Source organism: Micrococcaceae bacterium Sec5.1 (assembly GCA_039636795.1).
Taxonomy (GTDB): domain Bacteria; phylum Actinomycetota; class Actinomycetes; order Actinomycetales; family Micrococcaceae; genus Arthrobacter.
In genome coordinates, this window is sequence record CP143430.1 from 2,181,370 (window position 1) to 2,239,040 (window position 57,671).

Below are 57,671 nucleotides of genomic sequence, written 5' to 3' on the forward strand. Positions count from 1 at the left end.
AGCCGGCGGTGAGGTCATCCTGGCCTTCATCGCCTTTAGGACGGCAGCGGGCTACGGCGATGGGGTGGTGCAACTCGCCGAGACGGAGGACGGGCTTAAAGCCCGGATGCTGCTCACGCGGCTTGTGGGGATCGTCGGCGCTGAGCGGCAGCGACCTCGTGGCGCCGGATTCGATCGTACATCTGGCAAAAGCTTTGTTGACCTTCAGAAAGAGCGAGCAAGCTTCGCCGACCGTGACCCCGAGGTCATCGTGGTCGGCGGCGGTCACCATGGTCTCTTCTCTGCGGTCGCCTTACAGAACCTCGGCGTCGATGTCCTGGTGGTAGACCGGTTTGCACGGGCCGGTGACAACTGGCGTACGCGATACTCCTCGCTGGCACTGCACAACGAGACAGACATGGTCCACTTTCCCGGCCTACCCTTCCCCGAGACGTATCCGCAGTATCTTCCGAAGGATCTGCTCGCCGACTGGATCGAGATCTACGTTAAAGCGATGCAGCTGAACTACTGGAGCGCAACTGAGCTTGTCAGCGGCGACTACGACGAGACGGAGGCCTGTTGGACCGCCACCCTGCGGTTTGCCGATGGCACCGAGCGAACGATGCGTCCTAAGCACATTGTGATGGCGACCGGAGGTGTCGGCGGTCGCCCCGACCGACCTAATCTGACCGGTCTCAGCACGTTCGCCGGCGATGTTCTTCACACGAAGGAGTTCTCGGTCGGCAGCGATTACGCGGACAAACGTGTGTTGGTGGTAGGGGTGGGAACGAGCGGGCACGACACGGCTCGGGAGCTGCACCTCAACGGCGCCCAGGTGACGATGCTGCAGCGCAGCCCTGTCACAGTCGTGGATCTCAAGACCACAAATCTTGTCTACTCGCCAGCGTTTTTCGACGGTACACCTACGGACGTGGCAGATTTGATGACCATGGCCGGTTGGGCATACCCGGTACTCAAGGATACTCTTCGCCGGCTTGGTCAGATGTGCACTGATGCCGACCAGCCGATGCTCGACAAACTCGAAGCGGCCGGACTGCGCATCCGGTACCCCGAGAACGGCTTCCTGTGGCAAGTGTACGATAGCTTCGCCGGCTACTACTTCAACGTCGGCGCCTCCGACCTGATCATCTCGGGCGACATCAAGGTCGTGCAGGCCGAGAATGCGACGACCTTCGTGCCCGAGGGGCTCACTTTCGACGACGGCTCCGTTCAGGAATTCGACGCCGTTATCCTGGCGACCGGGTATCAGAACCAACGTGTGGAGACGGAGTCGTTGTTCGGGCGCGACATCGCAGACAAGGTCGGAGACATTGGAGGCTTCGATGAGGTCGGCGAGTTGAGGAACACGTATAAACCCACTGCGCAGTCTGGGTTGTGGTTCACCTCAAGCGGTCTGGCGTCCGGTCGTCAGCTGGCGCCGAGCATGGCGGCCATGATCAAAGGTGCGCTCACCGGTCACGTCACAGCGAATCACTTTCGCTACATCGCCAGGAACGGCGGCACCCAATTCGATCCCGGTACACCGGCGTTCGGCCACCACACATCGTGATCAGGAGGTCATAACTATGCCTAGCCCTCAGGCACTAGGAATTGAGCAGACCATAGCGGACTACAAGGCCGGCGTCCTTGGCCTTGGCCCGTCGTTGACGCTAGACGAGCGTCGGAATGCGACGGATGGCATTGGGATGTGGGCGACAGTACGAGACGACGTGACGCACACGCCCGCCGAGCTCGGCGGGCGTCCGGCACGTCTCTATGAACCCGACTCGCCAAGACCCGGCCGGGTGATCCTCTATCTTCACGGCGGTGGGTACGTAATGGGCTCGCTGGACAGTCACGGACGCCTGATGTCCCACCTCGCGCACCACACCGCATCCCCGGTCTACGGTCTTGATTTCCGCAGGGCTCCCGAGCATCCCTTCCCGGCTGCTATTGAGGACGCACAGGCGGCGTACGACGGGCTTGTGAACATGGGATGGAGCGGCGATCAGATCATCCTCGCAGGTGACAGCGCTGGCGGCGGTCTTGCCCTGGCGATCATGGCGTCGCTTCGCGATGCCGGAAAGCAACAGCCTGCTGGCGGCATGATTTTCTCGCCATGGCTGGACCTCGCCCTCACTAGTGATTCCATGGATCGTCTCGCTGCGAAAGACCCATGGACAACGAAGGCAACTCTCGAGCTGTTCGGCAGCTACTACGCCGGCAATGTTTCGCGCGATGACCCGCGGCTCTCTCCGCTGTACATGGACTTCTCCGGAATCGCGCCGCTGCTTATCCACGTGAGCAGCACCGAGATCCTTTTCGACGACGCGACGCGCGCTCGAGATCGAGCGGTTGCTGCGGGTGCAGATGTCGAGCTCCAGTCCTGGGACGGAGTGCCTCACGTCTTCCAACTCTTCGCAGGGAATCTTCCTGAGGCGGACGAGTCGCTCTCAATTGCAGCGGCGTGGCTGAACGCCCGCATAAACTAGACCGCACGCACAGAAAACAAGGACAAAAGGACGATGAAGTTCTCACTCTCGCTTAGCTACACCGCCCCTCACGAGCTGATCGACATCGCTCGGACAACGGAGGACAGCGGGTTCTTCGGAATCGCGATGGGGGACCACGTCCTGCATCCCGTCAACATCGAATCCGACTATCCGTACAAGCCGACAACCGACGGGCCGCGCTCGATCGATAGCAAAGCGCCCCTGCTGAACCTCTGGACCACCGCAGGCGCGATCCTCGGCTCGACCCAAAACCTGCACTTCATGACCTCGGTCTACCTTCTGCTTCTTCGCCACCCTTTGGTGTCGGCCAACGCTGCGGCCACGCTGGCGGGAATCTCGAACAACCGCTTCGAGTTCGGCGTGGGCATCGGCTGGATGAAGGAGGAGTTCGACGAGTTGGGAGTGCCTTGGAACGGGCGCGGCGCACGATTCGACGAGGCCCTCGACATCATGCAGCGCGCATGGAGCGGTCTCGAGCAGCCGCACAACGGCGAGCACTATTCCTTCAACGCGATGGGCATGAATCCCACGCCAACGACTCCGATACCGCTGTACTTCGGCGGCCACGGCGCGAAAGCGATGCTGCGCGCAGCCAAGCGGGGCGACGGCTGGATCTGCGCGCCCCAGCCCGACGCGGTCAGGGAGCAGATACGGACTATAACCGAGCTTCGCAAGGCCAACGGACGCGATGAACTTCCTTTTGAATACTGCGCAATGATCAAGACACCGGATGAGTCCATCATCGCTCAGCTGGTCGAACTCGGCGTGGGACACATCGTCGTGAGCTGTCCTTGGCGCCCCGAACTCGGCGGCCCCGCCAGCACGCGTGAGAAGCTCGGGGCGCTCTCTGACCTTGGCGCAACGATGCGGCCGATCGTAGCAGCCAGCAATAACACCCACGTCCGCGGCGCGGCCGCGGTTTAGTAAGGAACGATATGGATCTCGAAATCAGCGGAAAAGTCGCCCTCGTCACCGGCGCCACGGCAGGCATAGGCAGGGCCACCGCGCGTGTCCTCGCCGCCGAGGGAGTGCGGCTCGCACTTCTCGGCCGACGATCACAGGAACTCGAAACGCTCGCTTCTGAGATCATCGCGGCCGGCGGCGAGCAGCCACTCCTGCTCCCTGCCGACCTGATGGACCCGGAAACAGCTGGCCGGGTACGCACTCAGGTCGAAGACACGTTCGGCGCCCTCGACATCCTCGTGAACAATGCCGGCGCCGCCGAGCAGCCCGGCACGGTACTGACGGAGGAGGTCTGGCAGAAGCAGTTCGTATTCAACTTTCATCAGAAACGTTGGATGGCGGAAGCCTTCGAAGGGCTTATCAAAGCCAGTGGGCAGGGTCGAGTCATCAACCTGGCTACCGTGCTAGAGCCGTCGGTGCGGTCAGCCGCGATGTCCGCATTGGCTGCGCTGCAATTGTGGTCAAAAAGCTACGCGCGCTACCTTGCACCATACGGGGTGACAGTGAACTGCGTTTCACCCGGGCGGATCGAAAGCGAGCAACTGTCAAAGATGTTCCCAGACAACGAAGCGCGCGACGCCTTCATCAAGAAGAGCGATCTACCGATCGGGCGATTCGGTCGGAAAGAAGAAGCAGCAGACGTAATCTGCTTCCTTGCCTCCGCCCGGTCGTCGTACCTCACCGGACAGGCCATCTCCGTAGACGGCGGACTCAGCCGCCACATTTGAACGGCCACTGAACGGGTTACCCCGACCTCGGCCCTTCCCCGACTCTTAGTCCATATAGAGAAACTTGAATCTGATGAGAGCGGGGGAGTCCGTTCCACTAACGGAGGTCTTCACTTCTCGCGTGCCGCAGACCGCACGAAGTCACGACTGAACACCACAGGTTGATGCTGCACTGTTTTGTGTTGGAAGCACAGCGTCATGCCTACGGGGATCTGCCGCTCCGGGTGAGCGTGAAGTCCGGCTCGTGCGTGAGCACCGGAGCGAGTACTCGCGGTCGTTGACGGGCAGGAACACGTCGGTGGAGGGTCGTTGCACAGGTGGGTGCTACACGGCCGATGTCGATGCGGGTGACTGAGAGTGGCAGACCAGCGAAGAGGCGCGCCACGAGGACTCCGTCTCCGAAGGGGAGTCACGCCGAAGTCATTAACATATTTTGGGTAATACACCTGGCGCAGGGCGGGGGAAGCTGCACGTCGAATATATTGACGACAAGCGTCAGTAACAGATAAACTATCAGGAATAGCCTCAAATAGCACCAAGCTCGGGAACTTAACGAACTGAAGGGGAGTCATGAAGACGCCGTCTTGGGGTTATGTCAATGAACCCCCTGAGACTCGCTGACACATTGGCTGCTACGGGTCACGCTAACGCTCAGCGGCTCAGCACCTGTTGGGTTGAACAGGGAGCCGGTCTCATGAACTCGTCCAAATCCGTTCGGCAAGTCATGGCAGGCATGATCGACGAGTGTATTGTCGCTGTCGAGCGTGTTCTCAAGACGTTCGACTGGGGCCTTACAGTGTCGAATCTATTGACAATCGATACGGCACGCGTCACTATCTTGACTGACCTGACCGGGTGAGAAGAACAAACGCTCGGACATTTTGGCCGCTAGTCGGGCTCGGCAGCGATGAGTTCGTCGGCTTTCTTTACCTGCCCAAGCAAATATCCATGGGGCCGACCCGTGACAAGTGAACTCGGAGAAGAAATGACTACTATCGACTCGACCCTGCGCACACGTGATGAATCACGGGTGGCAGTGGATGCGAGGACCTGGCTTTCATCGTTTAGCGAAGTGCTCAACTCAAAAAGCCTCGCGGGATTGTCAGAACTGTTTGTCGAGGACTCGCACTGGCGGGACATGGGCGCCTTCACTTGGGATCTGGGTGCAGTTAGCGGGTTTGACGCCATCAAGAAGTTGATGGAGGCCAGTGTTGCCAGCCTTAAGCCCGTTAATCTCGAGCTCGCGGCGAATCGACCGGCGCCAGTGCCAGTCGTTCGCTCGGGGCGGGAGGTTGTTGAGGCGTATTTCTCATTCACCACCGATACCGGTATAGGTTCTGGGCTTGTTCGGCTCGTGGAAACCGAGTTTGGCCTCAAGGCATGGGTGCTCCTTACTCGGCTCGAAAGCGTTGCCGGAGCTGAGAAGTATGGCCGGGGGAATCGTCCCAAAGGTGCGGGGTTCGACCGCACGTCGGGCCTCAGTTGGCACGAGGTGCGCCGAAACCGATCAAGTTACGTCGATTACGATCCTGAGGTTCTTGTCGTCGGTGGGGGGCACCACGGCCTGTTCTCGGCGGTCAATCTTCAAAAGCTGGGAGTGGACGTCCTGGTCGTCGATCGCCTGCCACGCGTCGGCGATAACTGGCGTACGAGGTATGCGTCCTTGGCACTGCACAACAAGACGGATATGTGCCACTTCCCTGGCCTTCCATTCCCCGATTCTTACCCCGAGTACCTGCCGAAGGACTTGCTTGCCGACTGGTTTGAAATCTATGTCGAGGCGATGCAACTAAATTACTGGAACTCCACAGAGCTTATTGGTGGCGAGTATGACGAGACAGCAGGCCATTGGCGTGTGACATTGCGACTTTCGGATGGGTCTGAACGCACAATGAGCCCTCGGCACATCGTTATGGCGACGGGCGGCGTGGGCGGTAGGCCGCGCATCCCGACACTTCCTGGATTGGACTCCTTCCGGGGTGATATTTTCCACACGGCCAAGTTCCGTTCGGGTGAGGAACACGCCGGTAAACGCGTATTGGTAGTCGGCGTGGGGACGAGCGGCCATGACACAGCACGCGAACTGCACCTTAATGGCGCCAAAGTCGCAATGCTGCAGCGAAATCCCGTCACAGTTGTGAAGTTGGAGACCACTGAGTTGGTTTATCCGCCTGCTTACTTCGACGGGACGCCCCTCGAGGAAGCGGACTTCATGAGTATGGCGGGTTTCATCCATCCGTTGCTGAAGGATGCGTCGCGTCAAATCGGAAAAGTGTGTACAGAGCGTGACCGGGAGTTGCTTGACGCCCTGGAGCGGGCAGGGCTACGGATCGACGAGCCTGAGAACGGGTTCCTGTGGAAGCTTTACGAGCGCTTCGCCGGCTATTACTTCAATGTTGGCGCCTCTGACCTGATCATTTCCGGGGACATCCGGGTCCACCAGACCCAGGACGTACAGTCGTTTGTGCCGGAAGGGGTCGCTTTCGCTGATGGGAAGATCGAAGAGTTCGATACCGTCGTCCTGGCCACCGGTTACCTGAATCAACGGCTCGAGACGGAAACGCTTTTCGGTACAGAAATTGCGAATAAGGTCGGCGACATCGGTGGCTTTGATGAAGTCGGCGAGTTGCGCAACACTTACAAACCGACGGCTCAATCAGGGCTCTGGTTCACGTCAAGCGGCTTGGCCTCTGGGCGCCAGCTTTCCCCTCACATGGCCGCAATGATCAAGGGTGCACTCCTGGGATATGTACCTGAGAACCGCAACGGATACATCGCTGCCAATGGCGGCACACATGGGTGAGGGGATAGCTGCGGCCAGGTCCGTCGACAAAAACACACCAGGCCCAGCGGAGGTCCGCATCATGCCCCGTCCAGTTCCATTACGGAGTCGCCGGAAGTGACGTGCGGGTTGAATGCCACAAGATCGAAAGGAATTAATCCGTGCATCTTCGAGAATTAGTCTCCCTGCCCGCGTTGGCGTGCCAGAGGGCCGAAACCCACGCCGACGAGGTAGCCCTGACCGTTATCGAGGGACGGAAAACACTGACGTGGGAAACCCTCTATAGTAGGTCGCGGGCGTGGGCGAGCATGTTGCATCGACTTGGGGTCCGCAAGGGCGATGTAGTGGCCACGATGCTTGCCGCAGGGGATGAGGCAGCGATCTCGTGGACCGGAACGGCGGAAATCGGAGCCATCGAGGCACCAATCAACCACGCATTCACGGGTGACTGGCTCCTAAGGGCACTCGAAACGACTAGGCCAAAACTTGCCGTGATTGACAAGAGATTTGCTGAGTCGTGGGAGCCGATCGTGCGCGAACTCGGCCTCCGCGTGCTCACCACGGCCGATTCTGCTCTCACGGGATTTATGCGCGTCGACGATCTGCTCGCAGACTCGAACAATGAAGCTCCCTCCGTTGACGGCCGTCTGGACGACCCGGCATGCATCATTCTTACTTCTGGAACCACTGGCCGCTCCAAGGGAGTTATCGTGCCATGGGGCAGATGCCTCGGCACCGTCAGACTTGGCGAGAATATGGACCCTGACGCAACCGGCGTGTATTACAACCCATTTCCCCCCTTCCATTGGTCTGCACGAGGACCGATTTACCGCGCCGCAAATCGCGGTACGGCAATGGTCTCTCGCGAACGCTTCAGAACATCCACCTGGCTCGATGACATACGGGACTTTGGATGTACTGACACTCTGGTGATCGGCGCGATGGTGAGCTTTCTCATGAATTCACCGGAGCGGGAAGACGACGCCGACAATCCGCTTCGCGTATGCACCGGCGGGCCGCTGGCAGTGAATATTGAGAACTTCGCCGCAAGATTTGGGATTGATCGGGTAGTAGCCACCTACGGAATGTCGGAAATTGTCAATGTCTTTATGACCCCGCCTGGCGAGACCGTCACCGTCCGCACCCACCAATCGGTGGGCAAGGAAAGCGGATTCCCCGTCAGGATTGTCAAGGACGGTGGAGCGATCAGTGACATCGGTGAGGTCGGCGAACTGCAAGTGGGTGGTGATCGATCTTCCCTGAATCTTGGATACATCAACAATCCAGAAGCCACGCAGGATGCGTGGACTCCTGACGGATGGTTTAAGACGGGGGATCTCTTTCGCCGCGACGAAGACGGCTACTACTACTTCGTGGATCGGCTCAAAGACTCCCTGCGTCGGCGCGGTGAGAACATCTCTTCGGCCGAAGTGGAGGCAGTCGCCCTTCAACACCCTCTGATTCAGAGTTGCGCTGTCATCGCGGTGCCTTCGGAATTCTCCGAAGATGAGGTGATGATCTTCGCCGTGCCGGAGGATGAGTCCGATCTCGCCCCTGAGGAACTGCTGGACTTCATGCGCAATAAAATCCCAGGGTTCGCCTTGCCTCGTTTCGTAGAGTTCGTTACGGAACTCCCGCACACCCCGACGATGAAGATCCAAAAGGTAGAGCTACGGGATCGCGGGCGGGGACCAGCAACGTGGGATGGATTGCAGAAGGCGTTTGTCGGCGGCTAGCCCTGGGTTTTCATGGGGGTGAAGCCAGGCGGGGTGTTTAAGCGACCAAAGATGATTCTGAGGCCAGTTTAGCGGTCGGCTCTTCTATGAAGCTTCTATATCTCGTCAACCCCCAATTTCGCTGCTGGCGGCCGTGTTGAGGTGGCGGAAGAGGTGTCGGGCGAGGTAGCGCTTGATGGAGCGGCGGATCTCTCGGTCGGTCTTGCCTTCTGCGCGGCGCCTGTCGGCGTAAGCGCGGGTTTGGGGGTGGTGGACCATCCTGACCATGGCGATGACGTTCAGTGCGCGGTTGAGGCGCCTGTCGCCGCCGCGGTTGAGCCGGTGCCGAGTGGTGTTACCAGAGGAAGCCGGGACGGGGTTCACTCCGGCGAGAGCGGCGAACGCGGCCTCGTCCCTGACTCGTCCGGGATGGGACCAGGCGACCAGGACGGTGGCTGCGGTGACCGGCCCGATCCCGGTCTCTTCGATCAGGGCCGCAGCGGGGCTGGCCTCGACGAGCTCGCCCGTCCGGTTCGTGTTGTCCGTGATCTCGGCGTCAAGGGCGAGGATCCTCTTGGCCAGCCGGACGTGCGGGCGGTCGCGGCGGCTAGGTCCTCCTCCCGCGGGCGCCAGCGGGAGATCTCCCCGATCTTCCTGGCGCCGAGGGGATGCCGTGCGTCGATGCCGAGGTCGGCGATGCGCACGAGGGCGGTCAGGGCGTTCACGGCCTTGGTCCGTTCCTGGGTGAGCTCATCCCGGGCGGTGAGGAGGATCTGGGCTGCCGCCCGGATCACTTCATCCATCCGCGGGGTGCGCAGCGGCTCATCCTCGAGGGGCAGCACGGCTGCGGCGATGCGCCGGGCATCGATCGGGTCGGACTTGCCGATGCCGCGGCGCCCTGCCCTGCCCATCCGGGCTGCTTCGACCGCCCGGTAGCCGGCAAGTCCGGTCTGGCGGGCGAGCTGAGCTCCGCAGCTGCCGATGCCCTCGATGACCCACAGGGCGCCGAGGTCTCCGCCAGTGCGGCGTGCCGCCCAGGCGAGCGCGCGGGTCCTGCCGGTATGGGTGTTGGGGAAGGCCTCGGTTCCCAGGTGCTCGCCGTTGGAGGTCAGCACCGCGTAGGTGTGGGTCCTGGCGTGGGTGTCCACGCCGATGACGAATGAATGCGTGTGGGCGACAGTGGTGCTCATGCGATCACGGTTCCTTTCCATGCGACAGCGTTCCCGGTCGCTGCGGACCGGCGCCGTGCCCGGGAGAGGTCACTTCGAGGCAGAACTGTGATGGGCCACGATCCCTGGGGGTCGGGCAGGCTTCTTATCAGGCCACGGAGGTGGGCCGGGCTGGCGCCGGCCGCCCACCACGGTCGGACAGTTCATAGGCAAGGCACCCAAGGGGGCCAGTTCTGTCATGAGCCACAACCGCGGCGAGGCGACCAATACAAACCTGTCAGCCGGTCCCGGACCAGCCATGTAAAGACTCACAGTCTGTCAAGCCGCGTTCGTCGCATCTACCGTGCCGCGCTGAGCGTGCGGTAGATGCGACGGGCCAGATAGCGTTTGTTACCACGACGAATTTCCGACACATCGCTTTTCCACGTACTGGCGGTTTCGCCGCCACGAGTCATCCTGACGATGGCGACCATGCGGCGAGGCACTTTGCAGCGCTGTTGGCCCTGAACCCCCTCACGTCCAGTAACGGCGAGACCTCGCTGACCTTCACCAGATCGGCCAGCTGGTTCTCGTCGGCCGTGAGTTGCTCACCGAGCGCTAGTACATGTTTGGCCAGCCGCGGGGTCTCGACACGGGCGATGGGGAGGGAAAGCTCTTCCTCCCGGGAACGCCACTTTGAGACTTCCGTGATCTGGGCGTCTGAGCTTCTGGCGGGGGTCAATGCCCAAGTCGTTGCCAGGCACCAGTGCTTTGAGCGCGTACCGACCGTGTCCGGTCCTTTGCTCATGGATCCCCGCGCCGTGACAAGGATCGGCACGCCCTGGCGGACTCCGTCATAAGGCATGGGTCGGCCCAGCTTGTCCACGGACAGGGGCGCCACGGCCAAGGCGATCCGGTGGGCGAACAAGGCATCGGACTTGCCCACGCCACGGCCCTTCTTGGCATCTGTGCGCGGCGCCTCGGCGACTGGGAATCCGCGGGTCGCCCCTGCCTCAGCGTTGGGGCGGCGTGCAGCACTTGATGGCCCGGTTGATTCCGGCTGGCGGCGGTGGGGAATGACTGCGTATCCAGTAGTGCGCGGTTGGTCGCGTCGAGGATGGCATAGACAGGGTTTCGGGTGTGCGTGTCGACATACATGACCAATGGATGTGCGTGCGCGACGATAGATCATTCGTACCTTCCTCTTCACGGATGTCGTCATGGCCGTCAACGGCCGGCACCAGTCCGGGTAGAGGTCACCAAAAGGACATCACTGTGATGGGCACACCCCGCAAGGGGTGGGCAATGTTCTGATCAAGCTAACGAGGTGGGCCGGACGCGCGCCGACCGGACCGCCCCGACGGAGGGACAAGTCGACGAATGACGCCTGGGGTCAGTGGCAATATGGGTCACGTCCACGGGAGTGGAACCGCCGATATCTATCTTGCCAGCCAGGACCGTGCGGTCCATGCCCGCACAAAAGTTGGATCCCTCTGTTGCGAGTACCCCGACATGGAGGCCCCGATCTTCATCGAGTCTTACGTGTGCCGCGAGGAGCTCGTCGACGAGTTCGCGATTGATTGTGTCGCGTTGGCCTGGGCGATTCATCGTCATCACGAGAACAAGGTCGATGACCGCGGTGTTCAGCATCCCATGCTTACTCCTCGAAAACCGGGTAGTATTACGAGACGATGTAAGTCCATAAATAGCTTCGATGGGATGTTCAATGTCTGCGATTTTTCGATCAATCTACTCCCAGGATCATGAGGACTTCAGGGAGGTAGTCCAAGCGTTCGTCGCCAAGACGGTGGATCCAAACGCCGAGGCGTGGGAATCGGCTGGAATCATAGACAGGAGCTTCTGGCTGGACGCCGGGCGAGCGGGAATTCTCGGAATGTCGGTGCCTGAAGAGTTCGGCGGCGGCGGCGTAGACGACCCACGCTTCGCCATGATCGTTCAGGAAGAGCTCGCAAAATGTGGACACGCTTCAGTCGCTGTTGCGGTCTCCATGCAGAACGAGGTGGTGCTGCCTTATCTGCTGGAACTGGGGACCCAGGAGCAGCATGCAAAGTGGCTTCCTGGTGTCTGTGCCGGTGAAGTAGTACTTGGAGTGGCGATAACTGAGCCAGGAACCGGTTCTGACATGTCCGCGATCAAGAGTTCCTACCGACGCAATGGCGAAGATTTCGTGCTCAATGGTTCGAAGACCTTTGTTTCCAACGGTATCCACGCCGATTTACTGGTCGTCGCCGCTCGACGTGCGGACGGTACATCGGACCGTGAGTTCAGTTTGCTGGTCGTGGAGAGGGGTATGGAAGGATTCGAACGCGGTCGAAACTTGGACAAGGTTGGTCTCCACGCCCAGGACACCGCTGAGCTCAGTTTCACTGATGTCCGGGTTCCGTTTGGAAACCTCCTTGGCACGGAGGGACAGGGATTTCGTCACCTTCGTCGCTTCCTCGTCAATGAACGCCTGGCAACTGCGCTCGGTGCTGTGAATCACGCCGAACAATATCTGGAATGGACACTTGAGTATTGCAAGCAGCGCCACGCTTTCGGTGCACCGCTTGCGGCTCTGCAAAACACACGGTTCGTGCTCAGTGAATTGTCGACGGAAGTTTCGATCGCGCGGGTCTTCGTTGACAATTGCGTAGAGCTGAGTCTCTCGGGGCGTTTGACCGAGGCCCGCGCCGCCATGGCGAAGTGGTGGTGCACGGAGTTGCGGAACAAGGTGGCCGACAGAGGTGTGCAGTTGCATGGCGGCTACGGTTACATGCTTGAGTATCCGATTGGGCGAGGGTTCATCGACTCCCGCGTCGAGACCATCTACGCGGGAACCACAGAGATCATGAAGGAGGTTGTGGCTCGCGACCTGATTGGACGACTGTGAAAGGCACATGGAGTGGCCCTCTGGCGGGCCTACAGGTGCTTGAACTTGCTAGCATGGGCCCGGTCCTCACGCCGCAATGATATTGGCGGATGTGGGAGCTGAAGTAATAGGGATTAGGCCGGCAACGGATACAGACGACGCTCCAAGAGACCCAGCGCTTGGCGGCAGGAGGGTGACCAGTGCCAACCTCAAGGATGCAGAGGACGTCCGAGCGGTTCGTGAGCTTGCACGTCACGCGGACGTGCTGCTCGAGGGTTTCGACCGGAGATGCCGAGCGGCTGGGTATCGACCCTGCCGAATTGACTGATTTACGCCCGGATGCGCGTCGGGCCCTAGCGTTCCTTGGTGGTCAGAACTTTGATGTTTGTGTTGAGTTTTAGGCAGCGTTTTTCATTCGGGCGTCCTCGATGTAGTTGTTGAGGTGGTGGTCGATGGTTGCCAGGGCCTGGCGCAGTGGTGGCGGGGCCGGGGCTTCGTCGGCGGCCAGGAGGGGGCGCAGGAGTCGGTTGTGGACCTTGGTGTAGAACAGGGCGACACGCAGCCCGTCGGCGGTCATGCTGTAGGTGTTGCTGTGCGGCCGGCGTTTGATGAGTCCGTTGCGGTGCAGGCGCCCGAGGTCGTAGCTCATTTGATTGGCGCTGTATCCGGTGCCCAGCAGATGGTTCACCCGGGCACGAAGGCTCCGGTGGGTGAATCCGAGGGCGGTGAGGTTGACGCACAAAGCGCCGAGCAGGGCCATGACCCGGGGGTCACCGAACCGCAAGGCCGGAGCCCTCTTCCCGTCCGCGGCAAGCGTGGGGAGCGCGACCCGCTCAAAGGCTGGGCTCGCAAGGACACAACCCTGCCCGACACGTTCAGTATCGAGCAGCCTGCTGTTGATGTCACGGGCTTTGGTCTGCAGTTCACCGAGATGTTCCAGTCGGCGGTGGCAGCGTAGGTCATCGGGCGAGTTCACGACGGTTTCGATGCGGAGGGCACGGCCGTCCTTGAGGTATTGCTTGACGCGGGAGTGTTTGTAGAACGCGTTGACGGTGACATCGGTATCCCGGGTGACGATTTTTGTCTTGCAGAGTCCGGGGTCGGTCGGGTGCCCGCGTCGGCTGTGGGGCGCATGCCCGGTGAAGATCAGTTCGACGCTGTCGGGCCGGCCGATATCGAGATTGTCCGCCACGAGAGCCTCGAAGAAGGCCCGGGCGCGGCGGGGCGCGTCAAAGACCAGGGTGCGGGAGATCTCGACTTGGCGCACGGACAGCTCCCACCAGTACCCGGCGTCCGCATCGTGATCGGTCAGCGGCAACGGGAGCACCGCGAGCCAGCGTTGGAAGAAGACTTCGATGAGGCCCGGGCCGAGACGGTCACAGATCTCCTGCAGTGCCGTTGGATCCTGGCAGCTGGCGAACCCGTTGGAGAGCGCCGTGAATTCGATCCCGGCCTGCACGGCCTGGCGTTTGGCCCATTCATGCCCGTTGATCCAGACCTTGACCGGATACGGGAAGTACGCGCAGATCTTGATGAACGCCGGACCGAAATCTGTATCCCAGAGATAAAAGTAGAAGCACGTCACCCGCCGGTCTGCCTTACGGAAGCCAAAGCACGGGATTCCGTTCGTGCCTTGGCGCTGGGTGGAGGCAAAGACATTCTGGTACTCCTGGGCCACCCCGATCGCGACGACCCCGGAGCGGCCAAGCCTTTCCTGCGCGAGCATATAGCGGCGCATCACATCGATCTTCCGGTCCTCTTTGGCGAACCGGATCAACGGGATGTGATTCGCCTCGGCGAAGGAAGTCACCGAGCGGCGAAAGGCTGTCCCGATCTTTTCAAGGATCGCCGGAGAAGGGATCCGATAGCCCAGATGCCTGGTCATGAAAGAGACGACCTGGCCGCTGACCTGCAGGCTAGGGACGTAGCCGTTGAGATAAATGCGGTCCAGGCACTGAATATCCAGAGCCACGTGGCCTTCGAGAACCTCATTGACATTCACCACCACAATCACCACATTCCTCAATCACCCCCGACACCACCAGAATGCACCGCGACGGACCGGGCGTCATCAGCGGCAGCCAACCGCCCACCTCGGCGGTCAGAGGCGAAGCCTCACTGGGAGACTGCTGAACTAATCGGCGGTTGTGGGGCGCGTCGGCTGGACTGGTGGGCCTGGTGGTTAAGACTGGTCTTATGCAGGGACGCGAGGACGCGCAACGCGGGTATTTGGATGTGGAGGCGCTGGCCGGAGAGTTGTTGGCTCCGGGCAGCGTCTTTGCTTTTCTGGCCAGGCATCGGGGGCGGTTGTTTCCGGATTCGATGATGGAGGATCTCTTTCCGTCGCGGCGCGGCCGGCCGTCGGTTCCGGCGCCGGTGATCGGCTCGGTGCTGGTGTTGCAGGCGTTGCAGGGGCTCTCTGACCGGGAAACGGCCGAGGCCTTGAGGTACGATCTGCGTTGGAAAGCCGCGTGCGGATACGGGCTGACGGATACCGCGTTCCACCCGAGCACGCTGACGTACTGGCGGCGGCGCCTGGCCGGGTCGGGGAACCCGCACCGGATCATGGAGGCCATCGCCGAGGTCGTGGCGGAAACCGGAATCCTGAAGGGCAAGCGCCGGCGGGCTGCGGATTCAACAGTCCTGGACGACGCGGTCGCGAGGCAGGACACCATCACGCAGCTGATCGCCGGGATCCGCCGCTTCGGCCGTGACGTCCCTGCCGGTCAGGACCTGCTGGCCGCCCACGCAAACGGGTATGACTGCACGCGAACCGGCAAACCGGATATCGCGTGGGATGACCCGGCTGCCCGGGACGGCCTGGTTTCGGCGCTTGTCACCGACGCGCTGGCGCTGTTGGCCGCGGTCGATCCCGAGGCCTTGGACGGCAAAGCCGCCGATGCGTACGCGCTGCTGGCACTGGTCGCGGGGCAGGACGTGGAACCGGCCGAGGATTCGGACGGCACGGACGGGCGGTGGCGTATCGCCCGGAAGGTCGCACCGGACCGGGTGATCTCCACCGTGGATCCGGACACCCGGCACGCGCACAAGACCCAGTCCCGCCAGCAGGACGGGTTCAAGGCTCATATTGTCATCGAGCCCGATACTGGGCTGGTCACCGCCGGTGAGCTGACCAAGGCTTCCGGACCGGAGAACAGCGACGGAGCCGTCGGTGCCCGCCTGATCGGCGCGGATCCCACGATCGCCGGCGCCAGCGTGGACGTCCTGGCCGACTCGGCCTACGGTTCCGGGGAGATGCTCGCCGCTCTAGCCGGCACCGGCCATACCCCGGTGATCAAACCCTGGCCGCTGCGCCCGGCAGTTGAAGGCGGGTTCACCCTCGATGATTTCACCGTCGATGAAGCAGCCGGCACCGTGACCTGCCCGAACGGTCTCACCAGAACCATCACCGCCAAACGGCGGGTCACGTTCGGTGCCGCCTGCACCGACTGCCCACTCCGGCACCGGTGCACCAGCGCAGCCCGGGGACGCCAAATAGAACTTCACGAACACGACGCGTTGCAGCGCGAGCACCGTCAACGCGCCGCGGACCCGGCCTTCCGGGACGCTTACCGCAGGCACCGGCCCATGGTCGAGCGGTCCATCGCCTGGCTCCAACTGCGGATCGCCGGACTGAACCTCCGACGCCTCCTCGCCCTCGGACTCACAGAGAACCAAGGAGCATGGGCGCTGCGATAATCCACCGGCAGGACCTGACCCATCCGTAAAAAATCGCTGGATGACGCTCCAGATCCGAGGCAGAATGAACGCAAGCGGGCGGAACGACCCCGTTGTCGCACCCAAGGGTGCTGACCAGAACACGCCGCTAGACGGCCATTGGTGGCGTTCCGCCCGCCCCACCAACCCCCTTATTCAGCAGTCTCCTAGCTCGTAGTCGAAGGGAACCCGGGTCCTTGGGTCGCAGGCAGTGTTCATCGCATATGGCTGGACTGCCGGGTCGTGCCCGGTCGTGGCGGGCGAATTCGACGGGCCCGGCGGCGCCGTGGTAGACGATGATGACCTGCTCGCCGGTCCGGTGCCGTGGCTGGGCACGAACAGGCGGGCTCGGAGCAGGTGGGATGGGGCGGAGTACTGGGCGTTTTCGAAGGTGACCATCGGGTGTTCTCCAGAACACTGCAGGCCAGCCCGACCGCGACCGTGTGGGCGCTAACTGGGATCCGGTGCAACAGCCGTACCTCTGACGCGCGCAGGCTCCGCCCAACAGCATCAGCAGCGCCATAGCCCGATCTCGGACGCTCAGTAGATCCGCGATAAACACGGCCACTAGGGCAGGGTCCAGCGCGAACGGCAGCGCCTTGGCCTCCCGAACCAGTTTTCCACGCCGTGTTCCCAGTTCCTGGCAAGGCGGGCGAGCAAGCCAAGGCGGGCGGCGCGGAAACCGGACGGGTGCAGTGCCGCCGGCCGATTCACCAGGACACCCAGGCCTGAACTCAGGCGTGAGAACATGTGCCGCCACCGTTGCCCGGCGAACAATGCACGTCGCCGTCCTCGACGCCCAGAACAAACCGCTCCAGGTTGCCGTGGCCGAGCAGACGTGGATGCGCTCTACTCCGCGCTGGGGCATCCGTGCGCGTGCACCAACGGTCATCGGAACAAGACATGGAGTTGTTCATGTCAGGGTCTCTTTAGGCGTTGGTTTGCTTGATCGCTACCAATTGAAAGAGGCCTCGACTTCTTTCTCGCCACACCGACGACAGCCAACGCCACGCCGGTAGCCTCGGACCGCCCTAGCGCTCATCTATGAAGGGCCTGTTGGGTCAGCCCCCAGTGGAGTGCTCAGTATGTGAGTTCATGTACTCGGACCGGATCTTCTGCTTCAGGAGCTTGCCTGTAGGTTCACGCGCCAGATCCGATACGAAGTCACTGGGTCGCGGACACTTCGCACCTGCCAAACTTTCCCGGCAGTAAGTGATGAGACGGACCACCGTAATGCGATACTCTCGCGGGCGGAACGGACAAGCATTGACACCATGATGCCGCATGTCTCGCGCGCAGAGAGCGAGCGACTGGTGCAGGTCCCATAGGATATTAAGATACGTATACTGTACCCATATCCATATCCAGGCAACCAGTAAGGCGGACCCGGAAGTGTGATACAGCCGTTATAGATCAATTCGCCCCGATAATTCTTGGCGGGGCGTGCAACTTGGGTGGGGCAGCAGACCCGTCACGAAGAAAGCGAGGTGCCATGGCTGACTCGGCAGGGACGAAACGAGGCCGCCCACGCGACCCTGAAATCGATGATCGCCTGATGGCGGCCGCCGTCGCGATCTTTGCAAACCACGGTTGGGCGGGCTTCAGCATTGAACAAGTGGCGAAGGTAGCGCGAGTCGGCAAGGGCTCGGTGTACCTGCGCTGGAGATCTGCTTCTGAACTTCTCAAAGAAGCTCTTCAGACCAAACTGCGTTTCGTCGATGACCCAGACACCGGAGATGTGCGACGTGACCTTCTTCGCTTGGCCGAACAGTTAGCCGAAACCTACGCGGGCGACAACGGGAGGGCTTTCCTGCGGATCTACATTGAGGGCGAGTCGATTCCCGGTTTCACAGAGTACTGGGAGTTTCAGCAGGAGCAGATGAGGGTGGCTCGCACCATGCTCCGCCGCGGGCAGGAGCGCGGGGAGATTTCAATGCACGTTAGGGTAACAACCATTCTGGACGCTCTTTCCGGCGGGATTTTGGTGCACTCGCTCACTGCTCCCGCAACGGTACTACAATCGAGTCTTGCCACCCAGGGCCTGCTTGAAGAACTCGTGGACTTAGTATTGTCCCAGGCAAAGGCCACACATAAAGACCCGCCTGGGCGCGGGCAGAATCGCCCTGCCCCGGCAAGTGCGCCGCGACCAAAGCGTCCACTGAACGCTTTAAGTGAGATGGGGTCCGTCAGCTGAGGTCCGGGTCAAGCCTGGGCACAAACGACTGTACGTCCTCGGTCTGATGGACCCGGATGTCTCCGGAAATGATCAGGTCAGAGGCGCCAACATTGAAGTAATAGCCGGCGAAGCGCTCGTAAAGCTTCGCACAGGAACCCGTTCTCAGACTCGTCGATCCGTAGCCCTGCCCGCTCAAGGGCGTCAAGCAACTCCCGGTCACGCTCTGTACACAGACCGTGAATAACCTTTGTGGGCCGTGGGTGACCGCCCGGAGGTGTTAGTCCGGTGTTAGGCGGGCTGGGTGGTCAGGCGGCTGGGTCGATGATGACGGTGTGGCCGAGACGTTCGAGTTGGGCGATCAGGCGGCGGGTGTTGGCCTGCTCGTGCCGCTGATGCAACCACTCTGGCCCGAGGTCATGGTAGGGTTCGTTGCGTTCAAGCATGTAGTAGACGCTCACGAGGATTGAGTGTGCGGCTGCGATCTGAGCCCGTTTGGCGCCACGCTGGGAAGCGATCCGGGACTGTTGCGCGGACAGGTAGGTGTTTTTGCTGCGTGACGCTGATCCTGCTGCCTCGACCAGCATTGAAGTGAGCCACTTGTTTCCGTGTCTGGCCCCGGCCGGGCTGCGGTGCCCTGCGGACTCGTGGATTGCCGGCGCCACACCAGCCCAAGCGGCCAGGTGCGCCGCCGATGGGAACTTGGACATGTCAGCGCCTATTTCGGCGATGTTGACCTGCGCGACTTTTAGCCCTACTCCGGGGATCGTCTGCAGTAGCTCGATCTGGTGGGCCCACGGCCGCGAGGCGGCCTCGATGGTCTGATCCAGTGTCGCCAGGGCTTCCTCGACGCGGTCCAGGCGACCGAGCATCGTTGCTGCCAGCCGGGCATGATCGGCGTCGAAGTGACCTGTCAGTGCCTCGATCACGTCGGGAATCTTGGACCGCATCTTTCCCTTGGCCAGTTTGTGCGAGTACCTGCGGATCGGCCTCGCCTGCTACCAACGCCGCGAGCATGGCCCGTGCGGAGACGGTGGTCACCGACGATGCGACTGAAGAGACCTTGATGCTGGCATCTTCGAGCATCGTCTCCAATCGGCCCGTGTCCCTGGTCCGATCGCCCATCAGCTGCACCCGGTAACGCGTTAGCAAGCGAAGGCGGCGGATCGGTGGCGGCGGCACGAACGAGGGCCGGACGAGACCATGCTCAAGCAGTTGGGCGATCCACTCTGCGTCTTTGACATCGGTCTTGCGACCGGGCACGGCCTTCATGTGTGCGGCGTTGAGCAGCCAGCATTCCATCCGCTCTTCCAGAGCGTAAAACACTGGCTTCCAGTACGTGCTGGTCGATTCCATTGCCGCCAGAGTCACACGCTGCTCGACCAGCCAATCCCTCATCAGCTCCACTGAGCGCGTCATCGTCCGATACGTGCCCGTCTCGCTGTGACGACCACCGCGTGCCCCGGGGGTGCGCACGCACACTGTCACAGACTTCATTCCGATGTCCAACCCTGCAATGCGCGTGAACATCACGGCCATCAGAATCACCCATTCTTTTGCGAGGACCGATAATCGGCGCCGCTTGGAGGATCCTGTGATCAGGACACAGACCCACGTGCTCTACGGCAACAATCAGGCACACCCAAGAATCCCGCGTCATACACTTTTACGGGCTCGCCCGCACCAGTGTGTAGCGACGCCGCCAAGCGGCACCCCAATTCTCATCCCTCGGCACGCGGAAGGCACTTCCGCACCCCTTTACACTTTTCCGATTTGACGCGACGCATCCTTCAGCAACGGATGGATGAAACCCGCCATACTCACGAAGTCTGCTTGCTCGAGGGGCGTCCCGTCGAAGTAAGCAGGCGGATAAACCAACTCAGTGGTCTCCAACTTCACAACTGTTACGGGATTTCGCTGCAGCATTCCGACTTTGGCGCCACTAAGGTGCAGTTCGCGTACCGTGTCATGGCCGCTCGTCCACACCCCGACTACCAATACGGGCTTACCGGCGCGGTCACGGCCGGTGCAGGCGTTGCAGGGCCTCTCTGACCGGGAAACCGCCGAGGCTCTGACTAAGATCTGTGCTGGAAGGCCGCGTGCGGATACGGGTTGACTGATACCGCGTTCTACCCGAGCACGCTGGCGTATTGGCGGAGGCGTCTGGCCGGATCGGGAAACCCGCACCGAATCATTAAAGCCATGGTCGCGAGGCAGGACTCGATCACACAACTGATCGGGGCGATCCGCCACTTCGGCTGTGATGTCCCTGACGGCCCAGGGTTGGACCACCCACGCTAAAGAATATGACTACACACGTACCGGCAGACCGGACATCGACTGGGACGAACAGGATGCCAAGGACGGGCTGGTTTCGGCGCTGGTCACCGCCGCGGAGTTGACCAAGGCATCGGCACCGGAGAACAGCGACGGAGCCGTTCACACGAGGGATCAGATCAGTCTGTTCTCCGGTTTTCTCAACCATTCAAAACGCGGCACCCGATGGGCAAAACCATGACGAGAACTCTTGCGCGGTACCTCTGTTGTTCGGACCTCATCGTCGACCCACTCACGCGGGTCCGTATAACTGAGTGACAAGCAGTACCCAGTTGAAAGCTCCCACTGGTTTCGAGACCGTGTGCTAGTAAAGGGGGTTAGTCGCTACCTGCTTAACGGACCGTGTAGTAACATACCGACGTTATGTGCTCAATAATAGCTGAGCTAGAGAGCAAGCTTGCGTGGGCCTGCGCGGAGCGTGCAGAGCCAGACGACGAGAGTGCGGCAGCGGCATCCGCGTGAAGCAGCCGGCTAAGTTTTCGTTGCTCCGACTTTTCGGTGCCCAAGAAGCCGCGGAGACGTGGAGTCTTTTGGGCGGCCAGCGGACGCACTCTATCATCGGATGACCTCGACCGCCTATCCGCCACCGACCAGCCAACCCTGAACGCACGTAGCCGGGAAGAGTTCAAGAGCCCCTGCTTGCAAGTTTATTGACGGATACCGTCAGTAAGTGATAGGCTGCCGGAACGGGCCCTATATGACACGAAGACTCTGGTGGCAATCTGGGCGTCGACCCGAAGGCGAATCATGAAGGCATCAATTTGCGAACCTCTCTGGAATCGACGTACCTGTTGTGGCTTTTTCGCACCGCAGGGACGTGGTAGCCGAGGTCAGCAAGGCCGGCGGGTGTGGCGTCCTGCGCGCTGCGCTGATGACCGAGGAGTCCGTGCGGCTCCGCATCAATACATTGCGACAGCCGTCGCGAAGAAGAAGGCGGCGAGAGGAGATGTCATGAAGATCATCGTTTTGGTGAAGGAGGTCCCCGACACTTATGGGGATCGGAAGCTCGACCTCGAGACGGGGCTAGCAGATCGTGCGGCAGGCGAGGTCGTGCTGGACGAGATCGGCGAACGCTCGCTTGAGGTAGCTCTCAAATTCGCGGACACGAACGCCGGCACCGAGGTTGTGGTGCTTTCGATGGCGCCGGAGAGCGCCGCAGGGACGTTGCGCAAGGGCCTCGCAATGGGAGCGACATCTGCTGTGCAGGTTGCCGATGACGCACTCCGCGGGGCGGATCTTGGGCTGACCGCGGAGGTACTCGCCGCCGCGATCCAGCGCACGGGGTTCGACCTCGTGATCGCGGGCAACCTGTCCACCGATGGCACCGGGGGCGTGCTGGCGGCGATGGTCGCGGAATTGCTCGGTGTCCCGCACGCGACGTCGCTGACCTCGATTGAGATCGGCGCGGGTGTCGTGACCGGCGTTCGGGCAGTGGAGAATGGCACGATGCAGGTGAGCGCTTCGTTGCCTGCCGTGGTGTCGGTCACTGAGGCTCTGCCCGATGCGCGGTTCCCGAACTTCAAGGGGATTATGGCGGCGAAGAAGAAGCCGTTGGAGATTCTGTCCCTGGCAGACCTGGCTGTCGATCCCGATGCCCCCGAGTTTGGGCGATCGATCGTCATCGCGGTCGCGGAGAAGCAGGCCCGCGCCGCAGGCGTGAAGATTGTCGATGAGGGCGATGCGGGCGACAAGCTCGCCGAGTTCCTCCTGCAGAACCGACTGGTGTAAGGAGCACAACCATGGCTGAATACGAAGCGGATTCCATCCTTGTCCTTGTCGAGCTCACGCCCTTGGGCGGACTCGCGGGCAGTGCGGCAGGCCTAATCGGCGCCGCCGCACGGGTCGGCACTCCTGTCGCACTGGTAGTGACCGCGCCCGGCGCGGGTGCCGCCGCGGCGGATGCCGCGGGCGCGCTAGGCGCCTTGAATGTGGTCGTTGCCGAGACGGCGGATCCGGGCATCCTGACAATGCCCGTGGTCGATGCGCTGGTCGCCGCCGCAGACACCGTGCGCCCCGACGCAGTGCTGATATCGAACTCGATCGCCGGCCGGGATGCCGCGGGCGCGTTTGCTGCACGCAACCGATCCGGGCTGGCGGTCGACGCGGTCGATATCTCCCGGGATGCAGAAGGCATCGTCGCTCACCACTCGGTCTACGGCGGCGCCTACAACGTTGACTCCGCCGTTACCTCGGGTGCGCCGGTAATCACGGTGCGGCAGGGTTCCATCGACGCGCGCGCCGAGGCGCGTGTGCCCACGGTCACGACACTGCCGGTGACCGCATCGGGCAAGCCCGCGGCATCCATCGTGTCGTTCGACGAGGTTGTCCAGACATCGAGCCGTCCGGAGCTGCGGGGAGCCGCGAAGGTCGTCTCAGGCGGGCGCGGCCTCGGTTCCGAGGAGAAGTTCGTTCTCGTCGAGCAGCTCGCAGACGCCCTTGGTGCGGCCGTCGGTGCCTCACGCGCTGCCGTCGACGCCGGTTACATCCCCCAGTCGCATCAAGTTGGGCAGACTGGCGTTTCCGTGGCACCGCAGTTGTATGTGGCTCTGGGGATTTCCGGGGCGATCCAACACCGTGCGGGCATGCAGACGGCGAAGACAATTGTCGCTATCAACAAGGACGCGGATGCCCCGATCTTCGAGATTGCAGACTTTGGTGTCGTCGGCGACGTGTTCACGGTTGTGCCGCAGTTGATGGCTGCCCTTGACGCTAAGAAGGTGTAGCGGGAGATGGCGACGTATGTGCGGTCGATACGGCAGGGGCTCCCGCGCTGGCCCGGCGGTGATGCCTGGCCACCCCCCGGGGATGCGCCGGTCGCGGCTATCGAACCCATTGAAATGGCACCGGAGGTGCCGGTTGCAACCGCCGCTCCCGCCTCGGGTAGTCGACCAATTCGTCGCGGATTGCCGCGGGTTCCTTTCGGTGAACCGTGGCCGCCTGCCAGCGAAATAGCCCTGCCCGCCGCTGCATCCGTCCCCGCGGCGACGACTTCCGTCGTGTCCGCAGGGCAGGCCACTGCGACCCCGGCTGGCGTAGGTTCCGATCGTCCACTTCGTCGCGGCTTGCCGCGCGTGAAGGGCAGCGAGCCGTTGCCGGCTGCGGAGTCGGCGCCCGCGAGCATGGCTACCGAATCCGGGGGAGTGGCACCGGCGGTATGGGAGGAAACCGTAGCCGCTGCGGAGGCATCCGTATCCGCTCCCACTGCCGTCGATGCTGCGGCACAGCCGGTGCGCACTCAGCCGGCACGCTCCACCACTTCTGCTCGCCCGACCCGGCCGGCGACCCGCCCAGCACCGACGCAGTTGCCCGCACGGGAGCGCAGACAGTTTGGCTCCTACACGCGCAAGCAGTTGCTCGGATTGGCTATTATCGGAGCGTTCGCCCTACTCGGCGCCGCTACGGTCGTGGTGGTCGCCGCGACATGGTTCCGGAACCTTCCGTTCATGCAGGACTTCCTCATCGCATATCCCGGCGAATACCACCTACCTGAGGGGGCCACTCCCGGATTCCCGGCATGGGTACAGTGGCAGCACTTCTTCAACGTCTTCCTGATGGTGCTGATCATCCGCTCAGGGCTCCAGGTGCGCAACGATAAGCGGCCGGGGGCTTTTTGGACACCGAAGTGGTCAAAGGACGGCAAGGGCAAGATCAGCCTGACGCTATGGTTGCACCAGTCGCTAGACATCGTATGGCTGCTCAATGGCGCCATCTTTGTTCTGTTGCTGTTCGTGACAGGGCACTGGATGCGAATCTTGCCGACAAGTTGGGACGTTTTCCCCAACGCCCTCTCGGCACTACTGCAGTACATGTCGTTGAACTGGCCAACAGAGAACGGCTGGGTGAACTACAACAGCCTGCAACAGCTCATGTACTTCCTCACGGTCTTCGTTGCTGCGCCCCTCGCTGCCATCACCGGGGTGCGGATGTCGGAGCTGTGGCCAAAGAGCACGAAGACATTGAACAGGGTTTACCCCGTCGAGTGGGCACGTGCGGTCCACTTCCCAGTGATGTTGTACTTCACAGTGTTCATCATTGTGCATGTCGCACTTGTATTCGCGACTGGCGCACTGCGGAACCTGAACCACCTGTACGGCGGTACAGACGTCGTCAACTGGGCCGGGTTCTGGATCTTCTTCGTCTCGCTGCTCATCATCGTCGGCGGATGGATCGCGGCCCGCCCCTTAGTACTCGCACCAATCGCGAAGCTTTCCGGCAGGGTCACGGGACGCTGATCATCCGTCTCAGAGCGTATGAGCTTCAAGAACCCTCAGAGTTTCAATTTCATCGCTGGCGCTGAGTCGGGCGATTGCAAGGCGGGAACGGACGGACGGTTTTCCCGAGCCGATGCCAGCGAAAGTCAGCGCGTCAGTGTTTGTTTACAAGTTCTTTGAAGAAATGAATCGATATCTGGCCGAGTCGGCAGCTGAAGTCGGCCATGGCCGGTTGTTGAATGAAAGAGAGTGAACGTGACACGTATTGGCATTGTGGCCGAGTTGGGTCATGAGACGAGGGTGGCGGCGACGCCCAACACGGCGAAGCAGTTGTTGGGGTTGGGCTATGAGGTTGTGGTCGAGAAGGGCGCGGGGGAGGCGGCATCCTTCCGTGATGAGGCTTATGCCGAAGCGGGCGCCCTGATTGTGGGCGCCGATGAGGCGTGGGGCAGTGAGGTTGTACTGCGGATTAATCCGCCCACGGGTGAAGAGATTGGACGGCTAGCGGAGGGCGCGACGCTGATCGGAACGCTGAGCCCTGGCCTGAGGCCGGAGTTGGTGGAGGCGCTGGCTTCGCGTCCTGTCACGGCGTTGGCGTTGGATGCAGTGCCGAGGATTTCGCGGGCACAATCCATGGACGTGCTGAGCTCGATGGCGAACATTGCCGGGTACCGGGCGGTGATTGAAGCAGCCCACGAGTTTGGTCGGTTCTTCACCGGGCAGGTCACTGCTGCGGGAAAGGTCCCGCCGGCGAAGGTCCTGGTGGCCGGTGCCGGTGTTGCCGGCCTGGCCGCGATCGGTGCCGCGTCCAGCCTGGGAGCGATCGTGCGGGCGACCGATCCGCGCCCCGAGGTTGCCGATCAGGTGAAGTCCATCGGGGGGACCTACCTCAAGGTCGAGGTGGGGGAGGTCATGGAGTCCTCGGACGGGTATGCCAAGGCCACCAGTGAGGCGTATAACGCCCGGGCCGCGGAGATTTACACGGAGCAGGCAGCCGATGTGGACATCATCATCACCACTGCCCTGATCCCGGGGCGTCCCGCCCCGAAGCTGCTCACCGCCGAGGACGTTGCCGCCATGAAACCGGGCAGCGTGATCGTGGACATGGCCGCGGGCCAGGGCGGGAACGTGGAAGGCTCCGTTGCCGGGGAACGGATCGTGACCGATAACGGGGTGGTGATCCTGGGCTACACGGATCTGCCGGCCCGCCTCCCGGCCCAGGCGTCCCAGCTGTACGGAACGAACCTTTTGAACCTGCTCAAGCTCCTCACCCCCGACAAGGACGGGGTCCTGCGGATCGATTTCGATGACGTGGTGCAGCGTTCGGTGACGGTGGTGCGGCAGGGTGAGAAGACCTGGCCGCCGCCCCCGGTCCAGGTCACCGCAGCACCGGTGGCGAAGACGGAAGCCGAAACGGCCGCCGACAGCACGGCACCGAAGAAGAAGCCGGGCCTGAGCCCGGCCGGCAAGGCAGGGCTGTTCGCCGCGGGCATCGCGGCGCTGTTCCTGATCAATACGGTGGCTCCGGCGCCGTTGCCGCAGCATTTCACCGTGCTGATGCTCTCGGTCGTGGTCGGCTTCTACGTCATCGGGAAAGTCCACCACGCGCTCCACACCCCGCTGATGTCCGTCACCAACGCGATCTCCGGGATCATCGTCGTCGGCGCCCTGCTGCAGGTCACCTCGGACAACATCATCATGCAGGTGCTCGCCGCCGTCGCGGTCCTGTTGGCGAGCATTAACATTTTCGGTGGCTTCGCCGTGACCCGGCGCATGCTCGCCATGTTCTCTGCCGGGAAGGCCCGTTCATGAATGCCGCCACCATCGCAGCAGCAGGAATTTTATCGAGGAGCCTTACTGTGTCTGACACTGTCTCCGGTCCGTTGACCGCCGACTCCATCGCAGGGGCCGCGTACACTGTCGCGGCCCTGCTGTTCATCCTCAGCCTCGCCGGGTTGAGCAAGCACGAGAAAGCCCGGGCAGGGGTCATCTACGGCATCACCGGGATGGTCATCGCCCTCGCGGCGACGATCTGGCTGACCCTCCAGGGCGCTTGGGGCACCGGCCACGGCCTGACCGGCCTGGGCCTGCTCGCCGGTGCGGTGCTCATTGGCGGGGCCGTCGGGCTCTGGCGCGCACGAGTCGTCGAGATGACCGGCATGCCCGAACTGATCGCACTGCTGCACAGCTTCGTGGGCCTCGCCGCGGTCCTGGTCGGCTGGAACGGCCACCTCCAAGCCCCCGCCCTATCCCCGGACCTGACAGCCATTCATCATGCCGAGGTCTTCATCGGCGTGTTCATCGGCGCGGTGACGTTCACCGGCTCGATCGTGGCGTTCCTGAAACTCTCGGCCCGCATGAAGTCCTCACCCCTGATGCTGCCGGGCAAGAACGCGATCAACCTCGGTGCCCTCGCCGCGTTCGTCGCGCTCACGGTCTGGTATGTCAACGACTCCCAGCTCTGGCTCCTCGTCGTCGTGACCGTACTGGCCTTGGGTCTGGGCTGGCACCTGGTAGCCTCGATCGGCGGCGGGGACATGCCCGTCGTTGTCTCGATGCTGAACAGCTACTCCGGCTGGGCCGCGGCCGCGGCGGGTTTCCTGCTGAACAACGACCTGCTGATCATCACCGGCGCCCTGGTCGGTTCCTCGGGCGCGTACCTGTCCTACATCATGTGCAAGGCCATGAACCGGTCCTTCATCTCCGTGATCGCCGGCGGGTTCGGCATCGCAGCCCCCGCCAGCAAGGGGGACACAGACCAGGGCGAACACCGGGAAATCACCGCCGAAGCCACAGCCGAGATGCTGACCAACGCCTCGTCCGTGGTCATCACCCCCGGCTACGGCATGGCCGTCGCCCAGGCCCAATACCCAGTCGCCGAACTCGCCCACCAGCTCCGCGAACGCGGCGTGAACGTCCGCTTCGGCATCCACCCGGTCGCTGGCCGGTTGCCCGGGCACATGAACGTCCTCCTTGCGGAAGCAAAAGTCCCCTACGACATCGTCCTGGAAATGGACGAAATCAACGACGACCTTGGCGACACCTCCGTGGTCCTGGTCATCGGCGCAAACGACACCGTCAACCCCGCCGCCGCCGAAGATCCCGGCAGTCCCATCGCCGGGATGCCCGTCCTCAAAGTTTGGGAAGCCGAGAACGTCATCGTCTTCAAACGCTCCATGGCCGCCGGCTACGCCGGCGTCCAAAACCCCCTCTTCTACCGGGAGAAGTCCCAGATGCTCTTCGGCGACGCCAAACAACGCGTCGAAGACATTCTCCGAGCGTTCTAACAGACAACAGCTCAGAAAGACGAGTGAAGACAATGCCCCGACGCCCAGTCCTTTCTAATAATCCTGCTAAAGAACCATTGCAATGCGCTGCACCAGTTGGGAATCCATGCCCAGGAAAAGTAGCGCCACCCCGAGAGTCCTTCGATATCGACGCCCTTGCGGCGTCGCCCTGGATCGGACTTCATTACAGGCACGAGTTCTTGCTCCACCACAGGCACGAACTGTTGGAGCAACCACCTTGAAGCAACCGAGGTTTCTCGGATGTAACGGTCACCAAACCCAGGACCAACGCTGGAACCTCGTTTTTCCGCTAACCTGCTTCTAAATCCCCTCACCAGGCTGCCTCAAGACGGAAGCTGAGAGGGCTGAACATAGAGACGGCAAAGCCAGCCTGGAGGAGCAGCACACCGGCTGTCAGCTAGGCTCGGACGCCAAGAACTGAGTGGAGCAGTGCGTTCGCTGCGACCTATCCCGCGGCACCCATAAAGCTGCGGTGGGGCACCCGATGGTCACCCGACCCATCAACAATCGCAACGTTTCAGATGCTTCACAGCGTCGTTAACGAAAGCACGGAACATCTGTACTGAGCGCGCGTCCAGACCATGGCGACCTTAATCGTCACGCCTGCCTGTTTGTCCCCCTATTTTCCGCACTTTCCCGAAAGGTATCCTACGAGTCCTGATAGCCGGATTCCCGTGAGTCTAGGCGGTGCGCGCACTCCGTTTGAACACGTTTCCGTGGCGGCCTTGCCCCGCTGTCCGCGAGCGACCTCGGTTCCTGTGCCATCCGCGCCGCCCTGAAACGTGCCGGATCGCTCCAGAGCAGACCGACGCCGCGATTGTTGGGCAGGTCTACTAGGCGCCGAACTAACCAGAGCGGTCGCGAATCCGATCCACTGACTGTAGACAACCATGACGCATTCCATGGTGGTCGGCCCCGCAACCATTCCCGGGAACCAACACCCACTTCCGCGACAGGCCGGGGCAAGGTGGCACACCCGACAAGCGAACAAGGAATTCAAAACAAGGAGTCAGGCATGACCGAGTACAACAACATTCTCGTAGAACAGCGCGGAAGAGTGGGCCTGATAACGCTGAATAGGCCCGAGGCGCTGAACGCGCTGAACAAGGCGGTGATGGACGATCTTGTGGATGCGGCCAAGGCCATGGACTCTGACCCTGGATTGGGCGCCGTCGTGCTCACCGGTTCGGGCAAGGCGTTCGCCGCCGGCGCCGATATCAAGGAGATGGCTGCCCAAGGCTACATGGAGATGTATGACGCCGACTGGTTCCGCGGCTGGGAAGACCTCACGCGACTGCGCATTCCAACCGTTGCTGCCGTGTCCGGCTTCGCGCTAGGTGGGGGATGCGAGCTGGCCATGATGTGCGACCTCATTATTGCCGGAGACAGCGCGAAATTCGGACAGCCTGAGATCAACCTGGGAGTCCTGCCCGGTATGGGCGGTTCCCAACGCCTTACCCGAGCCATAGGCAAAGCAAAGACTATGGATCTAATGCTTACTGGACGGTTCATAGGAGCAGAGGAAGCCGAGCGGGCAGGCTTGGTGTCCCGGGTCGTGCCAGCCGGAGACGTGCTGGAAGAGGCTCTGAAGGTTGCCCAATTGATTGCCTCCAAGTCCAAGCCTGTGGCAAGGTTGGCCAAAGAAGCGGTGAACGCAGCCTTTGAAACTGGGCTGGCGCAGGGCGTCCTATTGGAACGACGGATATTCCACTCCCTCTTCGCCACACACGATCAAAAGGAAGGCATGGCTGCATTCATTGAAAAGCGCCAGCCGGAGTTTATGCACCGCTGAGGTGCCTAACCTCAATATCTCGCCTGCTTGAGTTCACGCGAGCGCGAAGGGTGGCTTAAGAAGCCCAGAATCCGGGCCGGCTTCCGCGGGATCGTTGCCCAACTGAAAAATCTGGTTGTTCTCCAAGCCTGCCCCGTTTGTGACGTCGACAACGGCTACGAGTTCGCCGGGCAGGACGTCGGCAGCCTTAAGCAGGTCCAGATTCACAGTAACGGAGCCTACGTAGTGCAGGTCTGCGTGGGTGACTGCGGCCCGATGAATTTTCGATGTAAGTAGACGAATCATCTGAAGGAGCACAATGGAGTTGCATGGAATTACAGCCCTGGTCACCGGCGCCGCCTCCGGCCTTGGCGCTGCCACAGCCGCCGCTTTGGCGAAGAGGGGCGTTTCCGTCGTGGGAATCGACCTTGCTTCCTCGATTGTAAAGGCCACCGGGGTAGCAAACATCCGTTTCGTGGCAGCCGATGTCACTGACGAGGACGAGGTCCGCGGCGTCCTCACTGCGATCAGCAGCGGCCAGCCCCCGCTGCGGTTCGTGGTTAATTGTGCGGGCATTGCCCCTGCGGCCCGTGTCCTCTCTTCACGTGGCACACATGACCTTGGGCTCTTTCGCCGGACGATGGAGGTGAACCTCTTGGGCACTTTCAATGTCCTGCGGCTGTCTTCAGAGCTCATCGCCGAGCAGACTGCGGACGAGAACGGGCAGCGCGGAGTAATTATTAACACGGCATCAGTGGCTGCGTACGAGGGCCAGATTGGCCAGATCGCGTATGCGGCCTCCAAGGGCGGCGTGGTCGCAATGACGGTGCCGGCCGCCCGGGACCTGGCCCGGTCGGGGATCCGCGTCAACGCTATAGCGCCGGGGATTGTGGATACTCCCATGTTGGCTTCGTTGGGCACAGATGTGACCGAGGCCCTGGCGCGGAATATTCCCTTTCCCAAGCGCCTGGCACAGCCCGACGAGTATGCACAGCTCGTCATCATGATCGCCGAACATGACTACCTCAACGGCGAGACCATCCGCATGGACGGCGCCCTTCGAATGGCACCCCAGTGACGACGAAAGACTGGAGTATTAAAATGAATGAAACTGTCATCGTAGCCGGGGCACGTACGCCTGTTGGCAAACTCCTGGGGTCATTGTCTGGGCTCTCAGGTGTGGAGTTGGGTGCCATCGCCATTGAGGCTGCCCTTGAGCGCTCCCGGGTATCTCCTGACTCGGTTGATTACGTCATCATGGGGCAGGTACTCACCGCCGGCGCCGGCCAGATGCCAGCCAGGCAAGCCGCGGTCAAGGCCGGCATCAGCGGGCGTACACCGTCCCTGACCGTTAACAAGGTCTGTCTCTCCGGGATTCAGTCCATCATACTCGCGGACCAGTTCATCCGGTCGGGAGTGTTGCAGACGGTGGTCGCGGGCGGCCAGGAATCGATGAGTCAGGCCCCGCATTTACAGCTCGGTTCGCGGACCGGCCGTAAATATGGGGCTGTCACCATGGTGGACCACATGGAGTTCGATGGGCTCCATGACGCGTTTACTGACCAGTCGATGGGCCTGCTCACGGAGCAGTACAACGACGGGGAGCCGCTGAGCCGGCTTGAGCAGGACGCGTTTGCGGCCCGGTCCCACCGGCTTGCGGCAGCGGCAAGGGATGGGGGCCGGTTTGCTGATGAAATTGTCCCGGTCAAGGTGCCTCAGCGCAGCGGCGGGGTGCTGATTGTTGATTCTGACGAGGGGGTCCGTCCCGAAACGACAGTAGAGGTGCTGGGAAAACTGCGCCCGGCCTTCCGCTCAGACGGCACGGTGACAGCGGGAAATGCTTCGCCAATTTCCGACGGTGCATGCGCTTTAGTGCTCATGAGCAAGGAGCGTGCGGAAGCTGAAGGGATTCCCTGGCTGGCGGAAGTCGTTGCGGCCGGCATGGTCGCCGGACCGGACTCCACGCTGCAGTCCCAGCCAGCGAACGCCATCCGAGATGCCTGTGAGCGGGAAGGCATTCTTCCCACCGACCTGGACGTGGTGGAAATCAATGAGGCATTTGCGGCAGTCAGCCTCGCCTCCACGGCACAGCTGGGGATAGACCCGGACCGCGTAAACGTAAACGGCGGCTCCATAGCCCTCGGCCATCCCATCGGAATGTCCGGAGCACGCGTGGTGCTGCATTTGGTGATGGAACTGGCCAGGCGCGGCGGTGGAATCGGGGCGGCGGCGCTGTGCGGCGGTGGTGGGCAAGGCGACGCGCTTATTGTTCGTGTGCCACGGAAGAGCGAGAATCCCTAAAGGGATTCATTTTGTTGTGACACACCAGCCGCGGCTGCGGGATTGATCTGTCGCAGCCGCCCGCCTTAACGGTCCGTCGCAGTGGAAGGCGTGCTTGCTGGCTTTCGCGGCCAATTGTCAGTACGACCGTTGGATGGACCTTCGCTCTCGGCCCCTCCTAGTTCAAGCGGATGCCATCTACCATCAGGTTCGCCAAGGCTTCGTAGGCTTCAGCATCACTGAGACCAGCCTTTGCTGCGACCTGCCGCTGTTGGATCCTCACCATGAGGGACGAGGCCACGTCGGAGACAAAATCCGCAGGCACTTGCCGGAAAACACCATTTTGGACGCCTTCAGAAACGAGTTCACGCACTTTCTCGGCCGCGATTCAGGTGTTTCGCTCATGGATCTCCTAAGGGGGAAACGTTGCCACATCGTTAATAAACGCAGGCGAGGCCAGCCGCAATTCGTCGCCCACGGCACGCAGATATAAGGCCAAACTGTTCGCCGGGTTCGTTTCGTCCTGAAGTTTGGCTTCGACACATTCAGCTCCGGCCTTGAAGAAGGAAATAACCGCCGAACGGACGAGGTGCTCTCTGCTGCTGGCAAGACTGTATATCGTCGATTTTGAACAGTGAAGCCTGCTGGCTGCCGCTTCAATAGTCAAGTCTGCGAAACCTTCTCGTAGGACGAGCTCGACAAGTTGTGCGAACAGCTCACTTAGCCGGGCAGTCCTTTCTCGTCGAGGTACTTGGGTGGCGACGGACAATTCTCCTACTATTCCAGAAATACATCGGCGGGTACTCTTTCAGCCGCAGGCCGGTACGCTAGTACTCAGAGTCGTACTGCTCGGAAGGAGCGGTTCTCCTTTCAGTTACAACGGAGCTTCGGGCCTCAGCAGGCCGTCGAAAGAAAAAATGATGGTTCCTCTGAAAGAAGACCTGCAACCGGGATCACCTGGACCAGCAGCTCATACCACACCTGGGACTGGCCCTTGAATTCTGTCTCCCACTGCCGATCAAGGGTGACAAGACATCAGCACCACCTGTCACCGGAGTCCTCGATACGCTCGGCCTCGACGGGTGAGGCTGTCATATTCGAGGAGCCCGATGTGGGGTAACCCCAACAGCTTCGCTCGCAAACGCCCCGCTTGTTTCAAACCCCTGTGAGGATGGGGTGGCAGGTCTGGGACTGGCTGGCAGAGAAGGTGCAGGCCGTTCCACCCCGCGGTCGTGACTCATTAAACGCTTGGCCCCGTGCCCGGGTGTCCTGTTTATTAGTGGCCATGAAAAACTGCCCATAAGCGGCCTGACCATGTGCGCGAAATGAGGAGGTGCCCCAACCGCTGTGACAATCGCTGCGTATTCCCACCCGTTTATCATGGGAGTTGACACCCACGCCCGGAAGCACGTTTTCGCCATTATTGCCGCGGCTAGCGGCGAAAGGATCGAAAACCGTGATTTCGCAGCGACGGGCGCCGGGATCAATCGCGCAATTGCTTGGGTTGCGCGTCGCACCGAGGCCGATATGGCCACTCTTTGGGTGGTTGAGGGCGCGGCTTCTTATGGTGCCGTGTTGGAGTTCGCGCTTGCCTGGGAACGCTTTCCGTCAGCGACCCAGAGTTCGCTGCCAATATCACAGCCCATAAATGATCCCATGGTCCTAGGACACTCCGAATGGCGGGGCAGATCCCGGAGCAAGTCGTGGCGCCATTCCCGCACTTCGAGGGTGGGCGCAATTGTCACTCCTCCCGGGCCGGCTGAGTCACCTGCGACGGGTGTCAAATGTGCTGCGCTCGCACTGCGGGTCAAGCCATAACGCCCGGTCCTCTGCGGCAGCTGGGGCGGCGACCGATACGGGTGGGAGCTGCGGTCGGTCAACGTCGCCCCTTCCGATGTCGGGGCCCACCATGACTTCGTCGTCGCGGAACGCAGGTAGCGTTTTGTATGCCCTCGGCGTGGACCAACCGTCGCCGAGCTATCAGCAGGGCGAGCCAACGACGCCCCTCCGGCGTCAATGGCACGTTCTCGTGGGTCACCAAGCGATCAGCTGGCACACGTTTCCGCGCTCGAATTCGACCTGACCGAAACCCGCCGCGGGCCGCCTACGCGTCCAGCGCAATGTGAATCCTCTCCGCGAACTGGCCATCAGAATCGCCTGCCCGGGGAAGCAGGTCTTCGACCGCCGGATACGCGCCTCAAGCACACCTGAGATGGCCGGTATATACGTTCCCTTGCGGGTTTAGGACTTGCGCCCCAGCTTGTCACTGAAGAAAGCGGAGCAGGCCATTCTCCGGGAAGATCTGCAAAGCGTATGGACGTGATCCAACTGTTCTACGGAGCCGCACCGCTCTCGGGTCAACCTCCGGTCAGGCGACCGAGCAGGATCGGCGTGCCGCACCACCGCGTCTTGCGTTAAGTGGCCGTGCCGCCGGGCCCCTCGAAGGCATGAGCTGTATTGTGGCCTTCGCGCCTATTGACAATCTGTACGTAACACGTCAGTATTCATCCTATGCCCGCCGCACTCCTCGTGCGGCTCGGCGGCGCGAGACGGAGCACTAAAGCGTTAGTTACCCTCTTGAGTTCTAAGAGTGAAGCCAAGGTTGTCAAGCAAAGACGCTCGATATCTGAAGTACGTCATGTGCAATGGGGTGGTAAGTGGCACCACATTACTAAACGATAGGCGTACTGCCTGTGTACGGGTTAATCCCGATGCTAGGGAACTTTATTTGAAGGAGAAGGCATGAAGATGCGTAAGTATGGAATCGTTGGAGTCATCGGTCTCAGCCTAGTGCTGCCGGCCTGCGGTACCAGTAGTGGTAGCGGTGAAGCTGGGTCGGGCAACCCGATCAAGATCATGACGATAGCTACTCTGAAAAGCGACGCATATTCCGCGCCTTGGGTGCAGACAGCGGTGGAGGCAGCGGTCCATGGCATAAATGCAGACGGTGGCGTCGGTGGTCGACCGATCGAAGCCCTGTTCTGCAACGATAAATTCGACCCGAACGAGGCCACCGCCTGTGCTCAGCGTGCGGTGAGCGAAGGGGTCACGGCGATTATTGGCGGGGTGACCTCAAGCGAAGCGGTCATGACCCCGGTGCTCGAAGCGAAACACATCCCATACATCGGTCCGCCGGGAACAGACGCAAAGTTCGAGGCAACGAATGCGATCTACTACCCCATCAATGGTGCCGGCATTGCCCCCATGTACGGAGTTGGTAACCTTGCCGTGACACGCGGCGGCCCCAATGTCGTTACGGCGGTGAGCGACTACGGTACTGCACGTGCGGCGGGTGAGCTGATTAACGAGGCTGTGGGGGCAGCCCATGGACATGCGAGTACTGTCATCGTGCCCGTGAACGCTGCGGACTATGCACCGACTGCTGCCAGCATTCTGAGCAAGAACCCAAACGGGGTTGCGCTCACGGGAAGCAGCACCGACATGGTCCGCGTCATTAGGGCCCTGCGGCAAGCTGGCTACCAAGGCACGATCTCCAGCCTCTCGTCGGTTGCGACGGCCGACGCCATCCAAGCGCTCGGCGGCTCCGCCGAGAATCTTGTTCTCGCTTCGCGTGGCCTGTCGGCGCTCGACACGGACAACCCTGTCATCGCCGAGTTCAACAAGGAGATGAAGGCCACTGATCCGAATGCCGTTATTGACGACATCGGGCTGAACTCGTGGATGTCGGTGCGGCTCTTCGCGGAGGCGATAAAAGGCAAGAACATCACCGACGGCGCCTCAGTGATCTCCGCCCTGAATGAAATCACTAAGCCGATCAATCAGGGAGGCGTCTACCCGGATTACCCCGGCATCGTGAATCCGGCTCCGGTCGCACGATACCCGCGTGTCCCTGTGTTCCAGACAATCCCCACCGTGATCAAGAACGGCAAGGTTGTGACGGACGGCGGCTTTTACAACCCGCTCGATGGCAAATGAGGAAAGTGAACCGAAGGTGGCAGTGGAGTTCGACATGATGACTCACGAGAGACTGGGGGCACCAATGAGAAGCGGCTCGGCGAGTCAACGGGGCCATTCGGCTGAGCCATCATTACGCGCGAGTGGCCTGGTCGCTGGTTACGGCGAGTTGGAGGTCGTGCATGGGGTGGACATTGAAGTCCGTCAAGGCGAAGTTGTGGCTCTCTTGGGATCAAACGGAGCCGGCAAGTCCACGACCCTGCTGACTCTTGCTGGCGTACTCCCTGCGCTTGGCGGGAGGGTTGAATGGTTCGGCGAGCCCGCGAAGGGAACTCTTCACGCGCGGGCCGTGGGCGGGCTCGGTTTTGTTCCTGAAGAGCGCTCAGTCATCATGTCAATGTCTGTACGCGACAACCTTCTCTTGGGTTCGGGCGGGGTGGACGCTGCAGTGGACATTTTTCCTGAGCTGGGGAAGTTATTGTCTCGCAGTGCAGGACTACTGTCGGGAGGGGAACAGCAGATGCTGACCCTCGCCCGCGCGTTGGCTCGCCGCCCGAAAGTCCTGCTCGCCGACGAGTTATCACTCGGACTTGCGCCAATCATCGTCGATCGCCTCATGGTGGCGCTCCGCCAGGCCGCAGAGAGGATAAATGTCGGGATTCTGCTGGTAGAGCAGCAGGCGAAACGCGCCCTGGAAGTTTCAGACCGATGGTACCTGATGAGACGCGGTTCGGTTGTTGCCAGCGGTGACTCAAACTCCGGACTCGAGGACATCCGCAGACTCTATCTGACGGACCACGACGATCTGACGGACCACGACGATGCGGCTGGTTTGACCATGAACGGTTCACTGACTTTGGAAAGCGATATGTAATGGACATTCTGCGATTCGTCCTCGTTGGTATTGGTGCGGGAGCGCTTTATGCGCTCATCGCTCAGGGGATGGTGCTCGTCTATCGAGGATCTGGCGTACTCAACTTTGCGCAAGGTGGTTTTGTGATGGTTGGCGCATACACTTATTATCAGATGTCAGTTGGGTGGGGAATCCCACTTGCTGTAGCACTCGTTGGGTCGGTCGTTGCCGGAGCAATTCTCGGGTCACTCGTTCAGCTGCTGATTTTGCGAAATATGACGCGGGCGTCCCCTCTCCTCCGTGTGGTGGCAACGTTAGCGTTGTTCATCGTCCTCCAGGCCCTAGGCACATTGATCTTCGGTAGTTCCCTAAGGTCCGTACCGTCGCTTCTGCCAACCAACTCGATCGAAATTTCGGCTGGAGTGTCCATTGGCGCAGATCGCTTGATAATACTCGGCGTAGCCATAGTTTCAACCATTTGTCTTTGGTGGTTCTACAAGACCACGGCGTTTGGCCGCGCGACCAGCGCGGTAGCTGAGAACCAGCTGGTTCCGGCGAGCCTCGGCCATTCCCCCGAACGAATTGCCGTTGCCAACTGGGCATTCGGCGCTGGATTGGCTGCACTGACTGGGGGGCTGATCGGCCCAATAACTTATTTGCAGCCGAACTTGCTAGCCATGCTCGTGATACCCGCACTCGCTGTGGCATATGCAGCGAACTTCCGTTCCTTCCCCGTGGTTCTCGTTGCAGGCCTGTCACTCGGCGTCATCGAGGCTCTCATGTCAAGTTATGTCACGATCCCAGGAATGTCGCAGTCGGTTCCCTTCATAGTTGTGGTCACCCTTATGGTCTTGCGGGGACGCGGAATTCCAATGCGCAGTTACGTGTTGGATCGGTTGCCGTCGGTGGGACTCGGGCGGATCCCTGTGATAGTAGCTGCAACGAGTCTCATAGTTCTCTTGGCACTTCTTACGTCTATTCTTAGTCCCGTTTGGATCAACGCCTTTACGGTCACAATCGGGTTCATGATCCTCTGTCTTTCGGTCGTGCTGATTACTGGCTATGGAGGACAATTGTCGCTCGCCCAGTATTCGCTCGCGGGCTTCGGCGCGCTTGTGGCTGCGCGGCTCTTTTCGGACTGGGAATGGCCCTTCCTTCTTTCCGTTCTGGGGGCGTTTATCCTCACTGCCTTATTGGGCGCTCTGGTCGCTCTCCCTGCGTTGCGGACTCGAGGTATCGATTTAGCAGTCGTGACTCTGGGGTTGGGGGTTGTGCTGTATAACGTAGTGCTCAATAGCAAGGACGTAAGTGGCGGAGTTGAGGGGATTCGCATTCCACCGATCGATGTCTTTGGCATCGACGTATCTGGATTGACCAACCCAGAAGGATACGCGATCGTGGCGGCGATACTTCTGTTCGCGGTGGCGATTGGGCTGCTAAACCTGAGGCGCGGTGCAAGCGGGCGTCGTTTACTCGCGGTGCGAGGCAATGAGCGGGCCGCGGCGGCGCTCGGAGTCAATGTCTACGGTACCAAGGTCTTTGCGTTCTCGGCTGCGGCTGGAATCGCCGCCCTCGCAGGGATCATGCTCACATTCCGGGGCGCGAGCGTCGTTACAGTGCCCTTCGATCCGTTCCAGTCGATTATCGCGGTTGCCATGACAGTTGTCGGTGGTGTCGGGATGGTCGGCGGTGGCATTATGGGCGGTTCTTTGATAAGTGGGGGTATCGGTTCCGAGCTCTTCGCCAAGTTGCATGAGATCGAGTCGTGGCTACCTCTTATCACCGGAATCGTGCTGCTGGTTATTTTGGTTCGCCAACCGTCAGGGCTTTGGGCAGTCAATGCAGAATTAGCACGTGCTGGCGTTAACAAGATGAAAGATTCGATTCGTCGCAATAGAGCGGCCAAACCCAATGGATCTGCCGACGCAGAATTTTCTCAATATGCGAATGCTCACACGGTCAAAGTCGTACCGCGGCGACTCAAGATTGGGGGTTTGCGAGTTGCGTTCGGAGCGGTAGTAGCCGTCTCGGATGCAACGCTGACAGTTGAGCCTGGACAGGTTCATGGGCTCATTGGACCCAATGGGGCTGGGAAGACCACCGTGATCGACGCGGCCAGCGGTTTTGTCAAGTCGACGGGGACCGTAACTCTTGGAGGGGACAGTCTAACGGGGATGAGTCCACTCCGTCGCGTCGATGCGGGCCTGGCACGGTCGTTTCAATCTCTGGAACTCTTTGAGGACCTGACGGTCCGGGAGAATCTGGCAATCGCATGCGAGGACTGGAACTTCCTGAAGTATCTCAAGGACTTTGTGAAGCCGGGGCGAGTCAGACTGAACACGGCTGCTATCGCGGCTGCACAACAATTCAACCTGATGGACGTTCTCGACGCGAAGCCGAGCGAACTTCCAATGGGTAGGCGTCGCCTCGTCGCTATCGCTCGGTCGATAGCAGCAGCACCTTCGGTCCTATGTCTTGATGAACCCGCCGCGGGTCTGAGCGACGCTGAGGCGCAGAATCTGTCCGTATTGCTTCGTGACGTGGCAAGAAACTGGAACATGGGAATTCTGCTGGTTGAGCACAACGTGGAGATGGTTGTCGCGACGTGTGACGTTGTGACAGTGCTGGTGGGCGGCTCCGTGTTGACCTCCGGGCCGCCCGAAGAGGTGCGCAGCGACGAGCGCGTCCTGGGAGCGTATCTCGGAGCTACGGGCACGACCGATGAGCACGATACAGACATTCGCATCATGTCTGAAACCACCTGAACTACGCCGGTTGATCGCCGGCAAATTTGATTGCCCGTTCGTGGCGGCGGTCTTGACCAGCGGCGGCAGTGTTGTGACGGGGAGGCCTCCGCCTTGGGTGCCGACGTGTGTCAGGGATCCCTTGCCCGTCCCTCGTGTCGTCACTGGGAGAGCCCCTTCTTTCCCGGGTGAAATGGCCATGCCAATCGTGTGTATCACCTGGGAAGGAAGGGGCATGTTGTGACTTGCCGTGGGAGTTCATGGAAATTTGGTTGCCTACGATTTAAGCCGGTAACTGTCGCCGCGAAGATCTGCGGCGTCTCGCACAGCGCCTGCGCACTTTTGTGAAAGGCCGCCAGAAGGGAGCGCAGGCACTGGTGCGGTGGCGCCGATGGCCGAGTTCGCCAGGCCTCTGGCTCCGGCGGTGAAGCTGCTTCCGTGCCAAGGGATCCGGAGTCCAAGGGCATGGTTAAGCGGATGAGCAGGTTCTTCCGGCAACGCTTTACCCCAAGCTGGTACTACACTTGCATTTCAGGCGTGGCCGCAGGCCCTGTAGAGGCAACGCTTGGCGCGTTTCTGGTGTCTTCGGCACCAGGGGGATCTTTCAGGGTGTGTGGTCCGTCTGGGTAGCGACGCCCAGGCGAGGCAGGTGATCAGGTGCCCGATTTCGGGCATGCTCACGGTAATCACCCCGCTGTCGTCATTGGGGTGGGGGCACCCTTTTGAACCGCAAGACGGTCGGGAAAGCATGGATAGCATGATGTGCCTGTCCCAGCCGGCAGACCTGGTGGTCGAGGCAGGTTTCGGCCTTGGCTGCTTAAAGGGTTTCCTCGACGGCCCAGCAGGCGTCGGCCACGCGCGCACGCGTTCGGCCAGGGAGACCCTCGCCTGTGCGTGGTAGATGTAGTAGGCCAGATACCCGGGGTCGGCCAGGGACAGTCGGGCGAGGAGCCAGTGCTCGCGTTCCGGATCGTTGGCACGGTTGATGCCGGCACGGGCCCAGGAACTGTGGCGGTCGCCCTGGAACCAGTTCCTGCGGAGCGGGTCCGCCTTAGCATGTAGATGCCCGCGAGGAGCCGTAGCAGCCGGGATCAGCGCCTCGACAGTTTGGCCAGCCAGCTCTTCTTCGACGTCTCAGCTGCGGGGACAGCCTTCGATGGGGCCTCTTTGTCGTCGTCGGGTTCTTCGTCGAACTTTCCAACGACTGCGAGGTCGAACAGAAACTGATCGACCGATGACACTAGGTCCACGCCGCGCCTGGCAGGCCGCAACAAAAGCCAAGCAAGAGTCCAAGGAACTGGGCGAGCTGCGCGCCATCGAACCAGCGTCCCGGCGCCGCGATGGCTCACCCAAAGTGGGCCCTGGCCAGGTTTACGTGGTGAGCTCCGGCAAGGTCTATCACCCGGCCTGGTGCAACTCAGTGGGCAACATCTGGGACGACAACCCCAAACGGCTGCTGGTCGTCGAGGAGACTGGTGTTGGCGACCGTCAGGCCTGTAAAGCCTGCGACGAACGCCTGCAGGCCTGACTTTGCATATTTAGCGGCTACGACTGAGTCAGGCCTCCGGCGGTCCTCTCGGTAAGAGACGGTCCGCCCGCATAGGATGATCCCATATCTGAACCCGAGCCAATCACGATCCGGAACAGTCTGCCGAACATCCTGCAAATGAGGCGTATGGCCCGGCTTGGAAACGCACGCAGGATGTCATGGTGGTCATAACGGTAGGTGGTACTTCCACTCACCTGGCTTTCGAAGTCTTTGCGGTCAGACTTCCCGGTTCGTGGCCCGCGCTTGGTTTCTCCTCAGGGGCTGCAGGGCGTTTAAAGGCTGGTCTCAAACAGGGCATCGCCACGATCACCGATACGAACGGCACACTCATCGACCTGGCGCTCAACACCGAGATGAATCTGCCGGAACACTAAGCTCTTGCCGCTTCGAAGGCAGCACCTTTCCGATGACGAGGAAGCGTACAACAAGGCCTGGCCGCCGCGCTGGGAGGGGTCTGCCTCGATCGGAAGCTGATCACCACGGACCTCCACCGCCGAGGCATCGAAGCGTGCGACCTATATCTTCCGGACGCGACCCTGATCCACGTCAAGAAAACCGAGAAGTCCGCTGCCGCGAGTCATCTCCTGGCGCAGGCGCTCGTGTCCGCGGACGCTCGGTGCAATGATGATCAGGCGAGGGAGAAGCTGCGAAGCAGAATCAAAGCGCTTGGCGGTAACGCAGATGGGCTGGGGTCGAAGCCCTCGAGGGCCGTGCAAGCCCTGCATCGGCTTGAGGGGAAACCGGTGACTCCGAAAACCCTTTTCACCTTCACAAAAGTTAACTTGGTCAGACAGGGCGCCGTCGCTCCAGGAGCGAAGCGTTTCGGTGCGTGTGGTATTGATCGAAGGTACCAGCGCCTGAGCCGTGGCTTAGGAAGCCGCGCCGTGCAAGGCCCTGCAAGATGTCGTGGCTTTCCTACTACGTGCCCAGCCGTCACTCGGGTTCAACCCACGTTGATGTCCAGTCGAGGGACTCGCTTAGAGAAGCGATGCGGCTGAACTCCTCGAAGTACGAATGGGCGATGGCTGCGTCGTGGATCACCACGGCGTTCTCGAACGAGAAGCTGGCGTTCCTGGTGAAGTTGAAGGAACCCCTCCAACGCTCTCGGCCTCAAGAGTTATGGAGTCAGCCATCTCCAAGCCCCCCCCACAACGTCGCCCAGAACTGCCGTCTGGCGTAGACGGACAAGGAATTTGTGGTGCATGCGCGGGCTGGCCGCCTTCCGCTCCGAGTTGTGGTTGCCGACGCAACGAACGCCTTCTTGGCGATCTCGTCCAAGACCTCCAGATCGGTCCATGCAACACATCCGATTAAGGCTTCGGAGCCGCGGGATGAAATCGACAAGAGGTTCTTTCACGGCTCCGAAGTGGGAATTCACGCGCGGACCAGACGAGGAGGCTCCTCGGCTGCGCTGGTCCCACTCGAAGTCGCTCGGCTCGTAAATATCTGGCCGTAGATCATGAAGAGACCGCTGACCTGGATTTTCTGGTGCTGGTTGACTGAACAATCACCCTAGGGCCTCGAGGAGTCTTGGTCGTGAAACTCCAGCCGTCGGCGCGTGCAGTGGGACCACGGGCTCAATCGGTCATGACCTTCGAAAGATTCGCCGTGGTCATCGGGGCCATCGTGTAAGCGGCAACTTCAAACTGACCGGAGACGGAAAATCTGATTGACCGTTCGCGGCAGTGGTTTTGACCATTGGCGGCAAGCATTTTTGGACACCAGTAGGCCATCTTGAGTGGTCTAGCGGGCCGGGATTCCTCTTGTAAATCCCTCGTGTCGCTACGGGGAGAGCCCCCTCCTTCCACGGTGAAATGGCGATGCCAATCGTTGTATTTCACCCGTTGCGGGGAAGGAAGGGGCTCGTTGTGAAGTCTCCAGGAGAGTTCATGGAAATTTTAGCTGCTTACGACCTGACACGGTCGTACCGGGATGGCGAAAATCTGCGGCGTCTCGCATAACACCGTGCGCTCCTATGTGAAGGCCCGCGAGCACGGTGCTCAGGCCCCGGTGGCCCGGCAACGCGGCCGGATGACCGACCCTTCCCTGCCACAGATGATCTCCTGGGTCGAGCAGTCCCGCGGAAAGATCCGCGGCGACGTGGTGCATGAGAAGCTCCAGGCTTTGGGCTTCACCGGGTGTGAGCGGACAACCAGGACCACGCTGGCCGAATTGAAAGCGAAATACCGGGCCCGGAATGTGCGCGTGCACCGCCCCTGGACCCCGGAGCCGGGTCTGTGGCTGCAGTATGACTACGGAGACGGGCCCGTCGTTGACGGGGTGAAGACCGTGTTGTTCGTGGCCTGGCTCGCGTTCTCCCGGTTCCGGATCGTGATCGCTTTGCGGGATAAGACCATGCCGAGCGTGTTCGCCGCCCTTGACCGGACGTTCAGGCTGATCGGCGGGGTCCCGACCTACATTTTGACCGATAACGAGAAGACCGTCACGGTCGAGCACGTCGCCGGGATCCCGGTCCGCAACCACCAGATTGTGGCGTTTACCAGGCATTACTCAACCTCGCTGCAGACCTGCCTGCCAGCGGACCCTGCTTCGAAGGGCGGGGTCGAGAACGCGGTCAAGATCGCCAAAGCCGACCTCGTCCCGAAAGAGACCAACCTGCTGCCCGAGTACCGGTCCTTCGCCGAACTGGAGGCGGCGTGTGAGGCGTTCATGGAGGAGGTGAATACGCGGGTGCATCGGGCCACGCTGGAGATCCCGAAGGACATGCTCCGGGTTCTCGAAGGCCCGAGGTTGCATCCGGTCCCGGCCACCCCGGACACGGCCAGTTTCGGACACACCCGACAGGTCCCCCCGAACACGCCCATGATCACCTTTCAACAGTCCCGTTACTCTGTTCCCCACACCCTGATGGGTCAGATGGTCTGGGTGCGCGGGACCGGCACCGAAGTGATCATCGTCCACGTCGATGGCACCGGACCGGTCGAGGTCGCACGCCACAAACTCACCCGCCCCGGCACTCCGGCGATCATTGACGACCACTTCCCGCCGGCCCCTGCCGGGGCCCTGGAACGGATCATCCGCCCGTCCAACACGGCCGAGGAAACGTTCCTGGCCCTGGGCGCCGGGGCAGCGCTCTGGCTCAAGGAAGCAGCCGCCGCAGGCACCGGAAAGATCCGGCACAAAATGGAACGCGCTGTCACCCTCGCCAAGGTCCTGGGCGCCGACGAAGTCGACAAGGGCCTCGGAGCAGCAGCGGTGCACCAGCGCTTCACCCACGAAGACCTGCTCTCCATCGTCACCACCACCACCGGGACAAGCCACCTCCCCGCCATCACACACACGGTCACCGACCACACGCAGTGGCTGAGCCAGGGCACTGGCGCTTGGGCCAACTTCGGCACCACCCCTGCGCCTACCAATGATGACTTCGAAGGAGCCTCCGATGAGTAATAACACCCTCACACCGCCCCTGGCCGACGCGGCCCTCGAGCACGTGATTGGGCTGATGCGCACGACCCGGATGCCGCACGCACGCGCTGTCGTCGCCGAGGTCCTGGCTACCGCGAAAGCCCAGCGCTGGGACCCCACCGAAGTCGTCCGTGTCCTGCTCGAAGCCGAAGCCACCGGCCGGAACGCCTCGATGCTGGCCACCCGCCGCAAACGCGCCGGCTTCCCCAGCGGGAAGACCTTCGAGGTCTGGGACGAAGCCCTCTCCACCCTCCCGGCGGCAACAACCTCGTTCCTGCGCACTCTGGAGTGGGTGCGGCGTCGGGAAAACCTCATCGCGTGCGGGCCCTCCGGCACCGGCAAAACCCTGCTCCTGGAAGCACTCGGCCAGCAGGCCATCGATCAAGGCATGTCCGGGTCCTGGCTCAGCATGGAAGACCTCGGCGCACTCGTGCGACGGCACCGCATCGATGACAGCGTCAACAAAGCCATCACCCGCGCCACCAACGCGGACCTGATCTGCATCGATGACATAGGCCTCTTGCCCGTTTCCGCCGACGCGGCCGAAGGCTTCTACCGGGTCGTGGAGGCCTCCTACGAGAAACGGTCCCTGGCGATCAGCTCGAACATCCACCCCTCCGGGTTCGATGAGCTCATGCCCAAATCAATCGCCACCGCTACCGTGGACCGGCTCCTCCATCACGCCCACCTATGCCAAACCAGCGGCGAGTCTGTCCGGCTCATGCAAGCCCAAAACGGGAAAGGAACCCGCCCCATGAGCTAATCCCAAACCCTCGTCAGGCGCCCGCCCACCCGGCACGCCCGGGCGCCTGACCCTGTCCAAAAATACTTGCCGCCACCGGTCAATCACCTGCCGAACGGTTAAACCAACCTGCCGCCACCGGTCATTTCTACGTTGCCGTTGACACCTTCGCCCACATGCTACCGGCAGGACTGCCGGAGAGATCGCCTGCCCTTTGCTTTCCGCGGGTTGCAATCAACATTTCGAGATGACGTCCCCTGATGGAATGCCGCGTTCCTCACCTGATCTGTCCCCACGTCGGTGAGGTACCGGATACGCCGATGAGATTTCGATCGGCCGCGGACTTCTGTTGACTGCATTCGCGCGGCGGCCCTTGAATGGTGGGATCTTAGGAGAGGAGTAATCCACTGTCGGAGCATAGTGTTGGTGCACGAACCTGCAGCTACTTAGTGGCTGCTATCGACCCTTCGGAATGAGGCTCATGCGCCGCCCTAGGCATGGAGAGGCGTGGGGGATATGATGCTAGCAATCGTAGCGGAAGTGGTTGCATCGGTCGGGTCGCAGGCATCCGCTGGAGAAGGACCTACCCCAACGCAAGCCCCATTCGGCTCTACAACATGCCCGATCGGAAGGGCCTTGGCCGTCAGTATCCAGTCAGGGCACCATCGCCGTGAGGGCTGCCCTAGACGATATGGCTAGGAGGAACTTGTCCGGTGGTGGGCCCCCGGCCCGGGTCCTTCTGAAGGCCATTTTCGCCTTGCCGGACCCCGGGCGCCCGTTTTGATCCGGCCGGTTACGTTTGCGGAGCTTGGGGCGCTCCGGGTCCGTGCCGGGCGGTGATGGCCTCTGTCAGAAGGACCCGGGAAGTGTGTTCCAGGTGGGCTGGAACCTCCTTTTCAAAGCAAGACGTGGGTTGCCTGCCACACTTGGCGGACAAGTAGAGCCACATTTGAAGTTTGGAGGTTCCAGCTATGTTCGAGCGTACAAGCGTTGGACTGGATGTCCATGCCAGAAGTGTCGTAGCCTGCGCGTTGGATGGCCTGACCGGGGAAGTTTTCCGGCACCGTTTGACGCCGGACCGGGATGAGATTCTTGCTTGGATCATCTCGCTGCCTCCGCCGGTCAAGGTCGTTTACGAGGCGGGTCCGACTGGTTTCGGCTTGGCCAGGTTCCTCCTCACTTCCGGCATCGGTACCGTTGTCGCGGCCCCGTCTAAGCTCCAGCGCCCCTCGGGTGATCGGGTCAAAACCGATGCGAAGGATGCCCTGCACCTGGCCCGGTTGCTCAAACTCGGTGAAATCACGGCAGTCCAGGTGCCCTCGGTAGAGCAGGAAGCAGCTCGCGATTTGGTCCGCTCCCGTGAAGATGTCCGCGGTGATCTGATGCGATGCCGGCATCGGATCTCCAAGCTCTTGTTGCGCCAGGGCATCGTCTATTCCGGTGGGCAGGCATGGACCGGAACGCATGAATTGTGGCTCGCCCGGCAGCGTTTCGATGCCCCCGCCCGGCAACTGACGTATGAGTCATCGCTTGAGGTGATGCATGAGATCTCGGACCGCCGCGACCGTCTTGATCAGGCAATCGCCGTCATGGCCTATGCGAGCGAATACACCCCGGTAGTCCGGGCATTGCAGTGTTTGCGTGGGATCTCTACCTTGACCGCGTTCGGTCTCGCGGTGGAAATCGGTGATTGGGACAGGTTTACCGGATCCACGATCGGCGCGTATCTGGGCCTGGTTCCTACGGAGCATTCCTCGGGCGCGTCCCGGTCCCAGGGCTCGATCACGAAAACGGGCAACAGCCACGCCCGCCGGCTTCTCGTTGAAGCGGCTTGGCACCATCGCAGACCATACAACATCCCGTCCCGGCTCATGCGCTCCCGCTGGGAGGAGGCCACCTCCGAAGCACGAACGCGTGGCCATGCCGGGAACCGGCGCCTGCACGAACGCTGGATCAAATACCTCGAACGCCGTAAGCGGCCCGTCATCGCCAACGTTGCCATCGCCCGTGAACTCTCCGGCTGGTGCTGGTCCCTGGGCAACCGGAAGCCCAGAAAATTCCCGAATCCGGACCTGACTTCCCGATCCCTCCCGGGGGACGGAAGAGCCGGGGAGGAGCACCTGGTGGTTGGTTTCTTTGCAGCGCGTGGAGTAAACCCGCGATACAGCTATGGGCAGCCTTCAACGGGCCGCGCCCGATATTCCTAGACCAGCGGTAGCCTCCAGCCGAACACATCGTCCTGCGGTAACCAACCCGCGCATATCAGTCTGACCGCGCCGTCGACGACGACAGGCTACCCCCACCAAACCCACCCCCGGCAACACAAAAGGAAGCAGTCCCAAGGACCTCAAACCCTGGGACTGCTTCCCCATGCTCTTGACAACGAGAACTACATATCAGCTGAAACCGGGAATGCGGCATCGCTCGGATATACGTGGGCACCGCAGCCGTCCCACTTTGGTTGACAAAACCGCACGTCGGCGTTGCCAACTTCATTTACACCGGACGTCAGACTTGATGCTGGAGTAAGCCGAACTTGATCAAAGGGTCACACCAAGTCTCCTTCAAGCTCTGGTATCCGAGAGAAAGCAAGCGTAGCGTCGATTGAAGAATTGGCAGCGATGTCACCGCACTCATTCACGGGGACGTGTCTCGGGCGTCGGTTGGAAGGGGCCGGGATGGCAGGGTGGAATGCTGATACAGCGGCAGGGCCGTTGGGCGCCGGGGCTGTCACCTTGGTGGAGGGGTCATCGTTCTGTATCTCCTTGCCGAATGGGGACATGCACGCAGAGCATCCACACGGCCTGTTCGTTCAGGACACCCGCATCCTGTCCGGCTGGAGCCTCACCATCAACGGCCAAGCGCTGGAGCCGTTGGCGGCGGAGACGAAGGAGCCGTACCGTGCCGTGTTTACCGGACGCGTTCCCCGAACGGACGGGTATGCGGACAGCTCGCTGGTCGTGGAGCGGCTTCGCGAGGTCGGCGCGGGCATGCAGGAGCAGGTCACTGTTCACAACTACTCCCTGAAACCGACCGACTGCGTGATCCTGTTGAAGATCGACGCGGACTTCGCTGATGTATTCGAGGTGAAGGAGGCGCGGATCCGTCGGCGCTGGGACGAAGCCCGCCAGGTCAACGGTGACGCGCTCATCATCCGAGCTTTTTGGCAGGACGTCCGGAAGGGCGTCACCGTCCAGGCTCCCGGAGCAGACATTTCGACGGAGGGCCTCAGGTATCGGATGTCGGTCCCGCCGCACGGCCGCTGGAGTACGGTCTTGACAGTCATGCCAAGCACTGAGGAAGCCGTGTCCACAGCGGCATTCGTCCATTCTGAGGGGGATGGATTGTCCCCACGGGACCGGCGCCGGCAGGAGTGGGTAGTCAAGATCCCGGTGCTGCAGATGGGGAATCGCTCCATCGAACGGACGTTGCGGCGCAGTTACGACGATCTTGGCGCCCTCCGTATCGAGGAACCGGACCATCCGGAACGGGTGGTGGTGGCCGCTGGTGCGCCCTGGTTCATGACCCTGTTCGGTCGGGACTCGCTGTGGGCGTCGCTAATGGCGATGCCCGTGGATCCGTCCCTGGCCCTTGGCACGCTGCAGACCCTGGCAGACCGCCAAGGGACAGCATTGGATCTGATGAGCGAGGAGGAGCCGGGGAAGATCCTGCACGAGGTCAGACTCGATGTCTCCAGCGGGCTTTCCCTCGGCGGCAAATCCGCCTACTTCGGAAGCGTCGACGCGACACCGCTGTTCGTCATGGTGCTCGGGGCCGTCAGCCGCTGGGGATTCGCCAAAGACACTATCGCCGCGCTGCTGCCCCACGCTGACCGTGCGCTTGAGTGGATCCGGGATTACGGGGACAAAGACGGTGACGGGTTCGTTGAGTATGAGCGCCTGAACCCTCAAGGGCTGATCAACCAAGGATGGAAGGACTCCTGGGACGGCATCAACTTTGCCGACGGGACCCTGGCCGAGCCCCCGATCGCGCTCTGCGAAGTCCAGGCCTACGTCTACAACGCCTTTCTGGCGCGCGCCTGGATAGCGTATGATGCCGGCGACCTGACCTTGGCGGACGAGCTCGTGGATCGGGCGGCGTCGCTAAAAAGGCAGTTCAACGAGCAATTCTGGATACCCGAACGCGGATACTACGCCATCGCCCTCGATGGCAGGAAGCGGCAGGTGGACGCGTGCGCTTCCAACATGGGCCACTGTCTAATCCTCGGGATAGTGGACGAGGACAAGGCCCCGCAGGTGGCCGAACGGCTCATGTCCCCGGAAATGTTCAGCGGCTGGGGGGTGCGCACCTTGGCCAGCAACATGGGCGCCTATAACCCCATCAGCTACCACAACGGTTCGGTCTGGCCACATGACAATGCCATCATCACGACGGGTCTGCTGCGCTACGGCTTCGTGGCTGAGGCTCAACGGATCGCCACGGCTCTGCTGGAGGCGGCCGAGTACACGGGCGGCCGACTGCCGGAATTATTTTGCGGGTTCGGCCGGGACCAGTATTCCGCGCCCGTGCCTTATCCCACCTCATGCTCGCCGCAGGCTTGGGCAGCGACTACGCCCGTCCACCTGGTCACGAGCTTGATGCGGTACGACGCGCATGTTTCCCGCGGTGGCCTGTGGATCGATCCCGTCCTGCCGGAATCTTTCGGCGACCTGCACATCACCAACGCGCCCATGGCTGGGGGCCGGATCACCATCGACATCGCCAATTCCGTCGCGACCGTGCAGGGGCTTCCCGAAGGAATGGTGTTCCACCGCGGGCACCGTCCATGGATGACCGAACTCGTGGAGCAAGCCGACCGTCGCAAAAACGTTTAGTGGGGAGCGCGCTCGGGGCCGGCCTCCAACGAGCGACATGCCCATGTCGCGAAGTACGGCCGTCGATGCCGAGGCAGTGGCACGGCAACCACGCGTGCCGTCGCACGAGCGAGATTTTTGTGGCTCGCGTAAATCTGGACGGCTGCCTCCACGGGTTGGCGAGCATCCTCCCGGCACTCATCCAACAGGCATACGGCAGGGTGGCCATCCTGTCATCCATCTCCGCCCGTGAAGGAAACTCCCACCAGGCCGCCTACTCGGCCTCCAAGGCCAGGCTCGTAGCGCTGGTCAAAACGGCTGCCAAGGAAGTCGCACCATACGGGGTCACCGTCAACTCCATCGCACCATCCATGATGAAGACCCGGCTCCTGGAAGACCTGAGCCCGGAACGGAACGCCCAACTACTGGCCAAAGTCCCTATGGGAAGGGTCGGACTACCTGAAGAGTTCAGCGCCCTGGCGACTTGGCTGTTGTCCACCGAAGCAAGCTACATGACCGATCAGACCTTGGACCTGAGCGGTGGCCGCAATACGGCCTGAGGCGGCGGCGCGGTAGTTGTCCGCACCTTCAACATGACCGGAAACACGGACTTCTTTCCCTGGCTGGGGGGCTCGCCCTCGATCCTCCCAGCCAGCCGGTCCACTGCCTCATACGACATCTCCGGTATCGGCTGATGCACCGTTGTGAGGTTGATAAAAGCCCACCCGGCCGGCCCCGAATCGTCAAAACCCACAACGGATAACTCATCCGGAACCCGGATTCCTAACTGGGCCGCAGCATCCAAGGCGGCAAAGGCAAAAGCGTCCGTCACGCAAAACAAGGCTGTGGGCCTGTCCTCGCGATCAAGCATCCCCACAGCTGCGCGGACCCCGTCTTCATGCGTGAGCCGAATATGGCGGACCCACTCCTGACGCACTTCCAGGCCATGGCGTTCCATCGCTGCGCGGACACCGTCCTCGCGGTCACGGCCATTGGAGCGGTCCCGCAGCGTAGTCAACACCCCAATACGTTTATGGCCCAGCCCCTGAAGGTGGGTCACGACCAGCTCGCCGGCACCCCGGTCATCGGCAAGAACCGCTTCAACCTCAACACTGGGATCGTCACGGCTCAGCAGCACCACGGGCGTCCCGCGCTCCAGAACCCTACGGACCGCGGCTGAGGATTCCCGAGCCGAGACAAAAATCATTCCATCCACCGTGGCCTGGTCCAGCACATCAACCGCATCAGGATCAGGCATGACATCAGGATCCCTGATCAACACCATCCGGTAGCCGCGCTCAAGAAGCCTGTTCTGCAACGACTCCACGATGACGGGATAGATGGGGCTGGTCAGGTCGGCGACCACGACGCCAACAGCATGCGTTCGCCGAGTCACCATCATCCGCGCGGCCGCATCCGGGACGTACCCGAGCTCCCGGGCCGTCGACAGAATCCGTTCCTTGGTAGCCGGCGCAACAGACGGGTGACCGCGCAGAGCCCGTGAAACCGTCGACTGCGACAAGCCCAAATACTTTGCCACATCAACGCTGGTTACCATTCCCTAATCGTATTTCACCGAACCGTGCCAGGTGATAACAACGGGACGTGTAAGCGGACCGGGGACACCAGGACGCCTCCCTGACGAGATCGGTATTACGCTTCGGGCTCTAACGCTGCTCATAAATGGTGTAACCGCATGGAACATCAGGGGCGGTTTTGACAACGTAGTCTCCGGGGCCGACTCGCGTCACCTTGATTCCTTGGCTCAGTGCAAGGGCATCCGCAATGACGCCATCGACTGCCGAATTGAGTAGATGGTCAAGCGTGGCCACATCAGTAACCGATACGTGCCGGATGATTTGAGTAGCGTTGGTCATGGCTTTTCCTTAGTTCTTGTTGTGTGAGTTAGTTTGGAGGAGCAATGTCATGATGGTGCTTTCCTTGGCTCTCAGCGATAAGCGAAGTCTTTCTGGAGCACCATTTGTCGCCTCACAGCCCCGCAAGGGGATGTTCCAATACAGGAGATCCGGCCTAGCTTGGTTTCGCGCGCAGCCTGTGCGCCGCGTCGGCAACCCTCAATGCCCCGCAATACGATGAGCAAGACGTGCATTCCCGGAGTGTGACCCGGGAGTGGGATGGTGCGCACGGTGACGGCACTAAGATCGAACTCGGAGTCTTGCTCGAATCTTTCAATAGCGAGGGAGCGACGACGCGGCCTTCGTTCATCGCCTCCTCCTGGATCGGAGCGAGCCACGCGACCTGTGCGTCGAGCAGGCTCAGGTCCGCCTGACTCCTATACACATCGTCGAACCATCCTGCGCCGAATGCATGGTCGAGGTGGCCATGCGTGACCAGTACAGTGAGCGGTTCGCCGGTAAGGCCCTCGACGTGCGCCGCGAGATCACCGACGCCAAATCCCATGTGACGAGGAGCACTGGATCACGGTCCACTACGAGGTAGATCTGCACCTTCCGTCGGGCTCGGCCACGAGGCCGGAGATGGCACGTGCAGGAGCCCGACGGAGCGGGCGGGTTCGGTTCGAGCCATGGAAAGCCTTTCTGGCGATTATGGTCAGGTCAGACCTCGATTGTGAGCACGCATGTCTGCGTTATCGAATCACAGTCTCGTCTACTCATGATCAGTCCACACCTCTGCGTTCCTGGTCCTCAGCTGGCCCTGCTTACGACGACGTTGCCGCTGTGCCGTCCGTCTTGGGCAGTCTCACTGAGTGGCAACCAATCGAGGACCTTCTTGATTGCGCCGTCCCAGAAGGTCCAGTCGTGGCCGCCGGGTCCTTCTTCGTAATGGTGATCGACTTCCAGCTTGTTCAGGTAGCGATGGAAGTCCTGACTGCGGTTGAGGATGATGTCGCTCTCGCCACAGGCGAGGAAGATGCCGGGGATGTCTGCTCCGGTTCTCTTGAGAGTAGCGAGCATGCCCTTGTAATCGCGGTTGCTGCCGACGACGGCATCAAGGTTGCCGAGGACCCGTCGCAAGTCGTCGCGATAGCTGTCCCCGAATGCGAAGGACAGATCCTCGTTCGGCAGGTCATCGTAGCCGGGAATGAGGTCGCCGTACAGAAGTCCGGGAGACAGTGCAGCAATACGACTGAAGACCTCGGGGAAGCGAAGTCCGTTGACGAGTGCCCCGAACCCGCCCATCGACAGACCCGCCACGAAGGTGTCCTCCCGGCGCGGGGAGAGCGGGAAGGTGTTGCGGGTGAATTGGACGAGTTCGCGGCCGACGTACTGGCCGTACTGGCCGAGCAGCGCTGAGCCCGACGGATCATCGATCCACGATCTGTTGTCGCCGGCGGGCATGATGACGGCCAGGTCTTTCTCCTGAGCCCACATGTGGATCCGCGTTCCATTCACCCAGTCGGTATGGTTGCCCAGGCCGCCGTGCAGCAGATAAAGGGTCTTGAAGTTCTGGGGTCGGTGTGACCTGGTGGAGTCGAATCCGGTGGGGGCTTCGCGACGGTCCGCGAACAGTCCTTTGTCGGCCGGGATGATGGCGTTGAACGTGACGGTCCGCTGGAGTGTCTCGGAGAAGAAGTTGCACTCAATGAATGCCATATCGATGGAACCTTTTTCGATCGCTGGAAGGGAGAGAGCGAGGTCTGTCGCTCAAGAGATGCGTGTGACGGTCGGGAGCCCTGCCAATAGCAGGGCTCCCGCCGGCGGGCGAGGCTCGGTGCTGTGTGAGAAGGACGGCGCCATCGCTGGTTCGGGCAGCTCAGATGCGGTCGCTGCGGTACACGATGTTCGAGCCGGCGTCCTCGATCCCGACGAGCGGTTGCCGGGCCATGAGGGCGTGCTGACCTGCGATCTCGAAAGGTGTCGCGTCGTCGGTGCGGTTTTGGATGCGCTCGCAGAGCGCATCGAGATCCTGAAACAGTGTGATAGGCGCGTTCCCCGTGGCGTGTGAAATGTAGATGCGGTCGTAGAGGCCCGCAGTGGCTTCGGCGACACGGGCCAGTTCGCGCCGATACTCCGTGATCGTCGACGCCCCGGGTATGAAGAGGAACGTGCGTTGGTTGGCGGCGTCCCCGGTGATGAGCACCCGGTCCTCCACGATGAGCAGAACGTGCATCCCCGGACTGTGACCCGGGAACGGAATCGTACGCACCGTGAGGCCACCGAGATCGAACTCCTGGTCCGGCTCGATATCCTTCAACAGCGAGGGGTCGACGGAAGGAGCGATAACGCGGCCCTCGTTCCTCGCCTCCTCCTGGATCGAACCGAGCCACTCGAGCTGCGTGTCGAGCATCTCCAGATCTGCGTGACTCATGTACACGTCGTCGAACCATCCTGCGCCGAACGCGTGGTCGATGTGGCCATGCGTCACCACTACGGTGACCGGTTTGTCGGTGAGGCCTTTGACGAGCGCCGCGAGATCTCCGATGCCGAATCCTGTGTCGATGAGGAGCGCACGGTCGCGCCCCTCGACCAGGTACATCTGCACGTCAATCAGTCGGTCGTAGATGCGGGTCACGTGAGTCGAGATGCGGACGGTCGAGAAGTCGGGAGCTGTACCCTCCGCTCCGGGAAATGTCCCCTTCAGGTCGTCTGCCTTGTGCTGCGTGTCGTTCATCGAACTTTCCTCACCATGAACATGAAGACTGCGCCGAGCACGGCCATCACGCTGGCGAACACGAAGGTGGTGGTGAAGCCCCCGGTTGCCTCGTAGAAGGCCGCCCCAATCGCTGGCGCGAAAGCTGCCGGCACCGATGTGGCCAGAGCCAAGAGCGCCAGGTCGCGCCCTTCGAATCCCTTGTTGGGCAGGACGAGGGTCATGATGGCGATATCAATCGCGACATAAACTCCGGCGGCGGCGCCGCCGACACCGGCGTAGATCAGCATGCCGGTCCAGGTCGGGAGCACGAATGGCACGATGAAGGCGACGGCCATCCCGAGCGATGCCAAAGCGACGATCAGCTTGCGCCTGTTCGTCCGGTCGGCCACCCAACCCATGATCACGATGGCGATGATCTGGCTGATCGTGTTGGTTGTAGCGATCGTGGCGACGGAGGTCTCAGCTTGACCCGATGGGGTGTTCTCGACACCGATGTAGTCGGTGATGACGTAGAAGACGTAGCTGGATGCGGCGAAGATTCCAGCGAAGAATGCCACGCGAGACAGGAAGACCATGGTGAAGTCTCGGCTCGAGAAACCGGACAGGAAGCTTCTGGTCATTTTGATGAACGACGGCTTGGTCGTTCGCGGGACCCGGACGGGTCGCTCTACTCTTCCCTCCGGTGCGATGACGACAAGCGCGACTGTGGCGATCACCAAGAACGCACCGATGCTCAGATACCCCCAGAACTGACCTGTGATCGTCACCAAGTTCACGAAGATGAGAACGCCCAGCGGCAGGCCGAGCCCTACGACCGACGAGGCGACGCCGCGGAGCGACTCCGGGATGCGGTCCGGGATGACGGCATAGATCACGCCCTGGTAGATGTTCGCGAAGAACCAGAGGAAGCCGATACCGATCACCATCGTCGGCACGCTCGTCGCCTGTGCCAGGACCACGCAGACGAGTGCACACAGCACCGAGCTGACGAACAGCCAGGGTCCGCGGCGCCCGAAGCGACCGTGAGTGCGATCTGAAAGTGCTCCACCAAGAGGCAGTGCGATCGTCCCCGCGACCGAAGAAACCAACGCTACCAACGCAAGATTCGCAACCTTCGCTGTCGGATCGATTGCCTGGAGCTGGGCGGGAACAAGAACCTGCTGGATGCCTTGGTAGAGCCCGTAAAGGACCAGCATTCCCGGCAGGAGCGTCGATAAGACGCGGACCGTCGCGCTCCGAGAGGGAGCGGCCGCGGGTGGACTAGATATTTCAGTGGACATGGTTCCTCCTCGAACCCGAATAGTGTCAAACATTCTTTGTTTACACGTATAAACAAGGTTAGAGACATTGGGTTCAGCAGTCAAGGGCACGCGTTGACTCATCAAAGATGCCCGCGTAGCGGTATTCGAGGAATCATCTGAGGATGCCCGCGTCGCGGCGTGTCCGCCGGGGTGGCGTTCGCCGCGTCGGCAGTGTGAGCCATGGAGCTTTCGCCGCGTCGGCAGTGTGAGCCATGGAGCTTTCGATGAGTGAACGCAGGGCTGTCACCAAGGCGGTTGCCACCCTCTATGCGCGCTCGGATCGGGCAGCGAAGAAACACGTGCTGGATGAATTGTGCGCGACGACTGGCTGGCACCGGGACCACGCCCGGAAGGCGTTGCGGCTGGCGCTGGTGCTGAAGCCCGTCCGGCCCCGGGCGCCGCGGCCTCCGCTTTACGGGGAGCCGGTGATCGAGGCGCTGCGGTTCTGCTGGGCGGTGCAGGGAACCCCGTGCGGGCGGCTGCTCGCGGCCGCGCTGCCGGACGCCACGGCGGCGCAGTTGCTGCGCATCGCGCTGGCGACGATTGATCGCCGACTCAAGCCGGACCGGACAAAACTCGATCCCCCGGGCCGGTCCCACACCAAGCCCGGGACACTGTTGAAGGACTCCATCCCGATGCGGACCTGGGCCGAGTGGGACGACGCGGTGCCGGGGTTCGTCGAGATCGATCTGGTCGGCCATGAGGGCGGCAACAGCAGGGCGAGTTTTGCTTCACCTTGGATATCACCGATATCGCCACCGGCTGGACCGAAACGCGGTCGGTCAGGAACAAAGCCCAGAAATAGGTCTTTGCTACCATCAAGGACGCGACCGCCGCGTTCCCGTTCCCGATCCTGGGCATCGATTCCGATTATGCCGAGGAAAACGCTAAGCCGAGGGACCCTGCGCTGGCAGTTGTTCGACGGGGTCGCTAGTTTTTTCTCGGCTTAGCGTTTTGGGTTAGCGGAGGCTGTAGAGGATCTGGAGTTTCTCTTCGCTGAGCCAGTCTAGGTCGGCTGGGCCGAGTCCGGGGCGTTGGGGCGTTCATGGCTTCTTTCATCATGTCCAGGGTCGCGAAGGCGTAGAAGGCTGAGGTAGTGCTCGCGCTTTCGTGTCCGAGTAGTTGCATGATGATCAGCGGGATCCCTTGCTGGTAGAGATCCATGGCCTTGGTCTTGCGGATCAGGTGGCAATGCAGCTTGGCGGGGATCGATGGGCAGGTTTGGCGGCGGATGTCTCCGGCCCTCTTGAGGATC

Annotated in this window: 43 protein-coding genes and 4 pseudogenes (2 of these 47 only partly in view); 31 read left to right on the forward strand and 16 right to left on the reverse strand. The window is 61.4% G+C overall.

Annotated elements, in window-relative coordinates:
- The 6 genes from VUN82_10115 to VUN82_10140 all read left to right on the forward strand — a co-directional run.
- Positions 1-1,549, forward strand: the 3' portion of a protein-coding gene (locus VUN82_10115; protein ID XAS74144.1) for an FAD-dependent oxidoreductase. 329 nt of this gene lie to the left of the window's left edge; only the last 1,549 of its 1,878 coding nucleotides appear in the window; its start codon lies beyond the left edge, outside the window; its stop codon occupies positions 1,547-1,549.
- Positions 1,550-1,565: 16 nt separating this feature from the next.
- Positions 1,566-2,471, forward strand: coding sequence for an alpha/beta hydrolase (locus VUN82_10120; protein XAS74145.1), 906 nt, complete (start codon positions 1,566-1,568; stop codon positions 2,469-2,471).
- A gap of 33 nt (positions 2,472-2,504) precedes the next feature.
- Positions 2,505-3,416 carry a TIGR03619 family F420-dependent LLM class oxidoreductase gene (locus VUN82_10125; GenBank protein XAS74146.1) on the forward strand — a complete coding sequence of 304 codons (912 nt, stop codon included), beginning with the start codon at positions 2,505-2,507 and terminating at the stop codon, positions 3,414-3,416.
- Positions 3,417-3,427: 11 nt separating this feature from the next.
- Positions 3,428-4,183, forward strand: coding sequence for an SDR family oxidoreductase (locus tag VUN82_10130; GenBank protein XAS74147.1), 756 nt, complete (start codon positions 3,428-3,430; stop codon positions 4,181-4,183).
- A 985-nt stretch (positions 4,184-5,168) separates the two neighbouring features.
- On the forward strand, positions 5,169-6,986 hold the full coding sequence (locus VUN82_10135; protein XAS74148.1) for an NAD(P)/FAD-dependent oxidoreductase: 1,818 nt from the start codon (positions 5,169-5,171) through the stop codon (positions 6,984-6,986).
- Between the two features lie 140 nt (positions 6,987-7,126).
- Entirely contained in the window at positions 7,127-8,701 is a 1,575-nt protein-coding gene (locus tag VUN82_10140) for an AMP-binding protein (GenBank protein XAS74149.1), read from the forward strand.
- 105 nt (positions 8,702-8,806) lie between these two features.
- Here VUN82_10140 and VUN82_10145 read toward each other — a convergent pair.
- The 3 genes and pseudogenes from VUN82_10145 to VUN82_10155 form a co-directional block, all read right to left on the reverse strand.
- Positions 8,807-9,870: pseudogene (locus VUN82_10145) on the reverse strand (IS110 family transposase).
- Positions 9,871-10,300: 430 nt separating this feature from the next.
- Positions 10,301-10,774, reverse strand: coding sequence for a hypothetical protein (locus tag VUN82_10150; GenBank protein ID XAS74150.1), 474 nt, complete (start codon positions 10,772-10,774; stop codon positions 10,301-10,303).
- A gap of 368 nt (positions 10,775-11,142) precedes the next feature.
- Positions 11,143-11,478 (reverse strand): enoyl-CoA hydratase-related protein, encoded by a 336-nt coding sequence (locus tag VUN82_10155; protein ID XAS74151.1) that lies wholly within the window; start codon positions 11,476-11,478, stop codon positions 11,143-11,145.
- Between the two features lie 76 nt (positions 11,479-11,554).
- Between VUN82_10155 and VUN82_10160 the strand changes: the two genes are divergently transcribed.
- Both VUN82_10160 and VUN82_10165 read left to right on the forward strand, forming a co-directional pair.
- The gene (locus VUN82_10160; protein XAS74152.1) at positions 11,555-12,718 is read left to right on the forward strand and encodes an acyl-CoA dehydrogenase family protein; all 1,164 of its coding nucleotides are present in this window, start codon (positions 11,555-11,557) and stop codon (positions 12,716-12,718) included.
- Positions 12,719-12,794: 76 nt separating this feature from the next.
- Positions 12,795-13,025: a CoA transferase gene (locus VUN82_10165; protein XAS74153.1), complete on the forward strand. Its 231-nt coding sequence runs from the start codon at positions 12,795-12,797 to the stop codon at positions 13,023-13,025.
- Between the two features lie 69 nt (positions 13,026-13,094).
- Here the strand turns inward: VUN82_10165 and VUN82_10170 are convergent, their stop codons facing one another.
- Positions 13,095-14,702, reverse strand: a complete 1,608-nt coding sequence (locus tag VUN82_10170; GenBank protein XAS74154.1) for a hypothetical protein — start codon at positions 14,700-14,702, stop codon at positions 13,095-13,097.
- A gap of 191 nt (positions 14,703-14,893) precedes the next feature.
- Here VUN82_10170 and VUN82_10175 point away from each other — a divergent pair, with 191 nt between their 5' ends.
- Positions 14,894-16,396, forward strand: coding sequence for an IS1182 family transposase (locus VUN82_10175; protein ID XAS74155.1), 1,503 nt, complete (start codon positions 14,894-14,896; stop codon positions 16,394-16,396).
- Positions 16,397-16,625: 229 nt separating this feature from the next.
- Here the strand turns inward: VUN82_10175 and VUN82_10180 are convergent.
- Positions 16,626-16,884 (reverse strand): annotated as a pseudogene (locus VUN82_10180) (hypothetical protein).
- A 1,022-nt stretch (positions 16,885-17,906) separates the two neighbouring features.
- Here VUN82_10180 and VUN82_10185 point away from each other — a divergent pair.
- Complete coding sequence (locus VUN82_10185; GenBank protein XAS74156.1) at positions 17,907-18,608, forward strand: TetR/AcrR family transcriptional regulator; 702 nt, start codon at positions 17,907-17,909, stop codon at positions 18,606-18,608.
- Here the strand turns inward: VUN82_10185 and VUN82_10190 are convergent.
- On the reverse strand, positions 18,601-18,795 hold the full coding sequence (locus VUN82_10190) for a hypothetical protein (GenBank protein XAS74157.1): 195 nt from the start codon (positions 18,793-18,795) through the stop codon (positions 18,601-18,603). The two genes, VUN82_10185 and VUN82_10190, sit on opposite strands and share 8 nt — an antisense overlap.
- A 100-nt stretch (positions 18,796-18,895) precedes the next feature.
- Positions 18,896-19,537 (reverse strand): transposase, encoded by a 642-nt coding sequence (locus VUN82_10195; GenBank protein ID XAS74158.1) that lies wholly within the window; start codon positions 19,535-19,537, stop codon positions 18,896-18,898.
- 1,313 nt (positions 19,538-20,850) lie between these two features.
- On the opposite strand from VUN82_10195, the gene VUN82_10200 reads away from it, so the two are divergent.
- The 7 genes from VUN82_10200 to VUN82_10230 all read left to right on the forward strand — a co-directional run bounded on the left by VUN82_10200 (position 20,851) and on the right by VUN82_10230 (position 30,235).
- On the forward strand, positions 20,851-21,105 hold the full coding sequence (locus tag VUN82_10200) for a hypothetical protein (protein ID XAS74159.1): 255 nt from the start codon (positions 20,851-20,853) through the stop codon (positions 21,103-21,105).
- Positions 21,106-21,875: 770 nt separating this feature from the next.
- Positions 21,876-22,652, forward strand: a complete 777-nt coding sequence (locus VUN82_10205; GenBank protein ID XAS74160.1) for an electron transfer flavoprotein subunit beta/FixA family protein — start codon at positions 21,876-21,878, stop codon at positions 22,650-22,652.
- An 11-nt stretch (positions 22,653-22,663) separates the two neighbouring features.
- Complete coding sequence (locus VUN82_10210; protein ID XAS74161.1) at positions 22,664-23,647, forward strand: electron transfer flavoprotein subunit alpha/FixB family protein; 984 nt, start codon at positions 22,664-22,666, stop codon at positions 23,645-23,647.
- A gap of 273 nt (positions 23,648-23,920) precedes the next feature.
- Positions 23,921-25,156, forward strand: coding sequence for a cytochrome b/b6 domain-containing protein (locus VUN82_10215; protein XAS74162.1), 1,236 nt, complete (start codon positions 23,921-23,923; stop codon positions 25,154-25,156).
- A gap of 234 nt (positions 25,157-25,390) precedes the next feature.
- Positions 25,391-26,947 (forward strand): Re/Si-specific NAD(P)(+) transhydrogenase subunit alpha, encoded by a 1,557-nt coding sequence (locus VUN82_10220; protein XAS74163.1) that lies wholly within the window; start codon positions 25,391-25,393, stop codon positions 26,945-26,947.
- On the forward strand, positions 26,944-28,422 hold the full coding sequence (gene pntB, locus VUN82_10225) for a Re/Si-specific NAD(P)(+) transhydrogenase subunit beta (protein ID XAS74164.1): 1,479 nt from the start codon (positions 26,944-26,946) through the stop codon (positions 28,420-28,422). Before VUN82_10220 ends, pntB begins: the two co-directional genes overlap by 4 nt.
- Positions 28,423-29,458: 1,036 nt before the next feature.
- Positions 29,459-30,235, forward strand: a complete 777-nt coding sequence (locus tag VUN82_10230; GenBank protein XAS74165.1) for an enoyl-CoA hydratase — start codon at positions 29,459-29,461, stop codon at positions 30,233-30,235.
- A gap of 33 nt (positions 30,236-30,268) precedes the next feature.
- Here the strand turns inward: VUN82_10230 and VUN82_10235 are convergent, their stop codons facing one another.
- Positions 30,269-30,520, reverse strand: coding sequence for an aspartate 1-decarboxylase (locus VUN82_10235; protein XAS74166.1), 252 nt, complete (start codon positions 30,518-30,520; stop codon positions 30,269-30,271).
- Positions 30,521-30,533: 13 nt separating this feature from the next.
- Here VUN82_10235 and VUN82_10240 point away from each other — a divergent pair, with 13 nt between their 5' ends.
- Together VUN82_10240 and VUN82_10245 are read left to right on the forward strand one after the other, a co-directional pair.
- A complete protein-coding gene (locus tag VUN82_10240) occupies positions 30,534-31,292 on the forward strand; it encodes an SDR family NAD(P)-dependent oxidoreductase (GenBank protein XAS74167.1) in 759 nt (252 codons plus the stop codon).
- A gap of 23 nt (positions 31,293-31,315) precedes the next feature.
- On the forward strand, positions 31,316-32,515 hold the full coding sequence (locus tag VUN82_10245) for an acetyl-CoA C-acetyltransferase (protein ID XAS74168.1): 1,200 nt from the start codon (positions 31,316-31,318) through the stop codon (positions 32,513-32,515).
- A 157-nt stretch (positions 32,516-32,672) separates the two neighbouring features.
- Here the strand turns inward: VUN82_10245 and VUN82_10250 are convergent, their stop codons facing one another.
- Both VUN82_10250 and VUN82_10255 read right to left on the reverse strand, forming a co-directional pair.
- On the reverse strand, positions 32,673-32,819 hold the full coding sequence (locus VUN82_10250; GenBank protein XAS74169.1) for a hypothetical protein: 147 nt from the start codon (positions 32,817-32,819) through the stop codon (positions 32,673-32,675).
- 87 nt (positions 32,820-32,906) lie between these two features.
- On the reverse strand, positions 32,907-33,161 hold the full coding sequence (locus VUN82_10255; protein ID XAS74170.1) for a hypothetical protein: 255 nt from the start codon (positions 33,159-33,161) through the stop codon (positions 32,907-32,909).
- A gap of 713 nt (positions 33,162-33,874) precedes the next feature.
- Between VUN82_10255 and VUN82_10260 the strand changes: the two are divergent.
- The 11 genes and pseudogenes from VUN82_10260 to VUN82_10310 all read left to right on the forward strand — a co-directional run bounded on the left by VUN82_10260 (position 33,875) and on the right by VUN82_10310 (position 51,100).
- Positions 33,875-34,072: pseudogene (locus tag VUN82_10260) on the forward strand (IS110 family transposase).
- A 1,164-nt stretch (positions 34,073-35,236) separates the two neighbouring features.
- Complete coding sequence (locus tag VUN82_10265) at positions 35,237-36,430, forward strand: ABC transporter substrate-binding protein (protein XAS74171.1); 1,194 nt, start codon at positions 35,237-35,239, stop codon at positions 36,428-36,430.
- Positions 36,431-36,596: 166 nt separating this feature from the next.
- A complete protein-coding gene (locus VUN82_10270) occupies positions 36,597-37,283 on the forward strand; it encodes an ATP-binding cassette domain-containing protein (GenBank protein ID XAS74172.1) in 687 nt (228 codons plus the stop codon).
- The gene (locus VUN82_10275; protein XAS74173.1) at positions 37,283-40,027 is read left to right on the forward strand and encodes an ATP-binding cassette domain-containing protein; all 2,745 of its coding nucleotides are present in this window, start codon (positions 37,283-37,285) and stop codon (positions 40,025-40,027) included. The genes VUN82_10270 and VUN82_10275 overlap by 1 nt, the downstream gene beginning before the upstream one ends.
- Before the next feature lie 1,213 nt (positions 40,028-41,240).
- A complete protein-coding gene (locus VUN82_10280; protein ID XAS74174.1) occupies positions 41,241-41,534 on the forward strand; it encodes a hypothetical protein in 294 nt (97 codons plus the stop codon).
- A gap of 179 nt (positions 41,535-41,713) precedes the next feature.
- On the forward strand, positions 41,714-41,929 hold the full coding sequence (locus VUN82_10285) for a hypothetical protein (protein ID XAS74175.1): 216 nt from the start codon (positions 41,714-41,716) through the stop codon (positions 41,927-41,929).
- 1,494 nt (positions 41,930-43,423) lie between these two features.
- A pseudogene (gene istA, locus VUN82_10290) lies at positions 43,424-44,966 on the forward strand (IS21 family transposase).
- Positions 44,959-45,747: an ATP-binding protein gene (locus VUN82_10295; GenBank protein ID XAS74176.1), complete on the forward strand. Its 789-nt coding sequence runs from the start codon at positions 44,959-44,961 to the stop codon at positions 45,745-45,747. Before istA ends, VUN82_10295 begins: the two are co-directional and overlap by 8 nt.
- Positions 45,748-46,697: 950 nt before the next feature.
- On the forward strand, positions 46,698-47,933 hold the full coding sequence (locus tag VUN82_10300; protein ID XAS74177.1) for an IS110 family transposase: 1,236 nt from the start codon (positions 46,698-46,700) through the stop codon (positions 47,931-47,933).
- A 471-nt stretch (positions 47,934-48,404) separates the two neighbouring features.
- Positions 48,405-50,561 carry a glycogen debranching N-terminal domain-containing protein gene (locus VUN82_10305; protein ID XAS74178.1) on the forward strand — a complete coding sequence of 719 codons (2,157 nt, stop codon included), beginning with the start codon at positions 48,405-48,407 and terminating at the stop codon, positions 50,559-50,561.
- Between the two features lie 119 nt (positions 50,562-50,680).
- Positions 50,681-51,100: an SDR family oxidoreductase gene (locus tag VUN82_10310; GenBank protein XAS74179.1), complete on the forward strand. Its 420-nt coding sequence runs from the start codon at positions 50,681-50,683 to the stop codon at positions 51,098-51,100.
- Here VUN82_10310 and VUN82_10315 read toward each other — a convergent pair.
- From VUN82_10315 to VUN82_10335, 5 genes are all read right to left on the reverse strand, one after another.
- A complete protein-coding gene (locus VUN82_10315; protein XAS74180.1) occupies positions 51,061-52,098 on the reverse strand; it encodes a LacI family DNA-binding transcriptional regulator in 1,038 nt (345 codons plus the stop codon). The genes VUN82_10310 and VUN82_10315 overlap by 40 nt on opposite strands.
- A gap of 109 nt (positions 52,099-52,207) precedes the next feature.
- Positions 52,208-52,417 (reverse strand): hypothetical protein, encoded by a 210-nt coding sequence (locus tag VUN82_10320; GenBank protein XAS74181.1) that lies wholly within the window; start codon positions 52,415-52,417, stop codon positions 52,208-52,210.
- 789 nt (positions 52,418-53,206) lie between these two features.
- A complete protein-coding gene (locus tag VUN82_10325; GenBank protein XAS74182.1) occupies positions 53,207-54,115 on the reverse strand; it encodes an alpha/beta hydrolase-fold protein in 909 nt (302 codons plus the stop codon).
- A 160-nt stretch (positions 54,116-54,275) separates the two neighbouring features.
- Entirely contained in the window at positions 54,276-55,133 is an 858-nt protein-coding gene (locus tag VUN82_10330) for an MBL fold metallo-hydrolase (protein ID XAS74183.1), read from the reverse strand.
- Positions 55,130-56,395 carry an MFS transporter gene (locus tag VUN82_10335; protein ID XAS74184.1) on the reverse strand — a complete coding sequence of 422 codons (1,266 nt, stop codon included), beginning with the start codon at positions 56,393-56,395 and terminating at the stop codon, positions 55,130-55,132. The genes VUN82_10330 and VUN82_10335 overlap by 4 nt, the downstream gene beginning before the upstream one ends.
- Before the next feature lie 245 nt (positions 56,396-56,640).
- Here VUN82_10335 and VUN82_10340 point away from each other — a divergent pair, with 245 nt between their 5' ends.
- Entirely contained in the window at positions 56,641-57,366 is a 726-nt protein-coding gene (locus tag VUN82_10340; GenBank protein XAS74185.1) for a hypothetical protein, read from the forward strand.
- Here the strand turns inward: VUN82_10340 and VUN82_10345 are convergent.
- Positions 57,347-57,671 carry the final stretch of a tyrosine-type recombinase/integrase gene (locus VUN82_10345; GenBank protein XAS74666.1) on the reverse strand. It continues 365 nt past the right edge of the window, so 325 of the gene's 690 nt are visible here — the last part of the coding sequence; its start codon lies beyond the right edge, outside the window; its stop codon occupies positions 57,347-57,349. The two genes, VUN82_10340 and VUN82_10345, sit on opposite strands and share 20 nt — an antisense overlap.

Bases quoted from the DNA above. Each gene is read 5' to 3' on its own strand.
- VUN82_10120 (XAS74145.1), top strand. From the start codon at position 1,566: ATGCCTAGCCCTCAGGCACTAGGAATTGAGCAGACCATAGCGGACTAC.
- VUN82_10125 (XAS74146.1), top strand. From the start codon at position 2,505: ATGAAGTTCTCACTCTCGCTTAGCTACACCGCCCCTCACGAGCTGATC.
- VUN82_10130 (XAS74147.1), top strand. From the start codon at position 3,428: ATGGATCTCGAAATCAGCGGAAAAGTCGCCCTCGTCACCGGCGCCACG.
- VUN82_10135 (XAS74148.1), top strand. From the start codon at position 5,169: ATGACTACTATCGACTCGACCCTGCGCACACGTGATGAATCACGGGTG.
- VUN82_10155 (XAS74151.1), bottom strand. From the start codon at position 11,478: ATGCTGAACACCGCGGTCATCGACCTTGTTCTCGTGATGACGATGAAT.
- VUN82_10160 (XAS74152.1), top strand. From the start codon at position 11,555: ATGTCTGCGATTTTTCGATCAATCTACTCCCAGGATCATGAGGACTTC.
- VUN82_10165 (XAS74153.1), top strand. From the start codon at position 12,795: ATGATATTGGCGGATGTGGGAGCTGAAGTAATAGGGATTAGGCCGGCA.
- VUN82_10175 (XAS74155.1), top strand. From the start codon at position 14,894: ATGCAGGGACGCGAGGACGCGCAACGCGGGTATTTGGATGTGGAGGCG.
- VUN82_10185 (XAS74156.1), top strand. From the start codon at position 17,907: ATGGCTGACTCGGCAGGGACGAAACGAGGCCGCCCACGCGACCCTGAA.
- VUN82_10195 (XAS74158.1), bottom strand. From the start codon at position 19,537: ATGCGGTCCAAGATTCCCGACGTGATCGAGGCACTGACAGGTCACTTC.
- VUN82_10200 (XAS74159.1), top strand. From the start codon at position 20,851: ATGTCCCTGACGGCCCAGGGTTGGACCACCCACGCTAAAGAATATGAC.
- VUN82_10205 (XAS74160.1), top strand. From the start codon at position 21,876: ATGAAGATCATCGTTTTGGTGAAGGAGGTCCCCGACACTTATGGGGAT.
- VUN82_10210 (XAS74161.1), top strand. From the start codon at position 22,664: ATGGCTGAATACGAAGCGGATTCCATCCTTGTCCTTGTCGAGCTCACG.
- pntB (XAS74164.1), top strand. From the start codon at position 26,944: ATGAATGCCGCCACCATCGCAGCAGCAGGAATTTTATCGAGGAGCCTT.
- VUN82_10230 (XAS74165.1), top strand. From the start codon at position 29,459: ATGACCGAGTACAACAACATTCTCGTAGAACAGCGCGGAAGAGTGGGC.
- VUN82_10235 (XAS74166.1), bottom strand. From the start codon at position 30,520: ATGATTCGTCTACTTACATCGAAAATTCATCGGGCCGCAGTCACCCAC.
- VUN82_10240 (XAS74167.1), top strand. From the start codon at position 30,534: ATGGAGTTGCATGGAATTACAGCCCTGGTCACCGGCGCCGCCTCCGGC.
- VUN82_10245 (XAS74168.1), top strand. From the start codon at position 31,316: ATGAATGAAACTGTCATCGTAGCCGGGGCACGTACGCCTGTTGGCAAA.
- VUN82_10265 (XAS74171.1), top strand. From the start codon at position 35,237: ATGAAGATGCGTAAGTATGGAATCGTTGGAGTCATCGGTCTCAGCCTA.
- VUN82_10275 (XAS74173.1), top strand. From the start codon at position 37,283: ATGGACATTCTGCGATTCGTCCTCGTTGGTATTGGTGCGGGAGCGCTT.
- VUN82_10280 (XAS74174.1), top strand. From the start codon at position 41,241: ATGACACTAGGTCCACGCCGCGCCTGGCAGGCCGCAACAAAAGCCAAG.
- VUN82_10285 (XAS74175.1), top strand. From the start codon at position 41,714: ATGGTGGTCATAACGGTAGGTGGTACTTCCACTCACCTGGCTTTCGAA.
- VUN82_10295 (XAS74176.1), top strand. From the start codon at position 44,959: ATGAGTAATAACACCCTCACACCGCCCCTGGCCGACGCGGCCCTCGAG.
- VUN82_10300 (XAS74177.1), top strand. From the start codon at position 46,698: ATGTTCGAGCGTACAAGCGTTGGACTGGATGTCCATGCCAGAAGTGTC.
- VUN82_10305 (XAS74178.1), top strand. From the start codon at position 48,405: ATGGCAGGGTGGAATGCTGATACAGCGGCAGGGCCGTTGGGCGCCGGG.
- VUN82_10315 (XAS74180.1), bottom strand. From the start codon at position 52,098: ATGGTAACCAGCGTTGATGTGGCAAAGTATTTGGGCTTGTCGCAGTCG.
- VUN82_10320 (XAS74181.1), bottom strand. From the start codon at position 52,417: ATGACCAACGCTACTCAAATCATCCGGCACGTATCGGTTACTGATGTG.
- VUN82_10325 (XAS74182.1), bottom strand. From the start codon at position 54,115: ATGGCATTCATTGAGTGCAACTTCTTCTCCGAGACACTCCAGCGGACC.
- VUN82_10330 (XAS74183.1), bottom strand. From the start codon at position 55,133: ATGAACGACACGCAGCACAAGGCAGACGACCTGAAGGGGACATTTCCC.
- VUN82_10335 (XAS74184.1), bottom strand. From the start codon at position 56,395: ATGTCCACTGAAATATCTAGTCCACCCGCGGCCGCTCCCTCTCGGAGC.
- VUN82_10340 (XAS74185.1), top strand. From the start codon at position 56,641: ATGAGTGAACGCAGGGCTGTCACCAAGGCGGTTGCCACCCTCTATGCG.